Origin of the sequence: Scandinavium sp. UTDF21-P1B, assembly GCF_040750395.1 — a bacterium.
Taxonomy (GTDB): domain Bacteria; phylum Pseudomonadota; class Gammaproteobacteria; order Enterobacterales; family Enterobacteriaceae; genus Scandinavium.
Genome location: NZ_JBFLVD010000012.1, coordinates 171,317 through 228,987, shown reverse-complemented (window position 1 = coordinate 228,987; position 57,671 = coordinate 171,317). Strand labels below are relative to the sequence as shown.

At 56.1% G+C, this 57,671-nt stretch carries 51 protein-coding genes (2 of these 51 running past the window's edge); 31 read left to right on the top strand and 20 right to left on the bottom strand.

Features of this window, described 5'->3' with window-relative positions; translation table 11 throughout:
• The 3 genes from malG to malE form a co-directional block, all read right to left on the bottom strand.
• Positions 1 to 276: the start of a maltose ABC transporter permease MalG gene (malG, locus tag AB1287_RS09465; RefSeq protein ID WP_312627520.1), read on the bottom strand. 615 nt of this gene lie to the left of the window's left edge; 276 of the gene's 891 nt are visible here — the first part of the coding sequence; the start codon lies at positions 274 to 276; its stop codon lies beyond the left edge, outside the window.
• A gap of 13 nt (positions 277 to 289) precedes the next feature.
• Entirely contained in the window at positions 290 to 1,834 is a 1,545-nt protein-coding gene (gene malF / locus AB1287_RS09460; RefSeq protein WP_435617613.1) for a maltose ABC transporter permease MalF, read from the bottom strand.
• A 128-nt stretch (positions 1,835 to 1,962) separates the two neighbouring features.
• Positions 1,963 to 3,153 (bottom strand): maltose/maltodextrin ABC transporter substrate-binding protein MalE, encoded by a 1,191-nt coding sequence (gene malE, locus AB1287_RS09455; protein WP_312627525.1) that lies wholly within the window; start codon positions 3,151 to 3,153, stop codon positions 1,963 to 1,965.
• Between the two features lie 371 nt (positions 3,154 to 3,524).
• Between malE and malK the strand changes: the two genes are divergently transcribed.
• From malK to uilS, 6 genes are all read left to right on the top strand, one after another.
• Complete coding sequence (gene malK / locus AB1287_RS09450) at positions 3,525 to 4,634, top strand: maltose/maltodextrin ABC transporter ATP-binding protein MalK (RefSeq protein WP_312627526.1); 1,110 nt, start codon at positions 3,525 to 3,527, stop codon at positions 4,632 to 4,634.
• 53 nt (positions 4,635 to 4,687) lie between these two features.
• On the top strand, positions 4,688 to 5,998 hold the full coding sequence (locus AB1287_RS09445; protein ID WP_312627630.1) for a maltoporin: 1,311 nt from the start codon (positions 4,688 to 4,690) through the stop codon (positions 5,996 to 5,998).
• Between the two features lie 101 nt (positions 5,999 to 6,099).
• Positions 6,100 to 7,038, top strand: coding sequence for a maltose operon protein MalM (gene malM, locus AB1287_RS09440; protein ID WP_435617612.1), 939 nt, complete (start codon positions 6,100 to 6,102; stop codon positions 7,036 to 7,038).
• Positions 7,039 to 7,307: 269 nt separating this feature from the next.
• Entirely contained in the window at positions 7,308 to 7,805 is a 498-nt protein-coding gene (ubiC, locus tag AB1287_RS09435; RefSeq protein ID WP_312627530.1) for a chorismate lyase, read from the top strand.
• 13 nt (positions 7,806 to 7,818) lie between these two features.
• The gene (ubiA, locus tag AB1287_RS09430) at positions 7,819 to 8,688 is read left to right on the top strand and encodes a 4-hydroxybenzoate octaprenyltransferase (RefSeq protein ID WP_312627632.1); all 870 of its coding nucleotides are present in this window, start codon (positions 7,819 to 7,821) and stop codon (positions 8,686 to 8,688) included.
• 168 nt (positions 8,689 to 8,856) lie between these two features.
• Complete coding sequence (uilS, locus tag AB1287_RS09425; RefSeq protein WP_435617611.1) at positions 8,857 to 9,717, top strand: UilS family quorum-quenching N-acyl-homoserine lactonase; 861 nt, start codon at positions 8,857 to 8,859, stop codon at positions 9,715 to 9,717.
• Between the two features lie 91 nt (positions 9,718 to 9,808).
• Here uilS and plsB read toward each other — a convergent pair whose 3' ends face one another.
• Positions 9,809 to 12,226, bottom strand: a complete 2,418-nt coding sequence (gene plsB / locus AB1287_RS09420) for a glycerol-3-phosphate 1-O-acyltransferase PlsB (protein ID WP_435617610.1) — start codon at positions 12,224 to 12,226, stop codon at positions 9,809 to 9,811.
• A 129-nt stretch (positions 12,227 to 12,355) separates the two neighbouring features.
• On the opposite strand from plsB, the gene AB1287_RS09415 reads away from it, so the two are divergent.
• From AB1287_RS09415 to AB1287_RS09400, 4 genes are all read left to right on the top strand, one after another.
• Positions 12,356 to 12,724, top strand: a complete 369-nt coding sequence (locus AB1287_RS09415) for a diacylglycerol kinase (RefSeq protein ID WP_312627535.1) — start codon at positions 12,356 to 12,358, stop codon at positions 12,722 to 12,724.
• 109 nt (positions 12,725 to 12,833) lie between these two features.
• Complete coding sequence (gene lexA / locus AB1287_RS09410) at positions 12,834 to 13,442, top strand: transcriptional repressor LexA (RefSeq protein ID WP_312627537.1); 609 nt, start codon at positions 12,834 to 12,836, stop codon at positions 13,440 to 13,442.
• A gap of 85 nt (positions 13,443 to 13,527) precedes the next feature.
• Positions 13,528 to 14,847 (top strand): MATE family efflux transporter DinF, encoded by a 1,320-nt coding sequence (gene dinF, locus AB1287_RS09405; protein WP_435617609.1) that lies wholly within the window; start codon positions 13,528 to 13,530, stop codon positions 14,845 to 14,847.
• Positions 14,848 to 14,993: 146 nt separating this feature from the next.
• A complete protein-coding gene (locus AB1287_RS09400) occupies positions 14,994 to 15,203 on the top strand; it encodes a CsbD family protein (RefSeq protein ID WP_312627541.1) in 210 nt (69 codons plus the stop codon).
• Positions 15,204 to 15,277: 74 nt separating this feature from the next.
• On the opposite strand, the gene zur is transcribed toward AB1287_RS09400, so the two are convergent.
• A complete protein-coding gene (gene zur, locus AB1287_RS09395) occupies positions 15,278 to 15,799 on the bottom strand; it encodes a zinc uptake transcriptional repressor Zur (RefSeq protein WP_312627543.1) in 522 nt (173 codons plus the stop codon).
• Between the two features lie 112 nt (positions 15,800 to 15,911).
• Here zur and AB1287_RS09390 point away from each other — a divergent pair, with 112 nt between their 5' ends.
• The 4 genes from AB1287_RS09390 (at position 15,912) to pspG (ending at position 19,410) form a co-directional block, all read left to right on the top strand.
• Positions 15,912 to 16,400, top strand: coding sequence for a cupin domain-containing protein (locus AB1287_RS09390; protein ID WP_435617608.1), 489 nt, complete (start codon positions 15,912 to 15,914; stop codon positions 16,398 to 16,400).
• Between the two features lie 177 nt (positions 16,401 to 16,577).
• On the top strand, positions 16,578 to 17,888 hold the full coding sequence (gene traF / locus AB1287_RS09385) for a conjugal transfer protein TraF (RefSeq protein WP_435617607.1): 1,311 nt from the start codon (positions 16,578 to 16,580) through the stop codon (positions 17,886 to 17,888).
• A gap of 142 nt (positions 17,889 to 18,030) precedes the next feature.
• Positions 18,031 to 19,029 carry a tRNA dihydrouridine(20/20a) synthase DusA gene (dusA, locus tag AB1287_RS09380; RefSeq protein ID WP_435617606.1) on the top strand — a complete coding sequence of 333 codons (999 nt, stop codon included), beginning with the start codon at positions 18,031 to 18,033 and terminating at the stop codon, positions 19,027 to 19,029.
• Between the two features lie 138 nt (positions 19,030 to 19,167).
• Positions 19,168 to 19,410, top strand: coding sequence for an envelope stress response protein PspG (pspG, locus tag AB1287_RS09375; RefSeq protein WP_312627550.1), 243 nt, complete (start codon positions 19,168 to 19,170; stop codon positions 19,408 to 19,410).
• A gap of 158 nt (positions 19,411 to 19,568) precedes the next feature.
• On the opposite strand, the gene AB1287_RS09370 is transcribed toward pspG, so the two are convergent.
• On the bottom strand, positions 19,569 to 20,552 hold the full coding sequence (locus AB1287_RS09370; RefSeq protein ID WP_312627552.1) for a quinone oxidoreductase: 984 nt from the start codon (positions 20,550 to 20,552) through the stop codon (positions 19,569 to 19,571).
• Between the two features lie 75 nt (positions 20,553 to 20,627).
• Between AB1287_RS09370 and dnaB the strand changes: the two genes are divergently transcribed.
• From dnaB to AB1287_RS09345, 5 genes are all read left to right on the top strand, one after another.
• Entirely contained in the window at positions 20,628 to 22,043 is a 1,416-nt protein-coding gene (dnaB, locus tag AB1287_RS09365) for a replicative DNA helicase (RefSeq protein WP_312627554.1), read from the top strand.
• A 206-nt stretch (positions 22,044 to 22,249) separates the two neighbouring features.
• Positions 22,250 to 23,332, top strand: a complete 1,083-nt coding sequence (alr, locus tag AB1287_RS09360; protein WP_435617605.1) for an alanine racemase — start codon at positions 22,250 to 22,252, stop codon at positions 23,330 to 23,332.
• Between the two features lie 166 nt (positions 23,333 to 23,498).
• A complete protein-coding gene (gene tyrB, locus AB1287_RS09355) occupies positions 23,499 to 24,692 on the top strand; it encodes an aromatic amino acid transaminase (protein WP_435617604.1) in 1,194 nt (397 codons plus the stop codon).
• A 206-nt stretch (positions 24,693 to 24,898) separates the two neighbouring features.
• Positions 24,899 to 25,615 (top strand): acid phosphatase AphA, encoded by a 717-nt coding sequence (gene aphA, locus AB1287_RS09350; RefSeq protein ID WP_435617603.1) that lies wholly within the window; start codon positions 24,899 to 24,901, stop codon positions 25,613 to 25,615.
• Between the two features lie 110 nt (positions 25,616 to 25,725).
• Positions 25,726 to 26,076 (top strand): MmcQ/YjbR family DNA-binding protein, encoded by a 351-nt coding sequence (locus tag AB1287_RS09345; RefSeq protein ID WP_312627561.1) that lies wholly within the window; start codon positions 25,726 to 25,728, stop codon positions 26,074 to 26,076.
• Here AB1287_RS09345 and uvrA read toward each other — a convergent pair whose 3' ends face one another.
• Positions 26,077 to 28,899 carry an excinuclease ABC subunit UvrA gene (gene uvrA, locus AB1287_RS09340; protein ID WP_435617602.1) on the bottom strand — a complete coding sequence of 941 codons (2,823 nt, stop codon included), beginning with the start codon at positions 28,897 to 28,899 and terminating at the stop codon, positions 26,077 to 26,079. It lies immediately after the preceding gene.
• Positions 28,900 to 29,145: 246 nt separating this feature from the next.
• Between uvrA and ssb1 the strand changes: the two genes are divergently transcribed.
• Entirely contained in the window at positions 29,146 to 29,673 is a 528-nt protein-coding gene (gene ssb1 / locus AB1287_RS09335) for a single-stranded DNA-binding protein SSB1 (protein WP_435617601.1), read from the top strand.
• Between the two features lie 96 nt (positions 29,674 to 29,769).
• Here ssb1 and AB1287_RS09330 read toward each other — a convergent pair whose 3' ends face one another.
• Positions 29,770 to 30,051 (bottom strand): YjcB family protein, encoded by a 282-nt coding sequence (locus AB1287_RS09330; protein ID WP_312627567.1) that lies wholly within the window; start codon positions 30,049 to 30,051, stop codon positions 29,770 to 29,772.
• 614 nt (positions 30,052 to 30,665) lie between these two features.
• Between AB1287_RS09330 and AB1287_RS09325 the strand changes: the two genes are divergently transcribed.
• Together AB1287_RS09325 and AB1287_RS09320 are read left to right on the top strand one after the other, a co-directional pair.
• A complete protein-coding gene (locus tag AB1287_RS09325; protein WP_312627568.1) occupies positions 30,666 to 31,991 on the top strand; it encodes a GGDEF domain-containing protein in 1,326 nt (441 codons plus the stop codon).
• 306 nt (positions 31,992 to 32,297) lie between these two features.
• Entirely contained in the window at positions 32,298 to 33,896 is a 1,599-nt protein-coding gene (locus AB1287_RS09320) for an EAL domain-containing protein (protein ID WP_435617600.1), read from the top strand.
• Here the strand turns inward: AB1287_RS09320 and soxS are convergent.
• Complete coding sequence (gene soxS / locus AB1287_RS09315; protein WP_312627572.1) at positions 33,881 to 34,210, bottom strand: superoxide response transcriptional regulator SoxS; 330 nt, start codon at positions 34,208 to 34,210, stop codon at positions 33,881 to 33,883. The two genes, AB1287_RS09320 and soxS, sit on opposite strands and share 16 nt — an antisense overlap.
• Before the next feature lie 86 nt (positions 34,211 to 34,296).
• Here soxS and soxR point away from each other — a divergent pair, with 86 nt between their 5' ends.
• The 4 genes from soxR to AB1287_RS09295 all read left to right on the top strand — a co-directional run bounded on the left by soxR (position 34,297) and on the right by AB1287_RS09295 (position 39,307).
• Positions 34,297 to 34,758: a redox-sensitive transcriptional activator SoxR gene (gene soxR, locus AB1287_RS09310; RefSeq protein ID WP_312627574.1), complete on the top strand. Its 462-nt coding sequence runs from the start codon at positions 34,297 to 34,299 to the stop codon at positions 34,756 to 34,758.
• A 267-nt stretch (positions 34,759 to 35,025) separates the two neighbouring features.
• Positions 35,026 to 35,694, top strand: a complete 669-nt coding sequence (locus AB1287_RS09305; protein WP_435617599.1) for a glutathione S-transferase family protein — start codon at positions 35,026 to 35,028, stop codon at positions 35,692 to 35,694.
• Positions 35,695 to 36,086: 392 nt separating this feature from the next.
• The gene (ghxP, locus tag AB1287_RS09300) at positions 36,087 to 37,433 is read left to right on the top strand and encodes a guanine/hypoxanthine transporter GhxP (RefSeq protein ID WP_312627577.1); all 1,347 of its coding nucleotides are present in this window, start codon (positions 36,087 to 36,089) and stop codon (positions 37,431 to 37,433) included.
• Positions 37,434 to 37,660: 227 nt separating this feature from the next.
• On the top strand, positions 37,661 to 39,307 hold the full coding sequence (locus AB1287_RS09295) for a Na+/H+ antiporter (protein ID WP_312627579.1): 1,647 nt from the start codon (positions 37,661 to 37,663) through the stop codon (positions 39,305 to 39,307).
• A 96-nt stretch (positions 39,308 to 39,403) separates the two neighbouring features.
• Here AB1287_RS09295 and murP read toward each other — a convergent pair whose 3' ends face one another.
• Positions 39,404 to 40,843 (bottom strand): PTS N-acetylmuramic acid transporter subunit IIBC, encoded by a 1,440-nt coding sequence (gene murP, locus AB1287_RS09290; RefSeq protein ID WP_435617598.1) that lies wholly within the window; start codon positions 40,841 to 40,843, stop codon positions 39,404 to 39,406.
• A gap of 2 nt (positions 40,844 to 40,845) precedes the next feature.
• The gene (murQ, locus tag AB1287_RS09285) at positions 40,846 to 41,757 is read right to left on the bottom strand and encodes an N-acetylmuramic acid 6-phosphate etherase (RefSeq protein ID WP_312627583.1); all 912 of its coding nucleotides are present in this window, start codon (positions 41,755 to 41,757) and stop codon (positions 40,846 to 40,848) included.
• 216 nt (positions 41,758 to 41,973) lie between these two features.
• On the opposite strand from murQ, the gene AB1287_RS09280 reads away from it, so the two are divergent.
• Positions 41,974 to 42,828: an SIS domain-containing protein gene (locus tag AB1287_RS09280; RefSeq protein WP_435617597.1), complete on the top strand. Its 855-nt coding sequence runs from the start codon at positions 41,974 to 41,976 to the stop codon at positions 42,826 to 42,828.
• 7 nt (positions 42,829 to 42,835) lie between these two features.
• Here the strand turns inward: AB1287_RS09280 and AB1287_RS09275 are convergent, their stop codons facing one another.
• A complete protein-coding gene (locus AB1287_RS09275; RefSeq protein WP_435617596.1) occupies positions 42,836 to 43,723 on the bottom strand; it encodes a LysR family transcriptional regulator in 888 nt (295 codons plus the stop codon).
• A 102-nt stretch (positions 43,724 to 43,825) separates the two neighbouring features.
• Here AB1287_RS09275 and AB1287_RS09270 point away from each other — a divergent pair, with 102 nt between their 5' ends.
• Complete coding sequence (locus AB1287_RS09270; protein ID WP_435617595.1) at positions 43,826 to 44,236, top strand: CidA/LrgA family protein; 411 nt, start codon at positions 43,826 to 43,828, stop codon at positions 44,234 to 44,236.
• Positions 44,229 to 44,918 (top strand): LrgB family protein, encoded by a 690-nt coding sequence (locus AB1287_RS09265; RefSeq protein WP_435617594.1) that lies wholly within the window; start codon positions 44,229 to 44,231, stop codon positions 44,916 to 44,918. Before AB1287_RS09270 ends, AB1287_RS09265 begins: the two co-directional genes overlap by 8 nt.
• A 116-nt stretch (positions 44,919 to 45,034) precedes the next feature.
• On the opposite strand, the gene actP is transcribed toward AB1287_RS09265, so the two are convergent.
• From actP to acs, 3 genes are all read right to left on the bottom strand, one after another.
• On the bottom strand, positions 45,035 to 46,684 hold the full coding sequence (actP, locus tag AB1287_RS09260; protein ID WP_435617593.1) for a cation/acetate symporter ActP: 1,650 nt from the start codon (positions 46,682 to 46,684) through the stop codon (positions 45,035 to 45,037).
• Positions 46,684 to 46,995 carry a DUF485 domain-containing protein gene (locus AB1287_RS09255; protein WP_312627590.1) on the bottom strand — a complete coding sequence of 104 codons (312 nt, stop codon included), beginning with the start codon at positions 46,993 to 46,995 and terminating at the stop codon, positions 46,684 to 46,686. Before AB1287_RS09255 ends, actP begins: the two co-directional genes overlap by 1 nt.
• Positions 46,996 to 47,217: 222 nt before the next feature.
• On the bottom strand, positions 47,218 to 49,176 hold the full coding sequence (acs, locus tag AB1287_RS09250) for an acetate--CoA ligase (RefSeq protein WP_312627591.1): 1,959 nt from the start codon (positions 49,174 to 49,176) through the stop codon (positions 47,218 to 47,220).
• Positions 49,177 to 49,593: 417 nt separating this feature from the next.
• On the opposite strand from acs, the gene gltP reads away from it, so the two are divergent.
• Positions 49,594 to 50,907 carry a glutamate/aspartate:proton symporter GltP gene (gltP, locus tag AB1287_RS09245; protein ID WP_312627592.1) on the top strand — a complete coding sequence of 438 codons (1,314 nt, stop codon included), beginning with the start codon at positions 49,594 to 49,596 and terminating at the stop codon, positions 50,905 to 50,907.
• Positions 50,908 to 51,069: 162 nt separating this feature from the next.
• Here the strand turns inward: gltP and AB1287_RS09240 are convergent, their stop codons facing one another.
• Positions 51,070 to 51,738: a tetratricopeptide repeat protein gene (locus AB1287_RS09240; RefSeq protein ID WP_436799828.1), complete on the bottom strand. Its 669-nt coding sequence runs from the start codon at positions 51,736 to 51,738 to the stop codon at positions 51,070 to 51,072.
• A 125-nt stretch (positions 51,739 to 51,863) separates the two neighbouring features.
• A complete protein-coding gene (gene fdhF, locus AB1287_RS09235; protein ID WP_435617592.1) occupies positions 51,864 to 54,011 on the bottom strand; it encodes a formate dehydrogenase subunit alpha in 2,148 nt (715 codons plus the stop codon).
• A 262-nt stretch (positions 54,012 to 54,273) separates the two neighbouring features.
• On the opposite strand from fdhF, the gene AB1287_RS09230 reads away from it, so the two are divergent.
• On the top strand, positions 54,274 to 55,005 hold the full coding sequence (locus AB1287_RS09230; RefSeq protein WP_312627595.1) for a response regulator transcription factor: 732 nt from the start codon (positions 54,274 to 54,276) through the stop codon (positions 55,003 to 55,005).
• A gap of 88 nt (positions 55,006 to 55,093) precedes the next feature.
• On the opposite strand, the gene AB1287_RS09225 is transcribed toward AB1287_RS09230, so the two are convergent.
• From AB1287_RS09225 to AB1287_RS09215, 3 genes are all read right to left on the bottom strand, one after another.
• A complete protein-coding gene (locus AB1287_RS09225) occupies positions 55,094 to 56,104 on the bottom strand; it encodes a carbohydrate kinase family protein (protein WP_312627635.1) in 1,011 nt (336 codons plus the stop codon).
• On the bottom strand, positions 56,101 to 56,961 hold the full coding sequence (locus tag AB1287_RS09220; protein ID WP_435617591.1) for a ketose 1,6-bisphosphate aldolase: 861 nt from the start codon (positions 56,959 to 56,961) through the stop codon (positions 56,101 to 56,103). Before AB1287_RS09220 ends, AB1287_RS09225 begins: the two co-directional genes overlap by 4 nt.
• Positions 56,962 to 57,088: 127 nt before the next feature.
• On the bottom strand, positions 57,089 to 57,671 hold the 3' portion of the coding sequence (locus AB1287_RS09215) for a D-lyxose/D-mannose isomerase (RefSeq protein ID WP_435617590.1). It continues 113 nt past the right edge of the window; the window shows 583 of its 696 coding nt (coding positions 114-696); its start codon lies off the right edge, out of view; the stop codon is at positions 57,089 to 57,091.

Here is a 57,671-nt window from a genome sequence, read left to right as displayed (position 1 = left end):
CGCGATTTTGACCGAGTTCCACAGCCACAGCAGGACCGGGAACGGCGGCGGCGTGACGCGCCCGTCGGCGTGCTCGACGCTAAAGCCGAGCGCCAGCTTCCAGTGTTCCCAGGAGATTTGATCCGGGATCAGGCTGCCGGTGGCGAAGTTGCCTTCGCGCAGCGAGATGGCGACCACCATCAGCAGCGGGAACATGATCGCGGCGATAAAAATCAGCAGCAGCAGGTGCGTGATAAACAGGCGCATTTTTTGAGATTTTGGTTGAACCATAGCCATGTCGACTGCTCCCTTAATCGAATTTCATGCGCGTAGCTTTGAGGTTAATAATCGCCAGTGCCCCGACCAACAGGAAGATGAGCGTTGCGATGGCCGCTGCCAGTCCGAAATCCTGGCCGCCGCCGCCTTCAAAGGCGATACGGTAGGTGTAGCTCACCAGCAGGTCGGTGTAGCCCGCCGGCGTGGTCGTGCCGAGACGGTCCGGGCCGCCGTTGGTTAACAGCTGAATCAGCACGAAGTTATTAAAGTTAAAAGCGAAGCTTGCGATCATCAGCGGCGTCAGTGGCTTAATCAGCAGCGGCAGCGTGATTTTAAAGAAGTTCTGGAACGGGCCTGCGCCGTCCATCGCCGAGGCCTCGTACAGATCGTCCGGAATCGCTTTCAGCAGGCCCATGCACAGGATCATCATGTAGGGATAACCGAGCCAGGTGTTGACGATAATAATCATCGAACGCGCGGTAGTCGGATCGCTGAACCAGGCGGGTTTGATGCCAAACAGCGCGCTCAGCATCATGTTGATTTCGCCGAAGCTCTGGTTAAACAGGCCTTTGAAAATCAGAATCGAGATAAACGACGGCACGGCATACGGCAGAATCAGCAGCACGCGGTAAATAGCTTTACCCTTCAGCGATTCCCACTGCACGACGCACGCCAGCACCATGCCCACGGCGACGGTCAGCAGCACGGTCAGGACCGAGAACACCACCGTCCAGACGAAAATGGCGAAGAACGGCTTCTGGATCCCTTCGTCAGTAAATACGCGAGTGAAGTTATCCCAGCCAATGCTGACGGTATAACCCGGGCTCAGCTTTTCGTCGCCCCAGTTGCCATCGGCGTTCACCGACTGATAGAAACCGATTTGATTGTTCGGGCGATACTTCACGCCGCTCTGGTTATTGGTCAGTTCGCCATCTTTCCCCTCGGTGTAGAGCGGGCGCGTGCCGGAGAACTGGCGCAGGGAACTCATGATGACTTTACTTTCATCGGGCAGGATCGCGGTCAGCTGATTCAGCGCCTGGCGATTTTGGGTGATGATGCGCAGGTTGCCGCGTTCACCTTCCGGCAAGGCATCTGCTTCTTTCAGCGCAATTTTTTGCTCGCCGCCGAGTTTAAAGGCGTCGGAGACGTAATTTTTACCGCTCTCGCCGTCGGTCAGCGCCAGCTTCCACTCATCGCCCGCCGGGTACAGGCCAAAATTGTAGGCTTTACCCGCCTGATAAGAGCGGTCCATCAGCACCTGCTGCGCGCGTTCCTGGGTCAGTTGGTTAGTACTGCTGTAGTTGGTAAAGGCGATAGCGATGGTGCAAATCAGCGGGAACAGAACAAACAGGCCCATCCCGGCCATGCCCGGGTAGACGTAACGCCAGGCGTATGCCTTGCGGTTAGCGAAAATATAGAGGCCAACGGCGCTCAAAATCAGCGTCATGATGGCGAACAGGTACTCCCCCTGGGTGTACATTAAAACAATAAGATAGCCCACCAGCAGGCCCAGCAGCCCAATCACGGACCACTTCAGCGTTTCGCTTTGCCACCAGTGACTTTTTTTAACGACATCCATGGGGATCTTCCTCGACAACAGTGCAAACTTGCCACATCAGTGCCTGATGGTGCTGCGCTTATCAGGCCTACGGAGTGCGTAGGCCGGATAAGGTATTTGTGCCGCCATCCGGCACATCTACTACGGCCTTACTTAGTGATACGACCCTGAGCGTCCTTCAGCGCAGCGTCCACGGTCTGACGGCCGCTGGCGGCGTTAATGACTGCGGTGCGGGTGGCGTACCAGAAGGCAGCCATCTGCGGGATGTTAGGCATGATTTCGCCAGTTTTTGCGTTCGCCATGGTGGCAGCGATGCGCGGATCTTTTTCCAGCTGTTCCTGATACGTTTTCAGCGCCACGGCACCCAGCGGCTTATCTTTGTTCACTTCTGCCAGGCCGTCGTTGGTCAGCAGGTAGTTTTCGAGGAACTCTTTTGCCAGCTCTTTGTTCGGGCTGGCGGCGTTGATGCCCGCGCTCAGCACGCCCACGAACGGCTTAGAGGCTTTGCCTTTGAAGGTTGGCAGCAGCGTTACGCCGTAGTTGATTTTGCTCTTATCGATGTTCGCCCACGCCCACGGACCGTTGATGGTCATCGCCGTTTCGCCCTTGTTGAAGGCTGCTTCCGCGATGGAGTAGTCGGTGTCCGCGTTCATGTGTTTGTTCTTGATGAGGTCAACCAGGAAATTCAGGCCCGCTTTCGCGCCTGCGTTGTCCACGCCCACATCTTTTACGTCGTACTTGCCGTTCTCAAACTTGAACGCGTATCCGCCGTCGGCGGCAATCAGCGGCCATGTGAAGTACGGCTCCTGCAGGTTGAACATCAGCGCCGATTTGCCTTTCGCCTTCAGCTCTTTATCCAGTGCAGGAATCTCTTCCCAGGTTTTTGGCGGGTTCGGCACCAGGTCTTTGTTATAGATGAGCGACAGCGCTTCTACCGCGATGGGGTAGGCAATCAGCTTACCGTTGTAGCGTACCGCATCCCAGGTGAACGGATAGAGCTTGTCCTGGAACGCTTTGTCTGGGGTGACTTCAGCCAGCAGGCCGGACTGTGCGTAGCCACCGAAGCGGTCATGCGCCCAGAAGATGATGTCCGGGCCGTCACCGGTCGCCGCAACCTGCGGGTACTTCTCTTCCAGCTTGTCCGGGTGCTCAACGGTCACTTTGATGCCGGTGTCTTTCTCGAACTTCTTCCCGACTTCCGCGAGGCCGTTATAGCCTTTATCGCCATTGATCCAGATAACCAGCTTGCCCTCTTCGATTTTCGCGAGGGCAGAGGCGGAAAACATCATCGTGGTCAATGCAGACAGCGCGAGGATGCGAGCGCCAGTTTTGATTTTCATATATCCCGTCCTGTTTGGTGATGTGCTCGTGGATACGCCTGGTGGCTTTGACGTCGATGAGTTTCCTTTCTTAGCAACCCCTTTCCATCCTCCCCGCCCCTACGCCCCACCCCCGGTTTGTGTGATCTGTGTTACATAAATTTACGTTATGAGTCCTGGCGCACACAAAATGACACCGCTTTTTGCCAGGTTCATCACGATTTTTGCCAGGTCGCGCCAAATGCGAGGGCAGACCAGCCCTCCTCATCCTCCCGTCTCCTCCCCCATAAAAAACCTTGGGGGTGGAGGATTCACGAAAGTTATCGATCGCGCATAGTCCGCCCATCTTGAGTGTTTCCGTCAGTGACAGGTTGTAACGAAGGGAGAAGGGGATGGCGAGCGTTCAGCTGCGAAATGTAACCAAAGCCTGGGGCGATATGGTGGTGTCGAAAGACATCAATCTCGACATCCACGAGGGAGAGTTCGTGGTGTTTGTCGGGCCATCGGGCTGCGGAAAATCTACGCTGCTGAGAATGATTGCCGGGCTGGAAACCATCACCAGCGGAGAGCTGCTGATTGGTGAAAAACGCATGAACGACACGCCGCCCGCTGAACGCGGCATTGGCATGGTGTTTCAGTCATACGCGCTGTATCCCCATCTTTCCGTTGCAGAAAATATGTCTTTTGGCCTCAAGCTCGCGGGCGCGAAGAAAGCGCTTATCAACCAGCGCGTAACCCAGGTCGCTGAAGTATTGCAGCTGGCGCACCTGCTGGAGCGTAAGCCGAAAGCGCTTTCCGGCGGCCAGCGTCAGCGCGTGGCGATTGGCCGTACGCTGGTAGCGGAGCCGCGCGTGTTCCTGCTCGATGAACCGCTCTCGAACCTCGACGCCGCGCTGCGCGTGCAGATGCGTATTGAGATTTCCCGTCTGCACAAGCGTCTGGGCCGCACGATGATTTACGTTACCCACGATCAGGTGGAGGCGATGACGCTCGCCGACAAAATCGTGGTGCTGGATGCCGGCCGCGTGGCGCAGATCGGCAAACCACTGGAGCTCTATCACTATCCGGCAGACCGATTCGTGGCGGGCTTTATTGGCTCGCCGAAGATGAACTTCCTGCCGGTGAAGGTCACCGCCACTGCCATCGAGCAGGTGCAGGTGGAACTGCCTAACCGTCAGCAAATCTGGCTGCCGGTGGAAAGTACCGGCGTGCAGCCCGGCGCCAACATGTCATTAGGTATTCGTCCTGAGCATCTTCTGCCAAGCGACATCGCTGATGTCACCCTTGAAGGCGTCGTTCAGGTCGTGGAGCAACTCGGTCACGAAACGCAAATTCATATCCAGATCCCCGCCATCCGTCAGAACCTGGTTTACCGCCAGACTGACGTGGTGTTGGTAGAAGAGGGAGCCACATTCGCTATCGGTTTGCCGCCAGAGCGCTGCCATTTATTCCGTGAGGATGGCTCCGCGTGTCGTCGGCTGCACAAAGAACCTGGCGTTTAAATCCCATAACATCCCATAACAAAAGAAAAGCAATGGTCTCAGGAGATAGAATGATGATTACTCTGCGCAAACTTCCCGTGGCGATCGCCGTGACGGCAGGCATCCTGTCTGCACACGCGGGCGCTGTCGACTTTAAAGGTTACGCCCGTTCGGGTATCGGCTGGACCGGTAGCGGCGGCGAACAACAATGCTTTAAGGCAACCGGGGCCGATTCCAAATATCGTCTCGGTAACGAATGTGAAACCTATGCCGAAATCGAATTAGGTCAGGAAGCCTGGAAAGAAGGCGATAAAAGCTTCTACGTTGACTCCATGATCGGCTACGCCACCGACCAGTTGAACGATGACGAAGACACCAACGGTGGGCCACGTGTACGTCAGTTTAACGTCGTGGGTAAAAACCTGTTTGATTCGCTGCCGGGCGCCAACATCTGGGCCGGTAAGCGTTACTACAAACGTCATGACGTTCATATGATCGACTTCTACTACTGGGACGTTTCCGGCCCTGGCGGCGGTATCGAAGATATCGATCTGGGCTTCGGCAAGCTCTCTCTGGCGGCAACCCGTAACAGCGAAGCCGGCGGTTCCGAGAGCTTCATCAACGGCCAGACCCGTACCAAAGCGCTGTCCAACGATATCTTTGATGTGCGTTTAGGTCAGATGGAAGTGAACCCGGGCGGTTCGCTGGAAGTCGGCTTCGACTACGGCAGCTCCAATGAAACCGACGGCTACCACGCGGTGAATGACAATGCCACCAAAGATGGCTGGATGGGTACCATTGAGCACACCCAGACCTTCCTTGGCACCAGCATGAACAAATTCGTTCTTCAGTATGCGACCGACGCGATGACCCGTACCACCGGTCGTCCGAATACTGACCAGAACAACGACGGCCACATGCTGCGCGTGATCGACCACGGTGCTATCGACTTCAACGATAGCTGGGGCCTGATGTACGTAGGTATGTACCAGAACGTCGATCGTGATGACAACAACGGTACCAAGTGGTGGACCGTCGGCGTACGCCCAATGTACAAGTGGACGCCGATCATGAGCACCCTGCTGGAAGTGGGCTACGACAACGTGAAATCTCAGCGTACCGACGACACCAACAACCAGTACAAAATTACCCTTGCCCAGCAGTGGCAGGCGGGCAACAGCATCTGGTCTCGTCCGGCAATCCGCGTATTCGCGACCTACGCCAAGTGGGATGAGAAATGGGGTTACTCCACCGACTCCAACGGCGATAACTATGTTCCGGGTACCGCTTCAGGCATTGCCTTCAGCGATACCAGCGCGCATACCTTCAGCCGCGGTAACGACGACGAGTTCTCCTTCGGTATTCAGATGGAAGCCTGGTGGTAAGCCAGCCGACAGCGCGGGCGCTTAGCGCCCGCCAGTGTTGATAATTGGTCCGTCTCCTTATTGCCTGGAGGAGACGGATTTCGTACTTCGAGGATAAAATAATGAAAAAACATCTTCTTGCGCTGTGCCTGTTTCCGGTGCTCAGCCTTAGCGTACTGCCCGCGTCATTTGCCGCCACGCCGGTGAATCCGCAGAATATTTCCACCGCCCCGGCCATCCCGGCGGAAAAATTACAGGGTTTACCATGGCAGACGCTGATGCCGCCGGTAAACCAGGACATCGTGCTGGACGCATCGGCGCCCAGCCTGAATATCGGTAATATCTCCGGCGGCGTGGCGGCAGTTGTTCTGCCCGCTGACCAGGGATCGCTGGAGATCACGCTCACCAGCATGGTTAAAGATTTAAGCGTTTACGCCCCCAACGTGCTGATCCTCGATGAGCAGATGCAGCCCGCGGCCTTCTTCCCAAGCAGCTACTTCCAGTATCAGAAACCGGGGATCGCCTCCGGAAACCGGCTGGAAAACGTGATGAAGCTGACGCCGATGATGGGGCAGAAGCAGATCTATATGCTGGTCTACACCACAACGCGCGATCTGGCCGAAACCACGCACATGATCAACCCGGCTAAGCTGTATGCCGAAGGCGCTAACAATGCGATTCCTGACGTGGCCGATCCGGTTGCCCGTCACGCAGGCCAGGGAACGCTGACGGTCAAGGTGAAAACCGAGCAGAACAGCGGCAATATCATGATTGGTAAGATCTTCGGCGCACCGGATCCGAAACCGGTGGTGGTGGGCAATACGCCTGCACCTGCGGCGACCTATGCCGCACCAGCGCAAACTGCTGCTGTGGCTGCGGCCCCTGCGGCGAAAAGCGAACCTATGCTCAATGACACGGAAAGCTACTTTAACCGCGGCATTAAGCAGGCAGTGAAGGAAGGTAACATCGATAAGGCCCTCAAATTGCTGAACGAAGCCGAGCGCCTCGGCTCGACATCCGCGCGTTCAACCTTTATCAGCAGTGTCAAAGGCAAGGGGTAAGCATTCCCCGCAGTGCTGATGTTCAGGCTCAGGCCTTTCGGTGCATCCTTACGGATGCACCGTTTTTTCTGCTGCGGCATCCTGCACAGAAGTGATGTCAGTCATCATGCGTTTGAATAATTATCCTGCGGCCGTACCGGAGGACAGGTATTCTGCCGCCGCCGATGTTGCATCGCTGTTGCGCGGAAGATCGTATATTCGCGTTTCTTCCTGTCGTGAGCGCCGTTCTGGGATACAATGCCGATAAGTTTTGTATCGGAGAGTCTGGCATGTCACACCCTGCGCTGGCGCAGCTGCGCGCGCTACGCTATTACACCCCCCTTCCGGAACTCGACGCCGCGCTGCGTGACTGGCTGCTGCTGGAAGATTCCATGACCAAACGCTTTGAGCAGCAGGGTAAGCGCGTCACCGTGACGCTTATCCGTGAGGATTTTGTCGGCCAGGATGAGGTTGCCGAAGAGCTGGCCCTGTTGCCGAAAGAGTCGCGCTACTGGCTGCGTGAAATTTTGCTGTGCGCCGACGGCGAACCCTGGCTTGCCGGACGCACGGTGGTCCCTGAATCCACGCTCAGCGGGCCGGAGCTTCAGCTTCAGCAGCTTGGCACCACGCCGCTGGGGCGCTATCTGTTTACCTCATCTACCTTAACCCGTGATTTTATTGAGATCGGTAAAGACGCAGATCTGTGGGGACGTCGATCCCGCCTTCGCCTGAGCGGTAAACCGCTGCTGTTAACCGAGCTGTTTCTGCCCGCGTCGCCGCTGTACTGAGAGGAAGAGAATGATGGAGAGGAGTCTGACGCAAAATAAGCTGCTGGCCTATCACCGCCTGATGCGAACCGACAAGCCGATCGGCGCACTTCTGCTGCTGTGGCCGACGCTGTGGGCGCTGTGGGTGGCAACGCCTGGCGTGCCGCCGCTTTGGATCCTGGTGGTGTTTGTGGCGGGCGTCTGGTCGATGCGCGCCGCGGGCTGCGTCGTAAATGACTATGCCGACCGCAAATTTGACGGTCACGTTAAGCGTACGGCCCACCGCCCGCTGCCAAGCGGCGACGTCAGCGAAAAAGAGGCACGCATTGTCTTCACCGTGCTGGTGCTGGTGTCGTTCCTTTTGGTGCTGACGCTCAATACGATGACGATTTTGCTGTCCTTCGTCGGGCTTGCGCTGGCGTGGGTTTACCCGTTTATGAAGCGCTACACCCATTTGCCGCAGGTGGTGCTTGGTGCGGCGTTCGGCTGGTCGATTCCAATGGCCTATGCTGCGGTAAGCGAAACGCTGCCGCTCAGCTGCTGGCTGATGTTCATCGCCAATATCTGCTGGGCCGTGGCCTATGATACGCAATATGCGATGGTCGACCGGGACGATGATTTAAAAATCGGCGTGAAGTCTACCGCTATCCTGTTTGGCAAAAACGACAAGCTGATCATCGGCATTTTGCAGGTGATGACGCTGGCGTTAATGGCTGTGGTCGGCTGGCTCAGCGGGCTGCACTGGGAATTTTACTGGTCGCTTTTCATCGCCGGAGCGCTGTTTATTTACCAGCAGAAGCTGATTAAAGACCGCGAACGTAACGCCTGTTTTAAAGCGTTTATGAACAATAACTACGTTGGACTGGTGCTGTTTATCGGCCTGGCGATGAGTTACCTGGTTTAATTCAACGGATTCGTTATCAAACGGCGGCCATCAGGTCGCCGTTTTTTTATGGCCAAAATGCTGCCGTCGTTACAAAAAACAGATGTGATTTAACGTAATGCGCTGTTTTATCTTGAGTCAGACAAAGAGGTTCTGCATATTCACTTCTTTTGTAGGGGAATGACAGCAATGGAAACGACAACATTTAATCTGGAAAACGGTATTGCGCTGACCCTGCGCAAACCAGAGGCCGCCGGCAACGCACCGGTGATTATTCTCTGTCACGGCTTTTGTGGTATTCAGGAGATTCTTTTACCTCCTTTTGCTCAGGCCTTTACCGATGCCGGGTTTGCCACTATCACCTTTGACTATCGCGGTTTTGGGGCGAGCGAAGGCGAGCGTGGCCGACTCGTGCCAGCGATGCAGATTGAGGATATTCACACCGTGATTGGCTGGGCTCGTCAGCAGCCGGGGCTTGATCCACAGCGCGTAGGGCTGTGGGGAACATCGTTCGGCGGTTGCCATGTGTTTGCGGCGGCGGCGGCGGACAGTGCCATTCGCTGCGTCGTCAGCCAGCTGGCTTTCGCTGATGGCGAACAGATTGTCACCGGCAAAATGAGCCCGGATGAGAAGGTGGGTTTTGTGGCAACGCTGCAAAAAATGGCGGATAAACAGCAGGCAACCGGAAAAGAGATGTTTGTCGGCGTAACCCGGGTGTTGGGCGATGACGAGTCGAAGGCTTTCTTTGAAGAGAATAAAGCGCGCTTCCCGGCAATGGATATCAAAATTCCTTTCCTGACCGTGCGTGAAACGCTTAACTATAAGCCTGCGCAGTACGCAGCTCGCACGACCTGCCCGACGCTGGTGGTGACTGCAGGCAAAGATACCGTCAATCCACCGGAGCAGGGACGCGCGCTGTTCGAAGCCACAGGTGCCGTCGAGAAAAAGCTGCATGAGCAGGCGGATGCCCGCCATTACGACATGTATAGCGGTCAGAACTTCGATCAGGTTATCGGTGTTCAGCTCTCCTGGTTCCGCCAGCACCTTTAATCGGGCATAAAAAACTGCACCTTAATCCGCCGGATAACTAGCCTTTGGGGTGCAGTTTACTTTCCACTTTTTCCGCGTTGCTTATGCGACGTTAATCCTGCGATGCGCTCTCAATCGTCAGACGCACGTCTGAAGTGATGAGCTCTGCCAGCATCTGGTAGATTTTCATTGTTTCAGCAGGTTCGGCATCGCCGGTGTCGCTGATGTAGCCTTCGTCGCGCAACGTCAGCACCAGGGTGCTGAACACGGCTTTGTCGAAGAACTCCGGTGCGTTAATGCCGTGCAGAACCGACAGGCGCTGTGCCATTGTGCGGCTCTCTTTTTCCAGCGTGCTTCGGTTGATGGACGGGTTAGCGCTCAGCAGCCAGAAGGTGATGGCATAGCGCTGCAGCGTTTCACGCGCACCGGCCGCCAGCAGCTGTAGCGTACGGGAGTGCGATGGGTTCACGCGCACCTGATCGTTCTCAACCGTCACCAGTTCCTGACGCTGCATCTCCGCCAGCAGCAGATCAATCACGCCCGCCAGCTCGGCTTTCTCCCAGCGCAGGAACAGCTCGGCTTTCAGCATCGGATACAGCGCTTCAACGTACTGCACCATCGCTTCACGTGAGATGTTGCGATGCTGGGTGACAATCGCCGCCAGCAGCGACGGGATCATCAGCATGTGCGTGATGTTGTTGCGATAGTAGGTCATCAGCACTGCCTGCTCGCGCGGCAGAATGATGATGTCGCCGATGGTGTCTTTCTCGACTTCGAACTTGTTCATCTGCAGCGCATGATCGATCAATGCGCTGGCGGTGACCGCGGGCACCGTGGAATCCGGGGAATACGGCACGTTGCGCATCAGCTGCAGGTAGCATTCGAGCTGTTCGGTCAGCTGTTCACGCGTCAGGGAGCGCTGACGTGAGGCCAGCAGCGCAGTACAGCACAGGTTCATGGCGTTCGCCGCGCCTGCGTTGTTAATGCGGACCATCAGGTCTTCGGCGATGTTGTTTACCGTCGGCGTCAGCCAGGCCGGGCGAATGGCCTCGATAGGGTCGATAGACTCACGCCACTCTGGTACGTGCTGGTTGAGGTAGGTCATCAGCGGCAGAGGTTCGCCGAAGTTGACGTAGCCCTGACCGAGATTGCGCAGCTTGCTCAGGCCTTTCAGCATCTGCGGCAGGCTCTCTTTCTCTTTTGTCGCACCGCGCAGCTCTTTGGCGTAGGTGCCCACTTCCATCACGTGCTCATAGCCGATGTAAATTGGCACCAGCGTGATTGGGCGTGTGCCGCCGCGCAGCATTGCCTGAATGGTCATCGACAGGGTGCCGGTTTTCGGATCGAGCAGGCGGCCCGTGCGGGAACGACCGCCTTCCACAAAGTATTCTACAGAGTAGCCGCGGCTGAACAGCTCGCCGAGGTATTCGCGGAACACGGTGGAATAGAGCTTGTTGCCCTTAAAGGTGCGGCGAATAAAGAACGCGCCCAGGCGACGGAAAATCGGCCCGGCGGGCCAGAAGTTCAGGTTAATGCCTGCGGCGATGTGCGGCGGCACCAGCCCCTGGTGATAGAGCACGTAGGAGAGCTGCAGGTAGTCCATATGGCTGCGATGGCAGGGCACATAGACGATTTCATGGCCGTCGTGCGCGAGCTGGCGCACGCGCTCGGCATTATGAACGTTAATCCCCTGATACAGCCGGTTCCAGGTGAAGCCGAGCACGCGGTCCGTCAGACGAATCATTTCATAGGAGAAGTTCGCCGCAATCTCTTCCATCAGCGCGATGGCGTTCTGCTGCGCTTTCTCATGGGAGATTTTCTTACTGCGCGCTTCATCTTCCACGGCGCGGGCAATCGCTTTGGATGCCAGCAGCTTGTTGAACAGATCCTGACGTGCAGGCAGACGCGGGCCTACGGCGGCAAGGCGCTGACGTGCAAAGTGGGTACGCGCTACGCGAGCCAGTTTCTGCGCGATAATTTTATCGGTGCCGTGTTCAGTAGCCATGCGGCGCAGCGATACGGAAGGGGAGAAGCGCACGAAGCTGTCGCGACCAAGCCATGTCACCGCGAAGAACTTCTGGAAGCCGTTCATCATGCGCAGCGGTGGGTTGGTGTCGCCTTTTTCGCGGCCCGGAGAGCGGCCAAACATCACCGATACGGGCACCATCTGCACGTCGAGGTCCGGATTGCTGCGATGCAGATCCAGATAGTTGTGGAACAGCTTGATGGATTCTTCTTTTGGCGTGTAATAGGTGAACGCGCGCGGCCCGCCGTGAATGAACACGTAGCGCGGCAGCACGGTACCGTCGATTTCCAGCGGCTCCAGCGGATCCGGGAGATCGTGCGCCAGACACTGGGCGCGTAAGGTCAACAGATCTGCCTTCGAGTTATACGGCAGAACGTACATAATAGGGCGCGAAGTATCGAGTCCCAGTTCCTGAGCAGGTTCTGCCGGAATGGACTTACTTTTTACCAGTACGCTTAATGGTAAATTCAGTAATTTATAGTAAATTCGTGGCCAGCCAGACATAAACGATGTAAAGCCTCTGGTTAATCATGCAAATGCGCCGCAAGGATAACAGAAAGTGCACAGAATATCTGTTCTGCTACGCCCGGCGCGCAGTGACATTGACGCTAAATAATGTAAAAGGTTCTTTTGATGGCTAATGATACCACCGGGCTCACCCGAATCGTCAAAGCAGCAGGCTACTCCTGGAAAGGATTCCGTGCCGCGTGGCAAAACGAAGCTGCGTTCCGTCAGGAAGGCAGCGTCGCCATCATCGCGGTCATTCTCGCCTGCTGGCTGGATGTGGATGCCATCACCCGCGTTTTGCTGATTGGCTCTGTCCTTCTGGTGATGATAGTGGAAATTTTAAACAGTGCGATTGAAGCGGTCGTGGACCGTATCGGCACCGAACGTCACGAGCTGTCCGGTCGGGCAAAAGACATGGGATCCGCCGCCGTACTGCTGGCTATTTTTATTGCGGTTATCACCTGGGCAACGCTGCTGTGGTCACATTTCCGATAACGCCCGCAGAATGAGGCAAATGTCTGGTTTTTTGTGCGTTTAGCGGTTCCAAAATCGCCATCAACTGTATATACTCACAGCATAACTGTATATACACCCAGGGGGCGGAATGAAAGCGTTAACGACCAGGCAGCAAGAGGTGTTCGATCTCATTCGGGATCACATCAGCCAGACGGGCATGCCACCGACGCGTGCGGAAATCGCGCAGCGCCTGGGGTTCAAGTCCCCTAACGCGGCTGAAGAGCATCTGAAAGCGCTGGCGCGTAAAGGCGTGATCGAGATTGTCTCCGGCGCATCTCGCGGAATTCGTTTGCTTGTTGAAGAAGAATCGGGCATCCCGCTGATCGGGCGCGTGGCGGCAGGCGAGCCGCTGCTGGCACAGCAGCATATCGAAGGGCATTACCAGGTCGATCCGTCCATGTTCAAACCAAGCGCCGATTTCCTCCTGCGCGTCAGCGGCATGTCCATGCGCGATATCGGCATTCTGGATGGCGACCTGCTGGCGGTGCATAAAACCCAGGATGTGCGTAACGGCCAGGTGGTTGTGGCGCGCATCGACGATGAAGTGACGGTGAAGCGTCTGAAAAAGCAGGGCAGCACTGTTGAACTCCTGCCTGAAAACAGCGAGTTCTCCCCGATTGTGGTGAATCTGCGCGAACAGAACTTCTCCATCGAGGGGCTGGCCGTTGGCGTGATCCGTAACGGCGAGTGGCTGTAACCTTCCTGCGGGCCTGCTAATCTTCTTCTAAGCGGCGCTACTCTGGCGCCGCTTCTGTTTCTGAACTTATTTGCACAGGTTTCTCATGTCGTTCTTCACCGCTGCCGACAAAGCATTGTGGCGCCTTGCGCTGCCGATGATTTTCTCCAATATCACCGTACCGCTGCTTGGGCTGGTGGACACGGCGGTGATCGGCCATCTCGACAGCCCCGTTTACCTCGGCGGCGTAGCGGTCGGCTCCATGGCGACCAGCTTCCTGTTCATGCTGCTGCTGTTCCTGCGTATGAGTACCACTGGCCTGACGGCTCAGGCCTATGGCGCGAAAGACCCCGTTCGTCTGGCGCGCGCGCTGGTGCAGCCGCTGCTGCTGGCTCTCGGGGCCGGGCTCGCTATCGTATTGCTTCGTACTCCGCTTATCGATCTGGCGCTGCACATTGTCGGCGGTAGCGATGCGGTACTCGAACAGGCCCGACGCTTCCTGTCTATCCGCTGGCTGAGTGCGCCCGCCTCACTGGCAAACCTGGTGCTGCTGGGCTGGCTGCTCGGCGTTCAGTATGCGCGTGCGCCGGTGATTTTGCTGGTCGTCGGCAACGCGCTGAATATTGTGCTCGACCTGTGGCTGGTGATGGGGCTGCACATGAACGTGCAGGGCGCGGCGCTGGCAACGGTGTGCGCCGAATATGCTACGTTCTTCATTGGCCTGCTGATGGTGCGGCGCGTACTGCATTTGCGTGGGATCTCACTGGCACTGCTAAAAGACGCCTGGCGCGGCAACATTCGCCGCCTGCTGGCGCTGAATCGCGACATCATGCTGCGCTCGCTGCTGCTACAGCTCTGCTTTGGTGGGTTAACGGTATTCGGGGCGCGGCTGGGCAGCGATATCGTGGCGGTTAATGCCGTCCTGATGACTATGCTGACGTTTACCGCCTACGCGCTGGATGGCTTTGCGTATGCGGTAGAGGCGCATTCCGGGCAGGCATATGGTGCAAGAGATGGCAGCCAGCTGCTGCACGTCTGGCGTGCGGCCTGTCGACAATCCGGGCTGGTGGCGCTGGCCTTTGCGCTGATTTACGCCGTCCTGGGCGAGCATATCGTTGCTATGCTGACCTCTATTTCCGCCCTGCGCGATCTGGCCGATCGCTATGTTATCTGGCAGGTGATTTTGCCGGTGATTGGCGTGTGGTGTTATCTGCTGGACGGCATGTTTATCGGCGCCACGCGCGGGGCGGAAATGCGTAACAGTATGGCGGTGGCGGCAGCCGGATTTGCCCTGACGCTGCTGACCGTGCCCGTTTTGGGTAACCACGGACTGTGGCTGGCGCTGGCGGTATTCCTCGGATTGCGCGGTCTGTCACTGGCGTGGATATGGCGGCGTCACTGGCAACACGGTACCTGGTTTTCGTAGTGATTTCGTTTCGCCTGATGGTTAAAGATTCTGAATAATTCCAGAAGGGCGAAATCCTTACCTATACTGAATCTCACGTCCAGCAGAAACAGGCATTACGGACGATGTTACTTCACCCTGCACCACCGAACGATGAGGAAAGGATCATGAATAAAGACGAAATCGGCGGTAACTGGAAACAGTTCAAAGGTAAAATGAAAGAGCAATGGGGTAAACTGACCGACGACGACTGGCAAGTTGTTGAAGGGAAGCGCGACCAGCTGGTCGGGAAAATTCAGGAACGCTACGGCTACCAGAAAGATCAGGCCGAGAAAGAGGTCAAAGACTGGGAAACCCGTAACGATTACCGCTGGTAATCGACAGCACTACCCGTGCGTATACGGAAGTACAACCCTCAGGGCGGCTTAAGGCCGCCCGCGCTTTTTGGGCCTTACTTCTGGCCCGGCTTTCTTTTAATCTGAATGGTATGGTCATGACCGCAGCAGTCCTGCTTGCGGCAGGCTTCTACTTCTACGCAGTCAGAGCACAGCCCATGCGCTTCAATCACGTTATGGCGCAGCGCAAATCCCATCTTTGCTGCCAGCGTATGCATAATATCCTCGACCCCGTCAGCCGCTTCTTCTTTCACCACGCCACAGCGATCGCAAATGAACATTGCAGAAGAGTGTGATGGATTATCAAACAAATGGCACAGTACGTAGCTGTTGGTCGACTCCACCTTGTGCACAAAGCCTTGCTCAAGCAGGAATTCCAGCGCCCGATAGACGGTAGGCGGTTTTGCCTGCGGTTCACTGACTTTCAGTAAGTCCAGCAGATCGTATGCGCTGATTGCGCCCTGTTGCAGGGTCATCAGGCGTAAAACTTCGAGGCGTTGAGGGGTCAGACGAACGCCACGTTGTGCGCACAGCCTTTCGGCCTGTACGAGCATGTCTTGTGGAGTGATCTTATCCATAGGCGCCTCGGGTCGGGTGTAAAGTAAACGCCTACTTTATCATGTTATGACCGAAACGCCGATATCCTGCCGGGTATGCTATACCTGACGCATAACCCTCTGAGGAACCCTTATGAAAAGACCAGACTGTATTCGTCACTGGCGTGAACTTGAAGAGCCGGATAATTCGACCTATCCCGATAGCGATGAACGCTTTTCCATTGGCGCACCGCTTGCCCGAAAGCTGGGATTAAGGCATATCGGTATTCACCATGAACGTATTCCGCCGGGCAGACGTACATCTTATCCCCATGCTGAAAGCGATGAAGAAGAATTTATTTATGTGATTGAGGGCCGCCCGCAGGCGTGGATTAACGGCTATTTGTGGCAATTAGAGCCGGGCGACTGCGTCGGTTTTCCCGCCGGAACCGGCGTTTGTCACACGTTCATTAATAACAGTGAGGATGAGGTAAATCTGATTGTGGTGGGGGAGGCGAATAAGAAGCATAACCGTATTTACTACCCATTAAATCAGGAGTATGCCGCCACGCGGCAGGACCGCTGGGTTGATCATCCACCGCAGTTTTTCGGCCCTCACAACGGCAGGCCCTCGCGGAAATAGCATTCTCTTCTATAAATAGTGAGGGGCTCCACCTATTCCAACCCCGATAACGGTGCTCCTCTTAACTTAAATCGGCCAATAAGGCGCCTTTTACATCGTTATTCACAGCAATAGCTCGGCCCTTTTCAGCGCATAACTGGAACGGAAAAAACTTCATCTGCAAATAACGAGAATACTGTGAATAAAATATTTAAATATTCGGTGGTGTCTGCGGCAGTTTCACTTTTTATGGCAAATCAGGCGGTGGCCGCCAATACCTGGTCAGAGGCAAGAAACGATGCGATGGGGGGAACCGGCGTAGCATCGGCCAATTACGGCAGCGCGGTGCTGATTAACCCCGCGCTGCTGGCAAAATCAAAACCGGATGATGATGTCTCCGTCGTAATTCCATCCGTAGGCGCTCAGATTACCGACAAAGACAACCTGCGCGATCGGATTGATGATATCAGCAACGATATCGATCATTACGAAGATGTGATTGATAGCCTGACCCCGTCGGGGATCCTGCAGGATCCCGCCGGTACGTTAAACCAGTTCCAGGGCGCAGCGGGCGATTTGGCCGGACAGCTTGAAGATCTGCGCGGCAAAACCGCTCGGGCAAATGCGGGAGCAGGGATTGCGGTCAGCGTACCGACATCCGCCGTTTCGCTGGCCTTCGTCACTAAAGCCTATGCGCATGCTCGCGTCAGCTCCAATATCGATCAGAGTGATATCGACTACCTGCACAATATTCAGAACTCAGATGCGTTTGCCGCAGGTCAGGCCGCCGAGGCTCTGATTAACGGCAGCGATCAGCTGAAGAAAAACCTTAATTCGACCGCTTCAGGAAGAGCCGCCATCGTTTCAGATTACGGCGTAGCGATTGCCCGAAAGTTTGATATCGGCAGCGTACCGGTTTCGCTCGGCGTCACGCCAAAACTGCAGCAAACCTGGCTCTATAACTACACGACTTCAATCGATAACTACCACAGCGACGACTGGAAAAAGGACAAATACCGAACCGACGATACCGGCTTTAACGTTGATGCTGGTATTGCGGCGGATTTCGGTGAAAACTGGACGGTGGGACTGAGCGGGCAGAATCTGATGTCGCGCGATATTGATACCAAAGATGTGCGTATCACCAATGGCACAACAGGCGTCACCACCAACTACAAAGACACTTATCAGATTCGCCCGTTAGTGACGGCGGGTGTCGCGTGGCATACCGATCTGCTCACTCTGAGCGCCGATGGTGATTTGACTGAAACTAAGGGCTTTAAGAGCGAAGATGATTCGCAGTATGTTGGCGTTGGGGCCGAAGTGACACCGCTCAGCTGGCTGGCGGTACGTGCAGGCTACCGTGCCGACGTGAAAGGCAATGACAGCAACGTCTTCACCGCAGGCGTCGGCTTTGCGCCGATGAACACCGTTCACGTCGATCTGATGGGGCTTTACGGCGAAGATCAAACCTGGGGTGCAGGTGTCCAGCTGGGTCTGACGTTTTAGACGTTTGTCCGGCTGTGGCCTTGCCTGATCCGGCCTGGCTGTCTTTGTTGGCCCGGTAAGCTAAGCGCTGCCGGGCAATTCCTCCGAACCTTCTTTGTGCTATAGTAGCCGCCCTTTTCTCAAAAACGCTCATAATTTCGCCATGCTGCCAGAAACACAATCCACCGCTTATCCTGCACACCGCTTCTCCATCGCACCGATGCTCGACTGGACGGACAGGCATTGTCGTTATTTCCTGCGCCTGCTGTCGCGCCACACGCTGCTGTACACGGAAATGGTAACAACCGGGGCCATTATTCACGGTAAAGGCGATTATCTGGCATACAGCGAAGACGAACATCCGCTGGCATTACAGCTTGGCGGCAGCGATCCGGCAGCGCTGGCCCACTGCGCGAAGCTGGCAGAAGAGCGTGGCTATGACGAAATCAACCTCAACGTCGGTTGTCCGTCCGATCGTGTACAGAACGGGATGTTTGGCGCATGCCTGATGGGCAATGCGCAGCTGGTAGCGGACTGCGTCAAAGCGATGCGTGATGTGGTCTCGATTCCGGTAACCGTGAAAACCCGCATCGGTATCGATGACCAGGACAGCTACGAATTTCTCTGCGACTTCATCAATACCGTTTCTGGTAACGGCGAGTGTGAGATGTTTATCATCCACGCGCGTAAAGCCTGGCTTTCCGGCCTGAGCCCGAAAGAGAACCGCGAAATACCGCCGCTGGATTACCCGCGCGTCTATCAGCTCAGGCGTGATTTTCCTCATCTGACAATGTCCATCAATGGCGGCATTAAGTCGCTGGAAGAAGCCAAAGCGCATTTGGAGCATATGGATGGCGTGATGGTGGGGCGCGAGGCGTACCAGAACCCTGGCATTCTGGCGTCAGTGGATCGTGAAATTTTTGGCGTTGACGCTGTTGACCCCGATCCGGTAGACGTGGTGCGCGCTATGTATCCGTACATTGAACGCGAACTGAGCGCAGGTACTTATCTTGGGCACGTGACTCGCCATATGCTCGGTCTTTTCCAGGGTATTCCCGGTGCGCGCCAGTGGCGTCGCTATCTGAGCGAAAATGCGCACAAAGCGGGCGCAAACATTGACGTGCTGGAGCAGGCGCTGCAGTTAGTGGCGAACAAGCGCTAATAAATACGCTAAAAGTTAGTCAGGTTGACCACGCCTCGCATACCGCTGCGGGGCGTTTTCGTTTTTATTCAATGGATTACGCTTTGGCATGATTTTTGTACAGACAAGAGCAGTGGGTTATTTTTAAGGGGAAAAGCCATGTTTGAACTGCTCTTTATCATCGGATTCTTCGTTATGCTGCTGGTCACCGGTGTGTCGGTGCTGGGCATTCTGGCGGCGATTGTGGTGGCAACTATTGTGATGTTTTTTGGCGGCCTGTTGGCATTGATGATCAAACTCCTGCCATGGCTGCTGCTGGCCGTTGCCGTGGTATGGATCATCCGGGCGGTGAAAGCGCCAAAAATACCACAGTACCGTCGGGATGACCGCTGGCGTTATTGACGGATTGAGGGGTGTATCACAACCTGAGAAAAGTCACTTAGGCACACCATCATTATTCTGTCATGCTTAGCGCGATAACGAATTCATCGTGCTGTACCCTACATACGGCTAACGAGAAAAAAAGGGCTTCCTTCGGGAAGCCCTACTTATATCTGCGATTAAGGGATCAGCAGGCTCGATCCTTCCGTCGCCCGGCTCTCCAGCGTCTCATGCGCTTTTCGCGCATCGCTCAGGGCAAACTTCTGGCTTTCTGCCACGTCCACTTTGATCACGCCGCTGGCGATAAGCGAGAACAGCTCGTTACTTGCCTCCTCCAGCTCTTCGCGGGTAGTGATGTAGCCCTGAAGCGAAGGGCGGGTCACATACAGCGAACCTTTCTGGTTCAAAATACCCAGATTGACGCCCGTCACCGCGCCGGAAGAGTTGCCAAAGCTAATCATCAGGCCCCGGCGTTGCAGACAGTCGAGTGAGGATTCCCAGGTGTCCTTGCCTACGGAGTCATAAACCACGCGCAGTTTTTTGCCATGAGTGATCTCCTTCACGCGCTCAACCAGATTTTCTTCGCGGTAGTTAATCACCTGCCAGGCGCCGGCCTGCAATGCACGTTGTGCTTTCTGCGCTGAACCGACGGTGCCAATTAGCTGCGCGCCCAGCGCTTTTGCCCACTGGCAGGCAATCAGGCCCACGCCCCCGGCGGCAGCGTGGAACAGGAATGGCTCATTGGGCTTGATTTCATGGGTTTTGCGCAGCAGATAAAATACCGTCAGCCCTTTCAGGAATGAGGCCGCGGCCTGCTCGTAAGAAATGGCGGCAGGAAGAATGGCGGCCTTATCAGCAGGAACGTTGTGCACGGTGCTGTAGGCGCCGAGAGCAGACTGGGCATACACCACGCGGTCGCCTGCTTTAATGTGCTTCACGCCGCTGCCGACTTTGCTGACCACGCCCGCCGCTTCCGTACCCAGACCACTCGGCAGGGACGGCGGTGGATACAGTCCGCTGCGAATATAGGTATCGATGTAGTTAATGCCGATGGCTTTGTTCTCGACCTGGACCTCGTTTTCCTTCGGATCCGCCGGGGTAAAGTCCACGGCGGCCAGGACCTCAGGCCCACCGTGCTGGTGAAATTCAATTCGCGTTGCCATTTTTCCTCCAGATGTGAAGGAGCCTCAGATATGATAATCTTACGGCCCACTCTTTAACCGGTAACTCCATTCACTATGGCAGGAAATAAACCCTTCAACAAACAGCAGACTGAGCCACGCGAGCGCGATCCCATCGTTGCCGGGCTGAAAGTGCCGCCGCACTCGATTGAAGCGGAGCAGTCGGTGTTGGGTGGTTTGATGCTGGATAACGAGCGCTGGGACGATGTCGCCGAACGCGTCGTCTCGGAAGATTTCTATACCCGTCCACACCGCCACATCTTTACCGAGATGGCGCGCCTGCAGGAAACGGGCAGCCCGATTGACCTTATCACGCTTGCGGAATCGCTGGAGCGGGAAGGGCAGCTGGACAGCGTCGGCGGCTTTGCCTATCTGGCGGAATTATCAAAAAATACGCCAAGTGCGGCGAACATCAGCGCTTATGCTGATATCGTACGCGAACGTGCCGTTGTCCGTGAGATGATCTCAGTAGCGAATGAAATCGCCGAAGCCGGTTTTGACCCGCAGGGCCGCACCAGTGAAGATCTGCTGGATTTAGCCGAATCGCGCGTCTTCAAAATTGCCGAAAGCCGCGCCAATAAAGACGAAGGCCCAAAAAATATCGCCGATGTGCTTGATGCCACCGTTGCGCGTATCGAACAGCTTTTCCAGCAGCCGCACGATGGCGTGACGGGCGTAAACACCGGCTACGACGATCTCAATAAAAAGACCGCCGGGTTACAGCCGTCGGATTTGATTATTGTTGCGGCACGTCCGTCGATGGGTAAAACGACATTTGCGATGAACCTCGTCGAAAATGCAGCGATGTTGCAGGATAAGCCGGTACTTATCTTCAGTCTCGAGATGCCCTCCGAGCAGATTATGATGCGTTCTCTCGCGTCGCTGTCGCGCGTCGATCAGACCCGTATTCGTACCGGCCAGCTTGATGATGAAGACTGGGCGCGCATTTCCGGCACGATGGGCATTCTGCTGGAAAAACGCAATATCTATATCGATGATTCTTCCGGCCTGACGCCTACGGAAGTGCGCTCCCGCGCGCGCCGTATTGCCCGTGAACACGGCGGCATCGGGCTTATCATGATTGACTACCTCCAGCTGATGCGCGTGCCGTCTCTGTCGGACAATCGTACGCTTGAGATCGCAGAAATTTCTCGCTCGCTCAAAGCGTTAGCGAAAGAGCTTCAGGTGCCGGTGGTGGCGCTGTCGCAGCTTAACCGCTCCCTGGAACAGCGTGCGGATAAACGCCCGGTCAACTCCGACCTGCGTGAATCCGGCTCTATCGAGCAGGACGCCGACTTAATCATGTTTATCTATCGTGATGAGGTGTATCACGAAAACAGCGACCTGAAAGGGATCGCCGAAATCATCATTGGTAAACAGCGTAACGGCCCAATCGGTACGGTGCGCCTGACCTTTAACGGGCAATGGTCCCGCTTTGATAATTACGCGGGTCCGCAGTACGACGACGAATAACGACCGCTTATCAGAATACTGAGGGCAAAGCCCCATTGCCTGATGGCGCTTCGCTTATCAGGCCTACGAGATTCGGGCGATTATCTGAAATTGAAGAGTTTTGTAGGCCGGATAAGGCATTCATGCCGCCATCCGGCAAAATGGAGTAACGGGCTGTCAGTCATCTGAGTCCGGTCATCAAAGCAAATATTTTTCAAGGAATTCAAATGCAAGCGGCAACTGTAGTGGTTAACCGCCGCGCTCTGCGACACAACCTGCAACGTCTGCGTGAACTGGCTCCCGCCAGTAAACTGGTTGCGGTGGTGAAAGCGAACGCCTACGGACACGGTCTTCTTGAGACCGCGCGAACGCTCCCCGATGCCGATGCCTTCGGCGTCGCTCGCCTGGAAGAGGCGCTGCACCTGCGGGCTGGCGGTATCGTTCAGCCGATTCTCCTGCTGGAAGGGTTCTTCAACGCCGAAGATTTGCCGGTTATTTCCGTGCAGGGGATGCAAACCGCCATCCACAACCTTGAGCAGCTCGAAGCGCTGGAGCAGGCCACGTTACCTGAACCAGTGACCGTCTGGATGAAGCTCGATACGGGTATGCACCGCCTGGGTGTGCGCCCGGAAGAGGCGAATGCCTTTTATCAGCGCCTGTGCCAGTGCAAAAACGTGCGCCAGCCGGTAAACGTGGTCAGCCACTTCGCACGTGCAGACGAACCGGAATGCGGTGCGACCGAGCGGCAGCTGGATATCTTCAACACCTTCACCGAAGGCAAGCCGGGCCAGCGTTCTATCGCCGCCTCTGGCGGTATCTTGCTGTTCCCGCAGTCTCATTTTGACTGGGTGCGCCCTGGCATTATTCTGTATGGCGTATCGCCACTTGAAGGAAAACCATGGGGCACGGATTTTGGCTTCAGGCCGGTGATGTCGCTGACCTCAAGCCTGATCGCTGTACGCGATCATAAAGCAGGTGAGCCCGTGGGCTACGGCGGTACCTGGACAAGCGAGCGGGACACGTGCCTTGGCGTGGTGGCGATGGGCTACGGCGACGGTTACCCGCGTGCAGCACCGTCTGGCACGCCAGTGCTGGTAAACGGCCGGGAAGTGCCGATGGTCGGCCGCGTGGCGATGGATATGATCTGCGTGGATTTAGGACCGGAAGCCCAGGAAAAGGCCGGCGATCCGGTTATTCTTTGGGGCGATGGTCTGCCGGTGGAGCGCATTGCCGAAATAACAAAAGTGAGTGCTTACGAACTTATCACGCGACTGACGTCAAGGGTGGCGATGAAGTATCTCGACGAATAGCCTTTCGTGCCCGGTGACGCTCTGCTGACCGGGCCTACGAGGTTTACTGACTTAACAGGCCGCCATCTGTCATCGCAAGTCTTCGATCCCAACATCCTCTCGATCTTCCCCTCCATCCGGTTTATTGTGGTGATTCCTGCCCTGTATAACCCTGGAGAATCATCGCGTGTTTCAGAACGTCGACGCCTACGCAGGCGATCCCATCCTCTCGCTGATGGAAAAATTCAAAGAAGATCCCCGCAGTGACAAAGTGAACCTCAGCATTGGCCTGTACTACAACGAAGACGGCATTATTCCGCAATTACAGGCGGTTGCTGAAGCTGAAGCACAACTGAATGCCCAGCCGCATGGCGCATCGGTTTATCTGCCGATGGAAGGGCTTAACACCTATCGTAACGGCGTTGCGCCGCTGCTGTTTGGGGCAGACCATCCGGTCCTGCAACAGAAACGTGTGGCCACTATTCAGACGCTGGGGGGTTCTGGCGCACTGAAAGTGGGCGCTGATTTCCTCAGGCACTATTTCCCTGGCTCGAAAGTGTGGGTCAGCGATCCGACCTGGGAAAACCACATCGCCATCTTTGAAGGTGCTGGCTTCGAAGTAAGCACTTACCCTTGGTTTGATGCCGAAACGAACGGCGTGCGTTTTGACGCGCTGCTGGAAAAGCTGAGTACGCTGCCGGAAAAAGACATCGTGCTGCTGCACCCATGCTGTCATAACCCGACCGGGGCCGATCTGACTAATGCGCAGTGGGATGCCGTCACGGAAGTACTGAAAGCGCGCAACCTGATTCCGTTCCTCGACATCGCCTACCAGGGCTTTGGCGCAGGCATGGAGGAAGATGCCTGGGCTATTCGCACCATTGCGAGCGCAGGCCTGCCGGTGCTGGTCAGCAACTCCTTTTCTAAAATTTTCTCGCTGTACGGTGAACGCGTCGGCGGCCTGTCCGTGGTGTGTGAGGACAGCGATACCGCAGGCCGCGTGCTGGGTCAGCTGAAAGCAACCGTGCGCCGCAACTACTCCAGCCCGCCGAATTTCGGGGCGCAGGTGGTTTCTGCCGTATTGAATGATGCGAAGCTCAAGGCCTCCTGGCTGGCGGAAGTAGAAGCCATGCGCACTCGTATTCTGGCAATGCGCCAGGAGCTGGTGAACGTGCTGAAGCAGACCATGCCTGAGGGTAATTTCGATTACCTGCTGAAGCAGCGCGGCATGTTCAGCTATACCGGCCTGAGCGCCGCCCAGGTGGAGCGCCTGCGTGAAGAGTTTGGCGTTTACCTGATTGCCAGCGGCCGCATGTGCGTGGCAGGCCTGAACTCCCGCAACGTTCAGCGCGTAGCCCAGGCGTTCTCCGCTGTGATGTAAGTACTTACTGACTTTGGCGCTCTGTTTTAAGGAGCCCTGGCAGCCTTTCTGCAAGGTGATGAGAACCTGATTGTGATCATCACCTTTTTCTATGGCATCCAATCCATATATTCCTTTCATTCATCCTGCATCACGGTTAAGGTCAGGTTGATTTTTGACGTCTCAACACTTTCCAATAATAACAATCGGATGATTCAGGGAAAATTATGCGCAAGGTTACTTTAGCGTTCAGCGCTATCTGCTTGTTGTTTACCGTAAACAGCACCGTTGTCGATGCTCACGCCTCATCACCTTCTCCGCTTTATGCGGGGACAAATGTCGAAAAACTCGCCGAACAGGCGCCGATCCATTGGGTTTCGGTGGCGCAGATCGAAAACAGTCTATTAGGTCGCTCACCGATAGCCGTCGGTTTTGATATCGATGACACGGTGCTTTTCTCGAGCCCGGGCTTTTGGCGTGGGAAAAAAATCTGGTCGCCGGACAGCGAAGCGTATCTGAAGAACCCCGAATTCTGGGAAAAAATGAATAACGGCTGGGATGAATTCAGCATCCCGAAAGAGGTGGCCCGCTCGCTTATCGCCATGCACGTTAAGCGCGGTGATACCATTTACTTTGTCACCGGCCGCAGCCAGACAAAGACAGAAACCGTCAGCAAAACGCTGCAGGATGATTTCCTGATCCCGGCGGCCAGCATGAATCCGGTGATTTTCGCGGGCGACAAACCCGATCAGAACACCAAAACGCAGTGGCTGCAGGAAAAAAATATCAAGGTCTTCTACGGCGATTCTGATAATGACATCACCGCCGCCCATGACGCAGGCGCCCGCGGCATCCGCGTTCTGCGGGCCTCTAATTCCACCTACAAACCGCTGCCGAATGCCGGAGCGTACGGTGAAGAAGTGATCGTCAATTCAGAATATTGACAGCGAAAACGGCAATCCATGGGGTTGCCGTTTTTTTGACCAGAAGCGTTTCCCTTTCCCCTTTCTTGTTGCACACTAAGAAAAGATTCACGTCTCTTCAGGGGAATGCCATGACCATTTCGGAGCTGCTGCAATATTGCATGAATAAACCGGGGGCTGAGCAGAGCGTGCACAGCGACTGGAAGGCCACGCAAATTAAGGTATCGGATGTGCTGTTTGCGATGGTGAAAGAAGTGGAGGGCCGTCCGGCGACTTCGCTGAAAACCAGCCCGGAACTCGCGGAATTATTGCGTGAGCAGCACAGCGACGTGAGGCCCAGTCAGCATCTCAATAAAGCGCACTGGAGCACGGTTTACCTTGACGGCTCGCTGCCGGATTCACAAATTTATTTCCTGGTGGATGCGTCGTATCAGCAGGCGATGGGGCTGCTGCCGGAAGAGGTCCGACAGCAGCTCGAGTAATTACAGCATTGGCTTCAGGAAGCGCGCCGTGTGCGAAGCCTCGCATTCCGCGACCGTTTCAGGCGTGCCGGAGACGAGAATTTCCCCGCCGCCGCTGCCGCCTTCCGGGCCGAGATCGACAATCCAGTCCGCGGTTTTAATCACGTCGAGGTTATGCTCGATAACCACAATCGTGTTGCCCTGGTCGCGCAGTTGATGCAGCACTTCCAGCAGCTGCTGAATATCAGCAAAGTGCAGACCGGTGGTCGGTTCGTCGAGGATGTACAGCGTCTGACCCGTGCCGCGTTTTGACAGCTCACGCGCCAGCTTCACGCGCTGCGCTTCCCCGCCGGAGAGCGTGGTGGCGGATTGCCCCAAGCGAATGTACGTCAGGCCCACGTCCATCAACGTTTGCAGCTTGCGCGCCAGCGCTGGTACGGCATCAAAGAACTCGCGTGCTTCTTCAATGGTCATATCCAGCACTTCGTGGATGGTTTTGCCTTTGTACTTAATCTCCAGCGTTTCACGGTTATAGCGCTTGCCTTTGCACTGATCGCACGGCACGTAGATGTCGGGCAGGAAGTGCATTTCTACCTTGATCACGCCGTCGCCCTGGCAGGCTTCACAGCGACCACCGCGCACGTTAAAGCTGAAACGACCTGGCGTGTATCCGCGTGAGCGGGATTCAGGAACGCCAGCGAACAGTTCACGCACCGGCGTGAACACGCCGGTATAGGTCGCCGGGTTGGAACGCGGCGTACGGCCAATCGGGCTCTGATCGATGTCGATGACCTTATCGAAGTGCTCCAGGCCGCTAATATCGCGGTACGGCGCTGGTTCGACAATGGTTGCGCCATTCAGCGCGCGCTGGGCAATCGGGAACAGCGTATCGTTAATCAGCGTCGATTTACCTGAGCCGGATACGCCAGTGATGCAGGTGAACAGGCCAACCGGCACCGTCAACGTTACGTCTTTCAGGTTGTTGCCACGAGCGCCGGTCAGCTTCAGGACTTTTTCCGGGTTCGCAGGCACGCGCTCTTTTGGCACTTCGATTTTGCGTTTGCCGCTCATGAACTGGCCGGTCAGCGATTCCGGCACGGCCATGATGGCCTCGAGGGGGCCTTCTGCAACCACTTCACCGCCGTGCACGCCAGCGCCAGGCCCGATATCGATCACGTGGTCTGCCGCGCGAATGGCGTCTTCATCATGCTCAACCACAATCACCGTATTACCGAGATTACGTAAATGAATCAGCGTGCCGAGCAGGCGCTCGTTATCGCGCTGGTGCAGGCCGATGGACGGCTCATCCAGCACGTACATTACACCAACCAGCCCCGCGCCAATCTGGCTTGCCAGACGAATACGCTGAGCTTCACCGCCGGAGAGCGTTTCTGCCGAGCGGGAAAGCGTCAGGTAGTTCAGGCCGACGTTAACGAGGAACTTCAGGCGATCGCCAATCTCTTTCAGCACTTTTTCGGCGATTTTTGCGCGCTGGCCGGACAGCTTCATATTGTTGAAGAAGTCCATGGCGTGGCCGATGCTCATGTCAGAAATGGTTGGCAGCGCCGTGTTTTCCACAAACACATGGCGCGCTTCACGATTCAGGCGAGTGCCTTCACAGCTGGCGCACGGGCGGTTGCTGATGAACTTCGCCAGCTCCTCGCGCACCGCGTTAGATTCGGTTTCTTTATAGCGGCGCTCCATGTTATGCAGCACGCCTTCAAACGGATGGCGGCGCACGGAAGTATCACCGCGGTCGTTCATATATTTGAATTCGATCGACTCTTTTCCTGAACCGTACAGCACCACTTTTTGCACGTGCGCACTCAGGCTGCCCCACGGGGCTTCGACGTCGAACTCATAATGCTCCGCCAGCGAGCGCAGCATCTGGAAATAGTAGAAGTTTCGGCGATCCCAGCCGCGGATGGCACCGCCTGCCAGGGAAAGCTCCGGGTTCTGGATAATGCGGTCTGGATCGAAATATTGCTGCACGCCGAGGCCGTCGCAGGTCGGACAGGCACCTGCCGGGTTGTTGAACGAGAACAGGCGCGGTTCCAGTTCGCGCATGCTGTAGCCGCAAATCGGGCAGGCAAAGTTGGCGGAGAACAGCAGCTCTTCCGCTTTCTCGTCGTCCATATCGGCGACAATGGCGGTGCCGCCGGAGAGCTCCAGTGCGGTTTCAAAGGACTCTGCAAGGCGCTGCGTGAGGTCTTCGCGTACCTTAAAGCGGTCAATCACCACTTCGATGGTGTGCTTCTTTTGCAATTCAAGCTTCGGCGGATCGGAAAGGTCGCAGACTTCGCCGTCGATACGGGCGCGGATGTAGCCCTGGCTTGCCAGGTTTTCCAGCGTTTTGGTGTGCTCGCCCTTACGCTCTTTGATGACTGGCGCCAGCAGCATCAGGCGTTTGCCTTCTGGCTGCGACAGAACGTTATCCACCATCTGGCTGACGGTTTGCGCCGCCAGCGGCACGTCGTGATCGGGACAGCGCGGTTCGCCCACGCGAGCATAAAGCAGGCGCAGGTAATCGTGAATTTCAGTAATGGTCCCCACGGTGGAACGCGGGTTGTGCGACGTGGACTTCTGCTCAATAGAAATGGCCGGAGACAGACCTTCAATATGGTCCACATCAGGCTTTTCCATCAGTGACAGGAACTGACGTGCATAAGCAGAGAGTGATTCAACGTAGCGCCGCTGCCCTTCGGCATACAGCGTATCAAACGCCAGCGAAGATTTACCTGAGCCCGAAAGCCCGGTCACGACGATCAGTTTGTCGCGAGGGATGACGAGGTTGATGTTTTTGAGATTATGGGTGCGGGCGCCCCGAACTTCGATCTTATCCATTCACCTTTCCCGGTAGAGACTCGGAATGCGGGTTTGTCAGAAGGACAAACGGCAGAAACGGCTAATTATGACACAGTTTGACCTGTTTGAATATACAGTATTGGAATGCGCGCTCTGATTCTCTGTGCAATAATGTCGAGTCCGCATGAGATATCTGAAGCTGCTACGCAACTATGCAAATTGCCGCATGGAAATGGTACACTCGCGCGTTTACACTATTAAGAAACGTATTCAGGAGACACGATCATGGCCAGCAGAGGCGTCAACAAGGTGATTCTCGTCGGTAATCTGGGCCAGGACCCGGAAGTACGCTACATGCCGAGTGGTGGCGCAGTTGCCAACATTACGCTGGCTACTTCCGAATCCTGGCGTGATAAAGCGACCGGCGAAATGAAAGAGCAGACTGAATGGCACCGCGTTGTGCTGTTCGGCAAACTGGCGGAAGTGGCCGGTGAATATCTGCGTAAAGGGTCTCAGGTCTATATCGAAGGCCAGCTGCGTACCCGTAAATGGACCGATCAGTCCGGCGCTGAAAAATACACCACGGAAGTTGTGGTTAACGTAGGCGGCACCATGCAGATGCTCGGTGGCCGTCAGGGCGGCGGCGCACCGGCAGGTGGCGGTCAGCAGCAGGGCGGCGGCTGGGGTCAGCCACAGCAGCCTCAGGGCGGAAACCAGTTCAGCGGTGGTGCACAGTCTCGCCCGCAGCAGCCTGCAGCCCCGGCACCGTCTAACGAACCGCCAATGGATTTCGACGACGATATCCCGTTCTGATTATGTCCCGTATTGTCTGACGGACAAATCACATAAAAAAAGCGCTTTCCTTTGGGAAGCGCTTTTTTGTTGGCTTGTACTGCCTGAAGCAGGTTTTTAGCTCACCATCACCGGCCATTCTGGCGGAGTCTGGCTCATTACCTCTATCATCACATCTTTAATGTTGTTCCAGACAAGCGTCATGTCGACAAGAGTGATGCCCAGCAGGCCGGTGGCAAACCAGCAGGCGGCGGCGATGCCAAAAGCGCTGCAAACAACCGCCAGCCCGGCATAGTCGGATTTACGGAACTGAATTTTCAACGTGCTGGCAAGGAACATCAGTACGGCGCTCACGAGCGGCCAGCGCAGGAGAACCATGCCGGTGGTAACAGAAACCATGAAACATACCCTCAAAGAACGAAGCCAGGGATAGCACGACGTGGCTCATCAGGTGTATCACACTCTGGCTATCGGCAGGCATTGATCAACACAATGAAACGATGTTTTACGTTTCATAAGATAATGTGAACTATATCACGTTTGTTCTTTTATTCGCCACTGGTATGGTAAAAAAATTCTGTGGCACCGACCGAAATGTTCTCTGACTTATTGCTATTGAGAATATATTCTTTGCCCGTTTTGAAAGGGGTTAACTGAGATATCAGTGAGATAGCAAACTGTCACGAAAGTTAAGTGGTTGTACAATATTTACATCGGGAAATAGTTGGCTTATGCTTTCTGGACAATATATTTTACTTGCGATCAATCAATCAGCTATTGATTTTATTGGCTATTTTAATATTTTGTAATTCTTTTAAGACAACACACTGTTTTTTTGTTCTCTCTGGCTTACAGATTTATGATTAACCTGTGCTTAATCATGCAAATCAGTATCTGATTTATTCATTGCAGGTTTTGCCCCTAACAAACCTGTGATTGAAGCCATGAAAAAAGAGAAACTACACGCAGCAATTAACGATGCAGAACTTTGCCTGCGCCGGCTGGCCAGAGTTATGCCTGGACTCTCAGCACATCGCTCACTTGCCGATGTGTTGCTGCTTATCCATGATGTCTTTGGCGCACGCCTCTCCTGGATCATGCTGGAGTCAGAGGATTTACGCCATCTGGAAGTGCAGGGCGAACGGCTGACGAGCGACAGCGCTGAACGCCTTCTGGCGGCGCTGCGAAAGCATCAGACGCCGTGGCGCGTAAAATGCTGGCACCGTGACGTCGGCAAGCTGCTTTATTCCGAAGGCAATCCTTTAGCGCAGGAATTAAAATGCGGCGTGCTCTGCCGAATATTTCCGATGCAGGACGATGCCCGCGCTTATCTTTTTCTGGCCTTCGACCAGCCTTTGTTAGCGCCCGCCGTTTTGCGCAGCGTGGCGCAGATCATTGCTGAGAAACTCCATGATTCGATGACGGAAATTATTTCCCGCCAGCGTACCGCCGTCGAATTAAAAAATATTCTTAACCAGTACCGCATGCTTTTTGATAAAGCGCCGGTATTAATGAATTCGTTTGATAAACATAATCGCTGCACGTTGTGGAACGGCGAGTGTGAACGGGTATTTGGCTGGACGCTGGAGGAATTAAATGACCAGCCCGATCCGCTGGCGCTGTTTTACCCTGATCCGGATGTGCGACGACGAGTGAGGGATTCCGTCAATTGTTCTCCCACGCTTGAGATGCACGAATGGTATCCGCACCGCCGTGATGGGGTCGTGCTTACCACGCTGTGGTCTAATATCCTGTTGCCGGATGGTGAGATCATGAATATTGGTGTGGATATTACCGAGCGTAAACGTGCCGAAAATTTGCTGGCGTTTCAGGCGACCACCGATGCGTTGACCCGCTGCTATAACCGATTGGCGATCCTCGATCATCTCCAGCACTGCCTCGATAATTGCCAGACTGAACAGTATGATACCCATTTTGTGATGCTGATGATCGATCTTGATCACTTTAAGCAAATCAACGATCGCTGGGGCCATTCCGCAGGCGACGACGTGCTGGTTTATTTCTGCGAACATATCCGCGGGCAGTGCGATGGCCCACCGAGGCTCGGTAGGTTGGGTGGAGAAGAGTTCCTTTTACTGCTTCCCGTGTCTGATACCGATCTGGCCGTTGCGTTCACAGACAAGCTGCGCGCCCAACTCTGTTCGCAACCCTTTACGATCGGTGAAGTGACGATCAACCTCTCTTTCAGTGCCGGGGCGCTGGCGGTGGCGCAAAATAATCATGAACGCGCGCTGCTATTAAGCCTTGTTGATAACGCACTTTATGATGCTAAACGTACCGGACGCGGTAAAACAGTGGTTGCTTCGCTGACCTCATAATCCGGGAAGCGGGCATCATTTTGCTCAGTACCTGCTATTTCCATTAATAATTTTTGCTTAATTCTGTTTTGCCTGACTTTTAAACAATATTCTTAATGAATGTTTAATAAATAGCTGAATTAATAAAAACGTCGGCACATCTTTTAGTTTGCCTTACGGAAAAATATTATCGTCATAACCCAATATTCGATTTTTGGGGGCAAAAGACGGTTGCTAATGTTGATTGATTCATGCAACGTAATCATCTGTCAGAAAGCGTCCAGCCTGAATATCAGGCACATAAAATGCAGGGATATCAGGCTGAATATGAATCAGAGTGCGCGAAGCAACGTGCTGAGGGGCTTGGGGGTGATCATCGTCGTGCTCCTGCCGGTGATGCTTGCGATTTGGTTTTCGCAGCTCCGCGCCGAGTCTGAAACTCATAGCCAGCTCCAGACGTTTGCCCACATTGCCCTGAATAAAACCGAATCCGTCATCCGCCAGGCCGACCTCGCAAAGGACGCCGCGAAGCGTTATACCGGCGCTATTTGCACGCCTGAACATCAACAGCAGATGTTAAATATCATTCGCGGGCGGCTGTATGTTGAAGATTTAATTTACGCGCAAAACGATCGGTTTATCTGTTCAACGACGGTGCGGCCTAATCAACCCTGGCAGATGCCCGCTCCTGATTACCGACGCAACCCTGGCGTTGCTATTTATTATTACCGTGATACTCCGTTTTATCCCGGTTACAAAATGACCTATATGCAGCAAGGGAATTATGTGGCGGTCATTAACCCTCTTTCGTGGGGAGAGATTGTTTCTGACGACAGCACTCTGACGTTCGGAGTATACGACACCAAAACCAATGCCTTTTTCTCCGTCAGTGAAAATACTGACCCGGCAACATTAAAACCGCTGATCCGCGACGCGGATTATGCCTTCCAGCGCGATGGCCGGTTTTATACCATCGCCCTTTCTGAACGTCGGCCAATTGCTATTATTATTTCGACTTCAGATTCTCGCTATTACCAGAATTTGCGCCACCAGGCGACACTGACATTACCGCTGGGGCTGATTTGCAGCATTCTGATTCTGCTGGTCTGGACCCGTTCGCGGCAGCGCTTTAATTCCCCGAAACGGCTTTTGCAGCGGGCGCTGAATAAACAACAGCTATGTCTGCATTATCAGCCAATTATTGATATCAAAAATAATGAATGCGTCGGTGCTGAAGCATTACTTCGCTGGCCTGGTTTTGATGGCCCGGTAATGAGCCCGTCGGAATTTATTCCGTTGGCAGAAAAAGAGGGCTTAATTGAGCAGGTGACGGACTACGTGGTGGAATCGGTGTTCATTGACCTGGGCGATTTCCTGCAAGGCAATCCACAACTCTATGTTTCGATTAATCTCTCGGCATCGGATTTCCATTCCTCGCGGCTGATTGCGATGATCTCCGATAAAGCTCAGCAGTATCACGTTCGCGCCCAGCAGATCAAAATTGAGGTCACAGAACGCGGGTTTATTGATGTGCCGAAAACCACACCCGTCATTCAGGCGTTCCGCCAGGCGGGCTACGAAGTGGCGATCGATGATTTTGGCACTGGCTATTCCAACCTTCACAACCTCTATTCCCTGAACGTCGATATCCTGAAAATTGACAAATCCTTTGTCGACACGCTCACCTCCAACAGCACCAGCCACCTGATTGCCGAACACATCATCGAGATGGCGCAAAGCCTGCGGCTGAAAACCATTGCGGAAGGGGTGGAAACTGCCGAGCAGGTTAACTGGCTTCTCAAGCGTGGGGTGCAGTTCTGTCAGGGCTGGCACTTTGCGAAAGCCATGCCGCCGCACGAGTTTGTTCAGTGGCAGCAAGGTTCAGCGCCGTGGGATAACCCGAAAGCCGTTCACGCCGAAATCTGATGGCGATAGTCGCTCGGGGTGCGGTCGAACTCCCGGCGGAAGACCCGCGAAAACGTCTGCTGAGACACGTAACCCAAATCCATTGCAATATCAAAAATCGGCCGCTTCGTGGTGCGCAAAGCTTCTGCGGCCATCAGTAACCGGCGCTGACGAATATATTCCCCCAGCGTCTGGTGCATCACCGTGCGGAACATCCGCTGTAAATACCACTTCGAATAGCCGGATTTTCTGGCAACCACGTCAATGTTAAGCGGTTGATCAATATGGTCATCAATCCATTCAATCAAGGTTTCAATGATGTCGTGATGGGACATAAGCAGCCTCTCTCTCACATTTTCGATTCGTCGTTTGGTCTGCGGGCGAGTATAATTCCTCAAGTTAACTTGAGGTAAAGTGCTTTATGGAAAAGAAATCTCCCCGCATAAAATCGCTGCTGACGCCGGGCGAAGTGGCAAAACGTAGCGGCGTGGCCGTCTCGGCGCTGCATTTCTATGAAAGCAAAGGGCTCATTGAAAGCACGCGTAACGGCGGCAACCAGCGGCGCTACCGCCGCGATGTGCTGCGCTATGTGGCGATTATCAAGATTGCTCAGCGTATCGGCATTCCGCTCTCGACCATCAGCGATGCGCTGGGGGTCCTGCCGGAAGGACACAATCTCAGTCCTAAAGCCTGGAAGCAGCTGTCGTCAAAATGGCGTGAAGAACTGGATGAACGTATCCATACTCTGACCGCACTGCGCGATCAGCTTGATGGCTGTATCGGCTGCGGCTGTCTTTCGCATCGGGACTGCCCGCTGCGTAACCCCGGCGATATGCTTGGCGAAAAAGGGCCCGGCGCGCACTTTCCGGAAGAGAACGACTGAAAAAACTAAAGCGCCACAAATGGGCGCTTTAGTTGTTTTCCGGTCTTTGTCTTTCTCTCTATCCCGCTGGTACACGGGAGGGTTTCCCCCGACATCAGTACGCCTCAGTCGATCAAAAGTGGGTAGGAGGTTCCGGTTTGTACTGACACTTTAAGTCTAAGCCTAAGCTCCCTTTTTGCCAGTCAGAAGGGTTTTTTTTTGCCGAAATTTTTCCCGCCTTGCGCCACAGTTCCTATAGTTATTTTGAACAACTGACAGGAGGCAGCCATGCTGACGGTGCATCATCTGAATCTTTCGCGTTCCCAGCGCGTACTCTGGGCGCTGGAAGAACTGGAGCTGCCCTACCACATCGTGCGCTACCAGCGCGAACCGACGATGTTAGCGCCAGAAGCGCTAAAAAAAGTGCATCCGCTCGGCAAATCACCAGTGCTGGAAGACGACGGCATGATCCTCGCCGAGTCGGGCGCGATTCTCGAATATCTGCAGGAATCGCACGATCCGGAGCAGCGCCTGAAGCCGCAGAGTCCACAGGAGAGGCTTCAGTATCGCTTCTGGCTGCATTACGCCGAGGGCTCGCTGATGCCGATGCTGCTGATGAAGCTGGTTTTTGGCAGCCTGGGCAAGCCGCCGGTGCCCATCGGGCTGCGTACGGTCGGGAAAATTTTGGGACAGGGCGTACAGAAGGCGTACCTTAACAAGCAGCTGGCAACTCACGCGGCCTTTATTGAAGGGCATCTGGCGCAGAATACCTGGTTTGCCGGCGAACAGCTGAGCATGGCGGATATTCAGATGAGCTATCCGGCGATGGCGCTGCTGGCGCGAGGCGGGCAGGGCGATTTGCCTCATCTGAGGGCATGGAAAAAGCGGGTTGAAGAACGTCCGGCCTGGCAGCGCGCCATTCAGCAGGGCGGCCCGCTCGACTTTCCCGGCGGCTGATGACGCATCATAAAAACCGATGGCCGGGTGAAATGAAAAGAATATGCCGTAAAATTGTTGCCAGATTGCGCACCGACGATATCGTTTGCGCACACGTTGGCTATTTCTTCGCCGTCATAAGCGAAATTTAGCGAAATGACGTAAACATCAGTTGAAAAGGGCAGCGTAAAAGCCAGATAATCGTTTGCCTTTTTTGCCAGCCCTGGCTTTCTCATGGATAAACCGCAGGGCAGGTCACATTGAACACCGTTTTTGTCTGCGCGGAGTTAATCGTTTGCTTTTTTGTGGCTCCCCTTAGCCGCGATGTAGCACAGGGAGATGACGCTTAGCGGGCAGTGGATTGTCCCTCACGCAGACGGACGAATGATAAAAACTCTCAGGGGATGTTTTCTATGTCTACGCCTTCAGCGCGTACCGGCGGTCTGGACGCCTGGTTCAAAATTTCAGCTCGTGGCAGTACCGTTCGCCAGGAGATCGTTGCCGGATTAACCACCTTCCTGGCCATGGTCTACTCCGTTATTGTCGTACCGGGCATGCTTGGAAAAGCAGGCTTCCCGCCGGCGGCCGTCTTCGTGGCGACCTGCCTGGTTGCCGGCGTTGGCTCCCTGGTGATGGGCCTGTGGGCCAACCTGCCGCTGGCGATTGGCTGCGCCATCTCGCTGACCGCGTTTACCGCATTCAGCCTGGTGCTCGGCCAGCACATCAGCATTCCGGTTGCGCTGGGTGCCGTGTTCCTGATGGGCGTGCTGTTTACCGTTATTTCCGCAACCGGCATTCGTAGCTGGATCCTGCGCAACCTGCCGCAGGGCGTTGCGCATGGCACCGGTATCGGTATCGGCCTGTTCCTGCTGCTGATTGCGGCCAACGGCGTCGGTCTGGTCATCAAAAACCCGCTGGACGGCCTGCCGGTGGCGCTAGGTCACTTCGCAAGCTTCCCGGTGATCATGTCGCTGATCGGTCTTGCGGTCATTATCGGTCTTGAAAAGCTGAAAGTGCCGGGCGGCATCCTGCTGACCATTATCGGCGTTTCCGTTGTTGGCCTGATTTTTGACCCGAGCGTGCACTTCTCCGGCGTCTTCGCTATGCCTTCTCTCAGCGATGAGCACGGTAATTCCCTGATCGGCAGCCTCGATATCATGGGCGCACTAAACCCTGTCGTCCTGCCAAGCGTGCTGGCGCTGGTGATGACCGCCGTGTTCGATGCCACGGGCACTATCCGTGCGGTAGCCGGTCAGGCCAACCTGCTGGATAAAGACGGGCAGATTATCAACGGCGGTAAAGCACTGACCACTGACTCCCTGAGCAGCGTGTTCTCCGGCCTGGTGGGCGCAGCGCCTGCGGCGGTGTACATCGAATCCGCAGCGGGAACGGCGGCGGGCGGCAAAACTGGCCTGACGGCGATCACCGTCGGCGTGCTGTTCCTGCTGATCCTGTTCCTCTCTCCGCTCTCCTATCTGGTGCCTGCCTACGCCACCGCTCCGGCGCTGATGTACGTAGGTCTGCTGATGCTGAGCAACGTGGCGAAAATCGACTTCGCCGATTTTGTTGACGCAATGGCGGGCTTGATCACTGCGGTGTTCATCGTGCTGACCTGTAACATCGTGACCGGTATTATGATTGGCTTCGCGACTCTGGTTATCGGCCGTGTTGTCTCTGGCGAATGGCGCAAGCTGAACATCGGTACCGTGGTGATTGCCCTGGCGCTGGTCGCCTTCTACGCGGGCGGCTGGGCGATTTAAGCCCGTTTCCTGCACGTCAAAACGGGTGGCTTCGGCCGCCCGTTTTTGTTTTTTCTGAGGAGAACAGGGCAGAAGATCTGCGACGAAGAATGCACAAAATGTCATTCAACTCAATGAATCATTTAACTTTTACCATTTTAGGGAACATCCTGTTGTGCTTTGCGATAAGCTGGAAGGCGTATTATCAGACACAGCACAAGAATTAAGACTTCGCAAACAGGGATAGCATGGAAATATTCTTCACAATACTGATTATGACCCTCGTGGTCTCTCTCTCCGGGGTCGTTACCCGAGTTCTGCCCTTCCAGGTTCCACTGCCGTTGATGCAAATCTTCATCGGGGCGGCGCTGGCGTGGCCAACCTTTGGTCTGCACGTTGAGTTTGATCCGGAGCTTTTCCTCGTCCTCTTCATTCCACCGCTGCTGTTTGCCGACGGCTGGAAGACGCCGACCCGTGAATTTATCGAGCACGGGCGAGAGATTTTTGGCCTGGCGCTGGCGTTAGTGCTGGTGACGGTGGTGGGCATCGGTTTCCTGATTTACTGGGTGGTTCCGGGTATCCCGCTTATTCCGGCATTTGCGCTGGCAGCCGTGCTGTCGCCGACCGATGCGGTGGCACTTTCCGGTATCGTCGGTGAAGGCCGCATCCCGAAAAAAATCATGGGTATTTTACAGGGCGAAGCGTTGATGAATGACGCTTCGGGTCTGGTGTCGCTGAAGTTTGCCGTCGCCGTGATAATGGGAACCATGGTGTTCACCGTCGGCGGTGCAGCCCTGGAATTCGTCAAAGTGGCGACCGGCGGCATCCTGGCGGGCTTTATCGTCAGCTGGCTGTACGGGCGCTCGCTGCGCTTCCTCAGCCGCTGGGGCGGTGACGAACCCGCTACGCAGATTGTCCTGCTGTTCCTGTTGCCTTTTGCCTCTTACCTGATTGCCGAACACATCGGCGTATCGGGCATTCTGGCCGCCGTTGCCGCCGGGATGACCATTACCCGCTCCGGCGTTATGCGTACTGCGCCGCTGGCGATGCGCCTGCGTGCTAACAGCACCTGGGCGATGCTGGAGTTTGTGTTTAACGGCATGGTGTTTTTGCTGTTAGGCCTGCAGCTGCCGGGGATCCTTGAGTCTTCACTGGTGGCGGCTGAGGCCGATCCGAACGTGGAAACCTGGATGCTGTTTACGGACATCATTCTGATCTATGCCGCGTTGATGCTGGTGCGCTTCGGCTGGCTGTGGACCATGCAGCGCTTCAGCCAGCGCTTCCTGAAGAAAAAGCCGATGGAGTTTGGCAGCTGGAGCACCCGTGAACTGCTGATTGCCACCTTTGCGGGCGTTCGCGGCGCTATCACGCTTGCCGGTGTGCTTTCGATTCCGCTTCTGTTATCTGATGGCAACGTCTTCCCGGCTCGCTACGAGCTGGTATTCCTGGCCGCAGGGGTGATTCTGTTCTCGCTGTTTGTTGCCGTGGTGCTGATGCCTGTCCTGCTGCGCCATCTCGAAGTGGCCGACCACTCACAGCAGCACAAAGAAGAGCGCCTGGCGCGTGCCGCAACGGCGGACGTGGCGATAGTCGCCATTCAGAAAATGGAAGAGCGTCTGGCTCAGGACACGAAAGAGAATATCGACAATCAGCTGCTGACCGAAGTGAGCTCACGCGTGATTGGTAACCTGCGCCGTCGCGCCGACGGGCGTAACGATGTGGAAACCTCAATGCTGGAAGAGAGCCTTGAGCGCCGCTTCCGCCTTGCGGCGCTGCGTTCAGAGCGCGGTGAGCTCTACCACCTGCGCGCCACCCGCCAGATCAGCAACGAAACGCTGCAAAAGCTGCTGCACGATCTCGATTTGCTGGAAGCGCTATTGATTGAAGATCAGTAACAATACTGAAGCAAACGCAGGCCCGCTAAACACAGTGCCTCCGGGCAAAAAAAGAGCCGCCCTCAGGGCGGCTCAAAGGGGGAAAACAACCGACTGCTATTGCAGGTCGACGTTTTTACTGCCAAAGAACCAGGTCAGCACAAAACCGGCGGCGTAAGAAATCAGGATCCCGGCGACGTACACCGCCATCCCGGCGAAAATCCCCTGTGAAGACGACATCAGCGGAATCGACACCAGGCCTGACGGGCCGAACACGGTATTCAGACCAACCGGCAGCCCCATCCAGGACACCAGACCGATAAAGAACCCACCTACTGCGCCGCCGAAGCAGGCGGTCACGAACGGCTTCAGGCGCGGCAGCGTGACGCCGTAAATCAGCGGTTCACCGATGCCGAGCAGGCCCGGGAAGATGGCGCCTTTAATCTGGGTGCGCAGCATAGAGCCGTGTTTCGCGCGGAAGAACAGGGCGAGCGACGCGCCGACCTGTCCGGCACCGGCCATCGCCAGAATCGGGAACAGAGAGTTGAAACCCTGCGCGTCCATCAGCGCGAAGTACACCGGCACGAAGCCCTGGTGAATACCGAACACCACCGCAATCAGGAACAGGCCCGCGAGAATCGCCGTGCCGAACGGGTTACCGTTCAGGTGCAGGAACAGCCAGGACATCCCTTTGAACAGCTCGCCGCCAATCGGCATGATCACGGTGAAGGTAATCGCCCCGGTAATCAGTAACGTAATGGCCGAGGTAAGGATCATGTCCAGCGAGTCGTGGACAAACCGGCGCACCTGACGCTCAATCCACGCGCCGAGAATACAGGCCAACAGCACGCCAATGATGTTGCCGCGCGGATCGATCGCCAGGCCGAAGAAGTCCTGCATCCCCGCGTAGTAGCCCACTTTGCCTTCCGGCACGTAGCGCAGAATAAACAGCGAAGCGATGATCGCGCCGTTCACGCCCGAGCCGCCAAAGGCTTTCTGGGTGTTAAAGCCGATCAGAATGCTCAGGAAGGTGAACAGGCCGATGCTGAACACCTTCATGTAGGCAATCAGGTCAACCAGCCAGCTGGCAGGCGTAGTGAAAATTTGCTGCAGCAGCGTGGCGATGCCGAGCAGCAGGCCTGCGGCGATAAAGCCCGGGATCAGCGGGGTAAAGATGGTGGCAAACTTGGTTAAAAAGTTATGCACCGCGCTGTTCTGCTTACTCTTCATTTTGGCTTTGTTCTGGCTCGCCTGGGACTTCAGATCGGCTTGCGCTGCCGGCGCCTCGCTTTCGCCGCCTTCGGCTTTCAGCATCTCATTCATCATTTCGCTGGCGGTTTGTGCTTTGCCCGGGCCGAGGATGATTTGCAGCTGATCGTCGCCGTTGATAACGCCGAGCACGCCCGGTACGGCTTTCAGCTGCGCGATATCGGCGGCATCACGGTCACGAAGCGTCAGGCGCAGGCGCGTCATGCAGTTTCCGCAGACGCTGATGTTGGTCTTACCGCCTGCCAGCCGAAGCAGTTGCTCAATCATTGGGGCTGTTATTTTCGCCATGGTTAGTTGCTCCCGATGCCCTGAATGGCGCTGCGAATAAAGCCGTTATTTTTAGCGAGCGTTTCGCCTGCTTCTGCCGCGCTGAGTCCCGCCAGGATCATCACGATGGCGGTTTTACAGTGGCGGTTACAGGCATTCAGCGCAGCTTCGGCGGTGGCGGCATCGCATTCGGTCGCCTGCACCACGATATTCACCTGGCGCTGGAGAAGCTTGGCGTTGGTCGCTTCCACGTCAACCATCAGGTTGCCGAACACTTTACCGGAGCGGATCATTGCACCGGTGGTCAGCATATTCAGGATAAGTTTTTGCGCGGTGCCTGCCTTCATACGGGAAGAGCCGGTCACCACTTCCGGGCCGACCAGGGGTTCTATAGCGATATCGGCCAGCTTGCCAATTTCACTGCCGCGATTGCAGGCGATAGCGCCCGTGGTGGCACCCACGCTGCGGGCGTATTTCAGCGCGCCGATGACGTACGGCGTGCGGCCACTGGCGGCGATACCGACAACCACGTCGCGCTCGTTCAGCGCAAGGTCGCGCAGATCCTGTTCGCCGAGCTGGACATTATCTTCTGCGTTTTCAACCGCCTGCAGAATCGCGGTGTGGCCACCGGCAATCAGCCCCACCACCCTTTCACGCGGCGTGCCGTAGGTTGGCGGGCATTCGCTGGCATCGAGAATGCCAAGACGGCCCGAGGTGCCCGCTCCACAGTAAATCAGGCGGCCGCCGCAGGCGAACGCTTGGGTGATGGCATCGACGGCCTGGGCGATCGCAGGGAGCTGCTCTTCCACTGCCAGTGCCACTTTTTTATCTTCGGCGTTGATCACTTTCAGCATGTCCAGGGTGGACAGGTTATCGATGTTTTCACTCGCCTGGTTGCGGCTTTCGGTGGTCAGGGTGGATAAATCAATTTTCATAACGGCCTCGATGAATAACGTGCTTAATGTTTGGAATAATATATTCCAATAATAAATGCTAAAAGTAATATTTTATCCCATTTGGCGATCTGTGATCTCAGTCACCGTGGGCGGCGTTCATAGTCTGAAACAGGATAAGGGTGTAAAGCCGAAGGGAATGACATAGTATTTTACACCCGGGTGAACCCCCAAAACTAAGCGTCTGGTTATCGACTTATGAAACACATCAATACCATCCTGCATAATAAATCGCTGTTCACTCCCGGCGAGCGCAAGATTGCGGACTTCATTCTTGATAACCCGGGCCGCGTTAAACAGTTCTCTTCGCCGGAGCTGGCGCAGGTGTTGGGCATCAGCCAGTCGAGCATCATCAAGTTTGCGCAGAAACTCGGCTTCAAGGGCTACACCAATTTTAAAATCGCGCTGGTGGAAGAGTGGGGGCAGCAAAGCACCGAACGCAAAAACGACGTTGCCTATATTCACAATGAAATCAACAGTGAAGACACCTTCCCGCAGATAGCGGAGAAACTGCTGCTGGAAAAGCAGCAGGCATTGCGCGATACCACCAACGAGATTGATTTCGCCAGACTTCAGAGGGTCGTGGATCTGATCCGCGTTGCCGGACGCGTGCAGATAACCGCCATTGGCGGGTCGTCGCTGATCGCCAAAGACCTGGCGTACAAGCTGATGAAAATCGGCTATCCGGTAATGCATGAGATGGACAGTCACGTGCAGATCACCGTGGCGCAATCATTGACCGCCGCCGATGTCCAGATTGCGATATCGTTTTCCGGCAACCGGCGGGAAGTACAGGTCGCTGCCGAAGCGGCAAAAGCGCGCGGGGCGAAAGTCATTGCGCTGACTTCCCTGCATCAGTCGCCGCTTCGCCAGGCGGCGGATCTGTGCCTCGATACGCTGGCCGACGGCAGCAAAACCCACAGTTCGTCGATTTCCGTGCGTACCGCCCAGCATACGCTGATTGATTTGCTGTTCGTGTGCCTGCTCCAGCAGGGGGATGAAGGGCGTCGGGAGCTGATTTCTCAGAGCCGGACGCTGGTCGATAAGCTGTAACGCCGGCTCAGCCGCCGGGCTGCCAAAACCCTTCGCAGCACTTGAGCCAGGCCTGTGCGCTGTGGGAAAGGTAAGTTCCTTCACGCCAGATCATCCCCAGCTGCCAGTGCAGCGGGCTGTCGAGGGGGATCCAGCGTAATGTGTTTTTATCGAGCCGCTGGCAAATGGGTTCCGGCAAAATCGCCACGCCCACGCCCGCCTGCACCATTGCCGCCAGAAAATCCCACTGCCCGCTGCGTACCGCGATGCGAGGTTTGACGTCGTGTTCAGAAAAGAGCTGCATCAGCTGGCGGCTAAGAGCGAAGTCTTCGTTGTAAATCAACAGCGGATGCGCGGCCAGCTGCTCGGGGCCGATGGTTTCCATGTTTAACCACTCGCCGGAGCGCGGCACCAGCACGCACAGCGGGTGGCTGAACAATGGCAGCGTGGCGAGACCGCTCTCTTCGTCCACGGGCAGGGCGGTCATGGCCACGTCGAGTTCGCCATTGACCACCGCCTGCTGTACCGTCAGGCCGCCAAATTCGGCAATTTTCAGCTCGACGCCGGGGTAGCTCTGGCGAAAAAGGCTGATTGGCCCGGCCATCAGCATTCCAACCATGGGCGGAATGCCGAGGCGCAAAAGACCTTTATGCAGATGATTGATGTCGCTGAGTTCCGCTTCCAGCTGGCGAAATTCGGTCAGAATGGCCACGCCGCGCTCGAAGACCACGCGACCGGTATCGGTCAGCAGCAGCTTGCGGCCATCCCGAATGAGCAGGGTGCAGTTGAGCTCATCTTCCAGATTTTTCAGCATCTTACTGATGGTGGGCTGGGTGACAAACAGCTTCTCTGCCGCGCGGGTGAAGCTTTGCTGGCGAACCACTTCAACGAAATAGCGCAGCGTTCTGATATCCATGATCATTCCTCAAAACTATACCTTCAATGATTTTAATTCATTTCAGTCGCAGTCGGCGGCTCACTATACTGAGCGCCTTCACTTTTTTCAGGAATTCCTTTCATGGCTGTGGCCTCAGGGCGCGTAACGCCTGCTGTCCTGCATCATCTTCAGGTTCCGGTGCAGGTGGTTCTGTATGCCGGGTTGTTTGTTCTGGCTGAGTATCTGGTGGCGTGGGGGCATCTGCCGCTGCCCGCCAACCTGGTGGGGCTGGTGCTGATGCTGGCGCTGATTATCTGCCGCGTTCTCCCCCTTAGCTGGGTGCGTGCCGGGTCCCGCTGGCTGCTGGCGGAAATGCTGCTCTTCTTCGTGCCTGCCGTGGTGGCTGTGGTTAACTACGCGCAGCTGCTGATGGTCGACGGCTGGAAAATCTTTCTGGTGATCGCGCTGAGCACGATGCTGGTGCTGGGGGCAACGGCGTGGGTGGTGGATAAAGTCTATCGCTTTGAATTAAGCAGGATGAAGCATGAATAGCTTAACGCTGAGCCTGCTGTGCCTCGCGATTACCCTCGGGCTCTATTACGCCAATAAACGTCTGTATCGACGTTTTCGCAAACTGCCGCTGATGCCGCTGGTGTTCACGCCGATCCTGCTGGTGCTGATGCTGATTTTCGGCCACATCTCTTATCAAAACTACGTGGGCGAAGCGCACTGGCTGCTGTGGCTGCTTGGCCCGGCGACGATAGCCTTTGCGGTGCCGGTGTATGACAACCTCGCGGTGATAAAGCGTCACTGGATGTCGCTCGCCGCGGGCGTGACGACTGCGGTGGTTGTCGCGGTGACCAGTTCCGTGTGGCTGGCCCGTCTGTTTACTCTACCCGATGAAATTCAGCGCAGCCTCGCCGTGCGCTCTATCACCACGCCTTTTGCCCTGGCGGCCGCTAAGCCGATTGGCGGACAGCCTGAACTGGTGGCGCTGTTTGTAGTGATCACCGGCGTGTTCGGCATGGCAGTGGGGGATGCGCTGTTTATGCGTCTGGCAATCCGTGAAGGAATGGCGAAAGGGGCCGGGTTTGGTGCCGCCTCGCACGGTGCCGGAACGGCACGTTCCTATGAGTTAGGCCCGCAGGAAGGGGTTGTCGCAAGCCTGGTGATGATGCTTTCCGGCGTCGCTACGGTGCTCGCCGCCCCGCTGGTGGCGTGGGTGATGTTCTGAAAGTCCTCATTGCCGGGTGGCGCTGCGTTAACCCGGCCTGGCTGATTGCAGGCCCGGTTTGTAGGCCAGGTCAGGCGTTAGCCGCCACCTGGCAATCAGCGCCACCGGGCATTTCTTTAGTGCGCGCGGCCCTGTTCGATGCCGAGTCCGGTCTGGGAACGGATAAACTGGGCACGGAACTGCTCGCGTTCGCGCAGCCCGGCTTCTGAGTTGTCCGTTGCCGAGAAGAACCAAATCCCGATGAATGCCACGGCGATAGAGAACAGCGCCGGATATTCGTACGGGAACACGGCTGTTTCGTGACCGAGGATCTGCACCCAAATAGTTGGGCCGAGGATCATCAGCACAATCGCCGTCAGCAGGCCGAGCCAGCCGCCAATCATCGCGCCGCGAGTGGTCAGCTTCGACCAGTACATCGACAGCAGAATGATCGGGAAGTTACAGCTCGCGGCGATGGAGAACGCCAGGCCCACCATAAAGGCGATGTTCTGCTTCTCGAACAAAATGCCCAGCAGGATTGCCACTACACCAAGAATCAGCACGGTGATTTTCGATACCCGCAGCTCATCACGCTCGGACGCGCCTTTACGGAAGACGTTGGCGTAAAGATCGTGGGATACCGCTGATGCCCCCGCCAGCGTTAAACCAGCAACCACGGCCAGAATGGTGGCAAACGCCACGGCCGAAATAAAGCCGAGGAACAGGTTGCCGCCGACCGCATCTGCCAGATGCACCGCCGCCATGTTGTTGCCGCCGATCAGCTGGCCCGCCGCGTCTTTAAACGCCGGGTTCGCGCCGACCAGCATGATCGCGCCGAAGCCGATGATAAAGGTCAGGATGTAGAAGTAGCCCATAAAGCCAGTGGCATAGAACACGCTCTTACGCGCTTCACGGGCGTCGCTGACGGTGAAGAAACGCATCAGAATATGCGGTAGCCCGGCGGTGCCGAACATCAGGCCGAGGCCGAGAGAGAGTGCGGAAATCGGATCTTTCACCAGCCCGCCCGGGCTCATGATTGCCGCGCCTTTCGGATGCACCGCCATCGCTTCGGTGAACAGGTTATTGAAGCTAAAGCCAACGTGCTTCATCACCATAAATGCCATAAAGCTTGCGCCGAACAGCAGCAGCACTGCTTTGATGATCTGCACCCAGGTGGTCGCCAGCATGCCGCCGAACAGCACGTACATCACCATCAGCACGCCCACCAGCACTACGGCGACGTGGTAGTTGAGGCCGAACAGCAGCTCGATGAGCTTGCCCGCGCCGACCATCTGCGCAATCAGATACAGCGCCACTACCACCAGCGAACCGCAGGCGGAAAGGGTGCGGATTGGCCCTTGCTTCAGGCGATAGGACGCCACGTCGGCAAAGGTGTAGCGCCCGAGGTTGCGCAGGCGTTCGGCGATCAGGAACAGAATAATTGGCCAGCCAACGAGGAAACCAAGCGAGTAAATCAGCCCGTCGTAGCCGGAGGTGTAGACCAGCGCAGAGATCCCGAGGAACGACGCGGCGGACATAAAGTCCCCGGCAATCGCCAGTCCGTTCTGCAAACCGGTGATGTTACCGCCCGCAGTGTAGTAATCGTTACGTGAACGTACGCGCTTGGAGGCCCAGTAAGTGATGTAGAGCGTCAGCACCACGAACACCAGGAACATGATGATGGCTTCCCAGTTTGTCGGCTGACGCTGCACCTCGCCGGTGATGGCGTCGGCAGCGTTCGCCGCCAGCGGAAGAGTGGCGGCCAGCGCCGTCAGTAGCTTTTTCATTATGCCTTCACCTCACGCATCACCGCTTTGGTCAGTTTGTCGAACTCCCCGTTGGCCCGCCAGACGTATACGCCCGTCAGAAGGAAAGAGATCACGATAACGCCAATGCCGATGGGAATGCCGCGGGTGACGCTGGTGCCCGCGTGCAGCGGCGTGCCAAGCCAGCCGGGCGCGAAGGCGATCAGCAGAATAAAACCGACGTACACGATAAGCATGATAACGGACAGAATGGCGGCAAACCGTTGCCGTTTGTCGACTAACTCCCTGAAATGCGCGCTGTCTTCTATCTGCTGACAGATATCTTGATTCATCACAGAGTCTCCAGAGGTAGATACTAGTTTTTTATGTAGGGCAAAACAGAACACCGTACTGTGCTCTTGTCCTTATCAGGACAAGAATGGGAGGAGAGTGGCATACGGAAAAACACTCTCACCTTGCTGGTAAAGCAATGCATTGCCGGGTGGCACTGTCGTTAACCCGGCCTACGTTTTGTAGGCCCGGCAAGCTTGCGCCGCCGGGCAATTCAGCCGTGATTAAGAAGGCACCGAAATGGACTGCTTCTCTTCGAGCAGTTTTTCCACCACGCCCGGATCGGCAAGCGTTGAGGTATCACCAAAGTTGCTGGTATCCCCGGCGGCAATCTTGCGCAGAATGCGGCGCATGATTTTGCCGGAGCGGGTTTTCGGCAGCGAGTCGGTCCAGTGCAGCACGTCCGGCGTCGCCAGCGGGCCAATCTCTTTACGCACCCAGTTACGCACCTCGGTGTACAGTTCCGGGCTCGGCTCTTCGCCGTGGTTCAGGGTGACGTAGGCATAAATCGCCTGACCTTTAATGCTGTGCGGAATGCCGACCACCGCCGCCTCGGCGATTTTGGGATGCGACACCAGCGCTGACTCAATCTCAGCGGTGCCAAGACGGTGACCGGAAACGTTCAGCACGTCATCGACGCGGCCGGTGATCCAGAAGTAGCCGTCTTCGTCACGGCGCGCGCCGTCGCCGCTGAAGTACATGTTTTTGAAGGTTGAAAAATAGGTCTGCTCGAAGCGCTCATGGTCGCCAAACAGCGTGCGTGCCTGACCCGGCCAGGAATCGGTAATGACCAGGTTGCCTTCGGTTGCACCTTCCAGCCTGTTGCCTTCGTTATCGACAAGCTCAGGCTGCACGCCAAAGAACGGACGCGTTGCCGAGCCTGCTTTGAGCTCCGTAGCACCTGGCAGCGGGGTGATCATGAAGCCGCCGGTTTCGGTCTGCCACCAGGTGTCCATCACCGGGCACTTCTCGTTGCCGATTTTCTTCCAGTACCACTCCCAGGCTTCCGGGTTAATCGGTTCGCCGACGGAGCCCAGAATACGCAGCGTTGAGCGGTCGGTGCCCTGAATCGCTTTGTCGCCTTCGGCCATCAGCGCACGAATCGCAGTCGGCGCGGTATAGAGAATATTGACCTTGTGCTTGTCGACGACCTGGCTCATGCGAGCGGGCGTCGGCCAGTTTGGCACGCCTTCGAACATCAGCGTGGTCGCGCCGCAGGCCAGCGGCCCGTACAGCAGGTAGCTGTGGCCGGTGACCCAACCCACGTCGGCGGTGCACCAGTAGATGTCGCCCTGATGATAGTCAAAGACGTATTTGAAGGTGGTTGCCGCGTAAACCAGGTAGCCGCCGGTGGTGTGCAGCACGCCTTTCGGTTTGCCGGTGGAACCGGAGGTGTACAGGATGAACAGCGGATCTTCCGCGCCAACTTCGACCGGTTGGTGCCGATCGCTGGCTTTTTCTGTCAGGTCGCTCCACCACAGATCGCGGCCTTCGTGCCATTCGGTTTTGCCGCCGGTGCGTTTGAGTACAACCACGTGTTCAACGCTTTTCACGTTCGGGTTTTTCAGCGCATCGTCGACGTTTTTCTTCAGCGGAATTGAACGCCCGGCGCGCACGCCTTCATCGGCGGTGATCACCAGCCGTGAGCTGGAGTCGATAATGCGGCCAGCGACTGCTTCTGGCGAGAAACCGCCAAAAATAACGGAATGCACCGCGCCAATGCGCGCACAGGCGAGCATCGCCACGGCGGCTTCCGGCACCATCGGCATATAAATGGCCACCACGTCGCCCTTTTTAATGCCCAGGTCGGTCAGGACATTCGCGAAGCGGCAGACGTCGCGGTGCAGTTCCTTATAGGTAATGTGTTTGCTCTGGCTGGCATCGTCGCCTTCCCAGATGATGGCCGTCTGATCGCCGCGCTCGGCCAGGTGACGGTCAAGGCAGTTGGCCGCCAGGTTCAGCGTGCCGTCTTCGTACCATTTAATGGAGACGTTGCCGGGCGCGAAGGAGGTGTTTTTGACTGTGTTATACGGTTTGATCCAGTCGAGGATTTTCCCCTGTTCGCCCCAGAAGGCGTCCGGGTCGCTGACTGACTGTTGATACTTTGTCTTATATTGTTCCGGGTTAATCAGGCAGTTTTCCGCAATGTTTGCGGGAATAGAGTGTTTATGGATCTGGCTCATGGTTTTTGCTCTCCTTATTAGAATGTTAAATATATGTCAAACAAACGTTAATAATAGAGTCTTTACAGGCTTTGTTTATTATTTGGGCGACAGATCACGCATTGTTTGTAGTGTATGAAATTTAGCCAAATGAATCTTCGAGTAAAAATAATCACGATAATGAATATATACTTTTTTAGGATAAAAAAAGTTTTCTATAACAAACGGTTATTTACCGTAAACAGACTTAATTCGCGCTAATCTCGCTTTTGTCAGCCAAAAGCCCCGTTCTGAAAGGCTTGCGCGACATGCCGTACAGGTGATACTCATACGCCGCGTAAAAAAACTCCACACAGATACGCAACACAAATCATCCCCCTTTCAGTGGGTGACATTCATTAACATGAATGCCGCTGTGCATTGAGGAAGTCTGCAATTATGAAAAAAGCAAAAGTCAGCCTGGCCTGGCAAATTCTGCTGGCCCTGGTGCTGGGTATTCTCCTGGGAAGCTACCTTCATTATCAAAGCGATAGCCGTGAATGGCTGATTGCCAACCTGCTGTCGCCTGCCGGTGATATCTTTATTCACCTGATCAAAATGATCGTGGTACCGATTGTGATTTCGACGCTGGTGGTCGGGATTGCGGGCGTGGGTGATGCTAAATCGCTCGGGCGTATCGGCGCAAAAACCATTATCTATTTCGAAATTATTACCACCGTCGCTATCATTCTGGGCATTACGCTGGCGAACGTGTTCCAGCCGGGGGCAGGCATCGATATGTCGACGCTCGCCACGGTCGATATCTCTAAATACCAGAACACCACGGCGGAAGTGGCCAGCCACGCGCATGGCCTGATGGGCACGATCCTGTCGCTGGTGCCGACCAACATTTTCGCCTCCATGGCGAAGGGTGACATGCTGCCGATTATCTTCTTCTCGGTACTGTTTGGCCTGGGCCTGTCGTCGCTGCCGTCTGCGCACCGTGAACCGCTGGTGACCGTCTTCCGCTCCGTGTCCGAAACGATGTTCAAAGTGACGCACATGGTCATGCGTTATGCGCCGATTGGCGTGTTCGCGCTGATCTCGGTGACCGTGGCTAACTTCGGTTTTGCCTCACTGTGGCCGCTCGCTAAGCTGGTGATTCTGGTTTACGTCGCCATCCTGTTCTTCGCGCTGGTGGTTCTTGGTGCGGTCGCCAAAATGTGCGGCCTGAGCATCTGGATTTTGATCCGCATTCTGAAGGACGAGCTGATTCTGGCCTACTCCACGGCAAGCTCCGAGAGCGTACTGCCGCGCATCATTGAGAAAATGGAAGCCTACGGCGCACCTTCGTCGATCACCAGCTTCGTGGTGCCGACGGGCTACTCCTTCAACCTTGACGGCTCGACGCTGTACCAGAGCATCGCGGCGATTTTCATCGCTCAGCTCTACGGTATTGAGCTGTCGCTCGGCCAGGAAATCATTCTGGTGTTGACGCTGATGGTGACCTCAAAAGGCATTGCGGGCGTGCCGGGCGTGTCGTTCGTGGTGCTGCTGGCAACGCTTGGCAGCGTGGGCATTCCGCTGGAAGGCCTGGCGTTTATCGCCGGCGTTGACCGTATCCTCGACATGGCTCGTACGGCGCTGAACGTGGTGGGTAACGCGCTGGCGGTGCTGGTGATTGCCAAGTGGGAACACAAGTTTGACCGCAAAAAAGCGCAGGCCTACGAGCGTGAAATGCTGGGTAAATTTGATAAGACCGCGAATCGTTAACAAAACAGTGCCGGGTGGCGCATGCGCTTACCCGGCCTACGCGTTACCGGCCTGCATAGTTCATGCAGGTCGGGCAAACGAAGCGCCGTTCGGCAGTTTTTTGTAGGTCGGGTAAGCGTAAGCGCCACCCGACAATGCCCTTAAAGAAACGCGCGGGCTGTTTTACTCCCCGCTCAGCGCATCCAGCGCTTCACAGCCTGAATCATTGCCTTCCAGACAGCTGACGTTAAACCAGCTCAGCGCCTTCTGCTTGTTCGGCTGGATAAAGCCATTTTCGCCGGTGAGGAACATTTCGCCCGCCCAGTATTCGGCGTAGCCGGAGCGCGATAGCATCGAGCTACGCTTGAAGTACTCTGTAGCTTTAGCATCATCTTCCCTGACTTCACCCCCGTTGGCGTAAATGAGCCCGAGAAGCATCTGTGCATCCACGGCGGCGTCGCTGTCCGTCTTTTTCGCAGCTTTCTCTAACAATGAGAGCGCATACGGATAATCCGTCTTACCTGCAAGCGTGTTCACTAAGGTGTGGGCGAGAATGATTTCCCCGTTGGCGCTGCCCGCGAGCGTGGCCTGTTCCGCAAGCTTTCGGGCACCGGGCAGATTGGTTTTCATCATCATCTGCGCCAGCAGGGCGGCGGCATCCGGCTCGCCGTTTTCAGCGGCTTTCTCGGCCCAATAGCGGGCATGTTGATCATCGCCGGAACTGTAATACGTATCGGCGAGATAATACTGTGCGCGTCTGTCACCCGTTTCAGCCCGCTCTCTGTACTGTGAGCCAATCTCGTCGGCCTGAGCCAGCAGCGGGAATAAGAGCAACCAAACGCAGCGTTTCATCATCATTTTTTCATCTGAAAGGGAGGACACGCAGTATAAAGGGCGACCAAAAAGATTGAAATGATGCATCTGTACTAAAAAAAGGGTGAAAAAATTCACCCCTCATCACAATCAACGAGCCAGCCTCACCCCAGCGCACTCTCACGCAGACGGGATTTCAGCTTGTTGTATTCGTCGATCACGTACTGCTCAGCCGTGCGCTGATCCTCGATACGCTCTACCCGAACGGCGCAATATTTGTACTCCGGCGTTTTGGTTATCGGGCTTAAGTTTTCGGTCACCAGCTCGTTACAGGCGCCAATCCACCACTGGTAGGTCATATACACCGCCCCGACGTTCGGGCGATCGCTGACCTGCGCCCGGGTGATGATTTTGCCTTTACGCGAATTCACCCACACCAGCGCTTCGTTCTCAATACCGAGCCTTGCGGCATCTGCGGTGTTGATTTGCGCGTAGCCTGGTTCGTCGGCCAGCGCCGCCAGCGCCGCGCAGTTGCCGGTCATCGAACGACAGGAGTAATGGCCGACTTCGCGCACCGTGGAGAGCACCATCGGATACTCTTCGGTGAGCTTATCAATAGGCGCAACCCAATCGCAGGTGAAGAACTGCGCCAGGCCGTTTGGCGTGTCGAACTTCTCTTTAAAGAGGTACGACGTGCCCTGATCGGCGTCGGACTCATCGCTGCACGGCCACATCACATAGCCGAGCTCGCCCATTTTTTCGTAAGTGGCCCCTTTGAAGCTCGGGCACAGATTACGCAACTCATCCCAGATTTCCTGGGTGTTGTTGTAGTGCATCGGGTAGCCCATGCGGGTGGCGATCTCGCTGATGATCTGCCAGTCGGTCTTCAGATTCCACCTCGGCTCTACCGCCTTGAAGAAGCGCTGGAAGCCGCGGTCTGCGGCGGTGTAAACGCCTTCGTGTTCACCCCAGGAGGTGGACGGCAAAATGACGTCCGCCGCCGAAGCGGTTTTGGTCATAAAGATGTCCTGCACGATAACCAGCTCGAGATCTTCAAACCCTTTACGCACCGCAGAGAGTTCAGCGTCCGTCTGAAGCGGATCTTCACCCATGATGTACGCCGCGCGCACTTCGCCGTGCGCCGCACGGTGCGGCAGCTCGCTGATGCGATAGCCGGTATGTGCAGGCAGGCTTTCCACGCCCCAGGCTTTGGCGAATTTCTCGCGGTTGGCAGGGTTGTTGACGTACTGATAGCCCGGATAGGTATCCGGCAGCGCGCCCATATCGCACGCGCCCTGCACGTTGTTTTGACCACGCACCGGGTTCACGCCCACGCTCGGACGACCAAGGTTGCCGGTCAGCATCGCGAGGCTCGTCAGCGAACGCACCGTTTCCACGCCCTGATAGAACTGGGTCACGCCCATGCCCCACAGGATGGCGGCGGATTTCGCGCCCGCGTACATCCGCGCACATTGGCGAATTTCCTGCGCGCTCACGCCGGTAATGGCTTCCACCGACTCCGGCGTATAGCCTTCAACGATTTTGCGATACTCCTCAAAGCCCTCGGTACGGCTGGCGACGAAAGTCGCGTCGTAGAGGTTTTCTTCGATGATTACGTGACCGATCGCATTCAATAGCGCGATATTTGAACCGTTTTTCAGTGCGATATGCATATCGGCAATGCGCGCGGTTTCAATTTTACGCGGATCGCAGACGATAATTTTCGCCCCATTGCGTTTGGCGTTGATCACGTGGTTCGCCACAATAGGGTGTGAATCTGCCGGGTTGTACCCGAAAATAAACACGAGATCGGTGTTATCAATCTCGGTGATGGCATTACTCATTGCGCCGTTACCGACCGACTGGTGCAGACCTGCAACCGAAGGGCCGTGTCAGACGCGTGCGCAGCAGTCGACGTTATTGGTACCAATAACGGCGCGCGCAAATTTCTGCATCACATAGTTAGTTTCATTACCGGTACCACGTGACGACCCCGTGGTCTGAATAGCGTCCGGGCCGTATTTAGCTTTGATCGCGCTCAGGCGTTCGGCCACGTAGTTCAGCGCTTCATCCCAGGACACCGCTTCCAGCTTGCCGCCGCGCTCGCGGCGAATCATTGGGGTTTTCAGGCGCGGGGTGAGGATTTGGGTATCGTTGATAAAATCCCAGCCGTAGTAACCTTTCAGGCACAGCGTGCCCTGATTGGTTTTCCCCTGCGCCGCTTCCGCCCGGACTATTTTGCCGTTATCCACCACCAGGTTTATCTTGCAGCCCGATGCGCAGTAAGGGCAAACCGTGACGACTTTTTTCATCGGTTTCGCTCCAGTTAACCAGTCGCAAATTGCGTTCAGGGCTCCCTGATGCAGGTTTTATGCCACTCTTTATTGTGTGGGTATTCGCGGGGCGAGCCGCGCCATTGAATGACGAAACTGCGCGACTCGACAGTTTTGACGTGTCGAAAAGCGCTGCGATGTGACGGCGGTTAAAGATTCATCACCTGGTGCTGGCATTGGCTGGAGGGCGCCGCAGAATCATCCAGACTTACTCCATGGCGAACTGGGCAGGGGAATGGCGATGAAACCGGTCATACTGGTGATTGATGACGACACGGCAATCTGCGAACTCCTGCGGGATGTCCTCGCCGAGCACGTGTTTGACGTGGCCGTGTGCCATCTCGGTCAGTCCGGCGTGGAGACCGTGGCGCAGCGGGCCGATATCGCGCTGGTGCTGCTCGACATGATGCTGCCTGACATCAATGGCCTGCAGGTGCTCACGCAGATCCAGCGGCTGCGACCGGAGCTGCCGGTGGTGATGCTGACCGGCATGGGCAGCGAATCCGACGTGGTGGTAGGTCTGGAGATGGGTGCCGACGACTACATCGGCAAACCTTTTAATCCGCGCATTGTGGTGGCTCGCCTGAAGGCGGTGCTACGCCGCAGCGGCGCGCTGACGGTGGACGTACGCAGCGGGCAGGGCAGCGGCATGAGCTTTAACGGCTGGCGGCTGGATACCGAACGCTGTGAACTGATCGCTCCCACGCAGCAGGCGGTTGCGCTGACGCAAGGGGAATATGGTCTGCTGCTGGCGCTGGCGCAAAACGCCCGACGCGTGCTGAGTCGTGAACAGCTGCTGGAACTCACCCACAGCGAAAGCATCGAGGTGTTTGACCGCACCATCGACGTGCTCATCATGCGCCTGCGGCGGAAAATTGAAACCAACCCGCACCAGCCGACGCTGATTAAAACCCTGCGCGGGCTGGGATATGTATTTGCGGCGGACGTGGTGCATAGCGATAAAGCTGCGTAGTTTTGCCGGATGGCGCTGACGCTTATCCGGCCTACAAAAACTGATGCTGCAGTTGTAGGCCCGGGCAAGCGAAGCGCCGCCCGGTAATTCAGGCCTGATGTTCACTGATAAACAGCTGTAGCTCATCGAGCGATTTCGCTCCGTCAATTGCGTTGGCGCACTGCAGACTGGCTCTTGCGCAGGCGTGGGCTAACTGCACGCTTTCTTTCAGCCCCCACTTTTCGTGGCAGCCGTACAGGAACCCGGCGCAGAAAGCATCTCCGGCGCCGACGCTGCCGATAATCTCACTTTGCTCCAGCCGCCATGACGGCACCCATTGCCCTGCTTCGCCCGGCGCTTCACACCATGCGCCCTCCGGGCAATGGATCACCACCCGTTGCTTCACGCCAGCTTTCAGCAGCAGCGCGGCGGCAGCGGCGATATTGTCGATAATCGGTTCTCCCTCTTCGGCACGAATCGCCAGTTCGCTAAATTCTCCCGCCTCCAGTTCGTTAATCACCAGATAATCGAGGTGCTGCAACGCCGGACGCACCAGCGGCTGATAGCGCGGGTCGCCCTTACGCGACACCAAATCGAGCGACGTTTCATAGCCTTTCTCGCGCATCTGGGCCAGCAGGCGAGCGGCGCGGGTGCCGTACTCTTTATCAGCCAGATCGAGGCTGTCGAGCAGCAGCAGATAGCCGAGATGGAAGATCTTCATCGATCCTTCCAGCCTGTCGAAGGCGGGCAGATCAAGCAGGCGATTCGCGCCAGGTGAGTGGAAGAACGTGCGCTGGCCGCTGGGATCGGTCATCACCTGCGACATTGACGTTGGCGCAAAGCTGGTGCGCTGCACGTGCTGACGGTTGACGTGATACTGGTCGAGCATCGCCATGATGTAGTCGCCGTCGCTGTCTTCGCCCACCAGCCCGACCGCCTGCAGCGGCAGGTGGCTGCGCATTTTGGCGAGCGTCAGCAGCACGTTCAGCGGTGCGCCGCCCGTTGAACGCTCGCTGTGGGTGATCTCTGCCAGCCAGCCGCGCTCCGGCCACTGCACGATTTTATGCACGTGATCGACCAGCATATTCCCGGCAGCGATAATGCCGATGCGCTCCATCAGGCTTTCCCCACGCTGCCGAAGATGCGCATCTGTTCCGCGACGGTATCGGTAATCGCGGTTTCAATGCCGAGCAGCAGTTCGGCAAACTCGTCATAAATCGGCTGACGATGGTTTATGCGCTGCTCCACCGCCGCGAGCGCTGCCTGCGACATCCCGGTGTAGAAGTTGATTTTGTGAATGCCAAGCTCAATGGCGCGGCGGAAATCCGCATCGCTGATGCCGGAGCCGCCATGCAGCACCAGCGGCAGGCCGGTTTGCTCGCGAATGGCGTCGAGGCGGGCGAAGTCGAGCTTCGGCTCGCCTTTGTATTTGCCGTGGGCGTTGCCTATGGCGACGGCGAGGGCGTCAATGCCCGTTCTGTCGACGAATTCGCGTGCCAGATTTGGGTCGGTGAAAAACGCTTCGTCGGCGTGACCGTACAGCGCGCCCCCTTCGTCTCCTCCTACCGCGCCCAGTTCTGCCTCAACCGATACGCCAACCGCGTGGCACATCTTCACCACTTCGCGGGTCTGGCGAATATTTTCGTCGTAATCGAGCGTTGAGCCGTCGAACATGACCGAGCTGAATCCCAGGCGCAGCGCACGCACCACCGCCTCAAAATGCAGGCCATGATCGAGGTTCAGCACCACCGGAATGTCGTGCCGGGAAGCCTCAAAACGCACGGCTTCGACCAGCGATTCCAGCGACAGGTACTTAAAATGCACCTCGGCGATATTGATGATAAAAGGCGAGCGCTCCTGCTCCGCGGCGGCAAACAGTGCGCGTAGAAAATGGGAGTCGAGGACGTTAAATGCGCCCAGCGCGTAGCGATGCTCGCGAGCGTGGGCCAGGCCGTCGGCGAGGGAGATCAGAGGCATAGCGTTCTCCTTCATACCCGTCATCTTTCAGGCTGTAGTTGCGTTGGCGGCATTCGCAAACCCGAATCACTTACTGAGGTAAGCGCATCGGGATTTGCTCTCTTGCCGCCTTTCTGCAGCCTGAAATCTATAGGGTATGGTTAATGAAAAGGCGGTATTCATTGCACAGCACCAGATGCGCTGGCTCGTCTTCTTCAATGCTGCTGTAGCGCTCAAGCGGAAACAGGAAGTGGTTGTCGTGGTCGTCATCGTTAACGGTGGAGACTTCTCCCACCAGCACGTCGCCGAAGCCGCGCTCGCCCCAGAAGCTGTGATAAAGCCCCGGCGGCAGGCAGATGCTTTCCCCCGGCGACAGCCGAAGCTGGCTGCCTGCGGCATGCGTTTGCCGACAGCCGTCGAGCGTCACGGTGACGTCGGTGTTTTCGGTCTGCGCGTTCATATCCGCGTTCCACAGCTCAATAATCAGATTGCCGCCGCCGCGGTTGATAATGTCTTCCCGCTTGCGCCAGTGGAAATGCATCGGCGTCACCTGCCCGTCGCGCACGTGCATGATTTTTTCCGCGTAGCTCTTTTCATAGGGCATACCGTTGGGCGAGCCGTTACGCAGGGTAAAGAGGGTCAGCCCCTGCGCCAGAAAATTTGTGCCGCCAAAGGCGGTGACGTCCCAGCCGAGCTTAAGGGCAAACACTTCGTGCCAGGCATCCGGGTCG

Excerpts from the sequence above, each read along its gene's own strand:
- murP (WP_435617598.1), bottom strand. The coding sequence starts at position 40,843 with ATGGCGAAAATAACAGCCCCAATGATTGAGCAACTGCTTCGGCTGGCA.
- ubiC (WP_312627530.1), top strand. The coding sequence starts at position 7,308 with ATGTCACACCCTGCGCTGGCGCAGCTGCGCGCGCTACGCTATTACACC.
- ubiA (WP_312627632.1), top strand. The coding sequence starts at position 7,819 with ATGGAGAGGAGTCTGACGCAAAATAAGCTGCTGGCCTATCACCGCCTG.
- lexA (WP_312627537.1), top strand. The coding sequence starts at position 12,834 with ATGAAAGCGTTAACGACCAGGCAGCAAGAGGTGTTCGATCTCATTCGG.
- AB1287_RS09295 (WP_312627579.1), top strand. The coding sequence starts at position 37,661 with ATGGAAATATTCTTCACAATACTGATTATGACCCTCGTGGTCTCTCTC.
- zur (WP_312627543.1), bottom strand. The coding sequence starts at position 15,799 with ATGGATAAGATCACTCCACAAGACATGCTCGTACAGGCCGAAAGGCTG.
- soxS (WP_312627572.1), bottom strand. The coding sequence starts at position 34,210 with ATGTCCCATCACGACATCATTGAAACCTTGATTGAATGGATTGATGAC.
- AB1287_RS09400 (WP_312627541.1), top strand. The coding sequence starts at position 14,994 with ATGAATAAAGACGAAATCGGCGGTAACTGGAAACAGTTCAAAGGTAAA.
- AB1287_RS09305 (WP_435617599.1), top strand. The coding sequence starts at position 35,026 with ATGCTGACGGTGCATCATCTGAATCTTTCGCGTTCCCAGCGCGTACTC.
- AB1287_RS09240 (WP_436799828.1), bottom strand. The coding sequence starts at position 51,738 with ATGAAACGCTGCGTTTGGTTGCTCTTATTCCCGCTGCTGGCTCAGGCC.
- AB1287_RS09275 (WP_435617596.1), bottom strand. The coding sequence starts at position 43,723 with ATGGATATCAGAACGCTGCGCTATTTCGTTGAAGTGGTTCGCCAGCAA.
- AB1287_RS09265 (WP_435617594.1), top strand. The coding sequence starts at position 44,229 with ATGAATAGCTTAACGCTGAGCCTGCTGTGCCTCGCGATTACCCTCGGG.
- uilS (WP_435617611.1), top strand. The coding sequence starts at position 8,857 with ATGGAAACGACAACATTTAATCTGGAAAACGGTATTGCGCTGACCCTG.
- AB1287_RS09330 (WP_312627567.1), bottom strand. The coding sequence starts at position 30,051 with ATGGTTTCTGTTACCACCGGCATGGTTCTCCTGCGCTGGCCGCTCGTG.
- dinF (WP_435617609.1), top strand. The coding sequence starts at position 13,528 with ATGTCGTTCTTCACCGCTGCCGACAAAGCATTGTGGCGCCTTGCGCTG.
- acs (WP_312627591.1), bottom strand. The coding sequence starts at position 49,176 with ATGAGCCAGATCCATAAACACTCTATTCCCGCAAACATTGCGGAAAAC.
- AB1287_RS09220 (WP_435617591.1), bottom strand. The coding sequence starts at position 56,961 with ATGCCTCTGATCTCCCTCGCCGACGGCCTGGCCCACGCTCGCGAGCAT.
- malF (WP_435617613.1), bottom strand. The coding sequence starts at position 1,834 with ATGGATGTCGTTAAAAAAAGTCACTGGTGGCAAAGCGAAACGCTGAAG.
- soxR (WP_312627574.1), top strand. The coding sequence starts at position 34,297 with ATGGAAAAGAAATCTCCCCGCATAAAATCGCTGCTGACGCCGGGCGAA.
- alr (WP_435617605.1), top strand. The coding sequence starts at position 22,250 with ATGCAAGCGGCAACTGTAGTGGTTAACCGCCGCGCTCTGCGACACAAC.
- ssb1 (WP_435617601.1), top strand. The coding sequence starts at position 29,146 with ATGGCCAGCAGAGGCGTCAACAAGGTGATTCTCGTCGGTAATCTGGGC.
- AB1287_RS09345 (WP_312627561.1), top strand. The coding sequence starts at position 25,726 with ATGACCATTTCGGAGCTGCTGCAATATTGCATGAATAAACCGGGGGCT.
- ghxP (WP_312627577.1), top strand. The coding sequence starts at position 36,087 with ATGTCTACGCCTTCAGCGCGTACCGGCGGTCTGGACGCCTGGTTCAAA.
- AB1287_RS09255 (WP_312627590.1), bottom strand. The coding sequence starts at position 46,995 with ATGAATCAAGATATCTGTCAGCAGATAGAAGACAGCGCGCATTTCAGG.
- AB1287_RS09390 (WP_435617608.1), top strand. The coding sequence starts at position 15,912 with ATGAAAAGACCAGACTGTATTCGTCACTGGCGTGAACTTGAAGAGCCG.
- actP (WP_435617593.1), bottom strand. The coding sequence starts at position 46,684 with ATGAAAAAGCTACTGACGGCGCTGGCCGCCACTCTTCCGCTGGCGGCG.
- AB1287_RS09370 (WP_312627552.1), bottom strand. The coding sequence starts at position 20,552 with ATGGCAACGCGAATTGAATTTCACCAGCACGGTGGGCCTGAGGTCCTG.
- malM (WP_435617612.1), top strand. The coding sequence starts at position 6,100 with ATGAAAAAACATCTTCTTGCGCTGTGCCTGTTTCCGGTGCTCAGCCTT.
- AB1287_RS09320 (WP_435617600.1), top strand. The coding sequence starts at position 32,298 with ATGAATCAGAGTGCGCGAAGCAACGTGCTGAGGGGCTTGGGGGTGATC.
- AB1287_RS09415 (WP_312627535.1), top strand. The coding sequence starts at position 12,356 with ATGGCTAATGATACCACCGGGCTCACCCGAATCGTCAAAGCAGCAGGC.
- murQ (WP_312627583.1), bottom strand. The coding sequence starts at position 41,757 with ATGAAAATTGATTTATCCACCCTGACCACCGAAAGCCGCAACCAGGCG.
- AB1287_RS09270 (WP_435617595.1), top strand. The coding sequence starts at position 43,826 with ATGGCTGTGGCCTCAGGGCGCGTAACGCCTGCTGTCCTGCATCATCTT.
- AB1287_RS09325 (WP_312627568.1), top strand. The coding sequence starts at position 30,666 with ATGCCTGGACTCTCAGCACATCGCTCACTTGCCGATGTGTTGCTGCTT.
- AB1287_RS09230 (WP_312627595.1), top strand. The coding sequence starts at position 54,274 with ATGAAACCGGTCATACTGGTGATTGATGACGACACGGCAATCTGCGAA.
- uvrA (WP_435617602.1), bottom strand. The coding sequence starts at position 28,899 with ATGGATAAGATCGAAGTTCGGGGCGCCCGCACCCATAATCTCAAAAAC.
- dusA (WP_435617606.1), top strand. The coding sequence starts at position 18,031 with ATGCTGCCAGAAACACAATCCACCGCTTATCCTGCACACCGCTTCTCC.
- gltP (WP_312627592.1), top strand. The coding sequence starts at position 49,594 with ATGAAAAAAGCAAAAGTCAGCCTGGCCTGGCAAATTCTGCTGGCCCTG.
- AB1287_RS09445 (WP_312627630.1), top strand. The coding sequence starts at position 4,688 with ATGATTACTCTGCGCAAACTTCCCGTGGCGATCGCCGTGACGGCAGGC.
- plsB (WP_435617610.1), bottom strand. The coding sequence starts at position 12,226 with ATGTCTGGCTGGCCACGAATTTACTATAAATTACTGAATTTACCATTA.
- dnaB (WP_312627554.1), top strand. The coding sequence starts at position 20,628 with ATGGCAGGAAATAAACCCTTCAACAAACAGCAGACTGAGCCACGCGAG.
- aphA (WP_435617603.1), top strand. The coding sequence starts at position 24,899 with ATGCGCAAGGTTACTTTAGCGTTCAGCGCTATCTGCTTGTTGTTTACC.
- AB1287_RS09280 (WP_435617597.1), top strand. The coding sequence starts at position 41,974 with ATGAAACACATCAATACCATCCTGCATAATAAATCGCTGTTCACTCCC.
- malE (WP_312627525.1), bottom strand. The coding sequence starts at position 3,153 with ATGAAAATCAAAACTGGCGCTCGCATCCTCGCGCTGTCTGCATTGACC.
- pspG (WP_312627550.1), top strand. The coding sequence starts at position 19,168 with ATGTTTGAACTGCTCTTTATCATCGGATTCTTCGTTATGCTGCTGGTC.
- malK (WP_312627526.1), top strand. The coding sequence starts at position 3,525 with ATGGCGAGCGTTCAGCTGCGAAATGTAACCAAAGCCTGGGGCGATATG.